58 protein-coding genes and 1 other RNA gene (2 of these 59 running past the window's edge) are annotated in these 57210 nt (G+C 51.4%); 31 read left to right on the top strand and 28 right to left on the bottom strand.

All coding sequences use genetic code 11. The features are described from left to right. A protein-coding gene (dnaK, locus tag AC55FS_RS05340) for a molecular chaperone DnaK (RefSeq protein ID WP_496935039.1) crosses the window boundary here: on the bottom strand, window positions 1-783 show its start. Its footprint begins 1125 nt before the window's first position; 783 of the gene's 1908 nt are visible here — the first part of the coding sequence; it begins with the start codon at window positions 781-783; its stop codon lies beyond the left edge, outside the window. 140 nt (window positions 784-923) lie between these two features. Next, window positions 924-1493 carry a nucleotide exchange factor GrpE gene (gene grpE / locus AC55FS_RS05335; RefSeq protein ID WP_496935038.1) on the bottom strand — a complete coding sequence of 190 codons (570 nt, stop codon included), beginning with the start codon at window positions 1491-1493 and terminating at the stop codon, window positions 924-926. Between the two features lie 142 nt (window positions 1494-1635). Between grpE and recN the strand changes: the two genes are divergently transcribed. Next, a complete protein-coding gene (recN, locus tag AC55FS_RS05330; RefSeq protein WP_496935037.1) occupies window positions 1636-3300 on the top strand; it encodes a DNA repair protein RecN in 1665 nt (554 codons plus the stop codon). An 84-nt stretch (window positions 3301-3384) separates the two neighbouring features. Here the strand turns inward: recN and fur are convergent, their stop codons facing one another. Continuing rightward, window positions 3385-3792 carry a ferric iron uptake transcriptional regulator gene (gene fur / locus AC55FS_RS05325; RefSeq protein WP_496935036.1) on the bottom strand — a complete coding sequence of 136 codons (408 nt, stop codon included), beginning with the start codon at window positions 3790-3792 and terminating at the stop codon, window positions 3385-3387. Window positions 3793-3877: 85 nt separating this feature from the next. On the opposite strand from fur, the gene AC55FS_RS05320 reads away from it, so the two are divergent. After that, window positions 3878-4279 (top strand): outer membrane protein assembly factor BamE, encoded by a 402-nt coding sequence (locus tag AC55FS_RS05320; protein WP_496935035.1) that lies wholly within the window; start codon window positions 3878-3880, stop codon window positions 4277-4279. Window positions 4280-4288: 9 nt separating this feature from the next. On the opposite strand, the gene AC55FS_RS05315 is transcribed toward AC55FS_RS05320, so the two are convergent. The 3 genes from AC55FS_RS05315 to AC55FS_RS05305 are packed head-to-tail and all read right to left on the bottom strand — an operon-like array spanning window position 4289 to window position 6386. Then, the gene (locus AC55FS_RS05315; protein WP_496935034.1) at window positions 4289-4597 is read right to left on the bottom strand and encodes an RnfH family protein; all 309 of its coding nucleotides are present in this window, start codon (window positions 4595-4597) and stop codon (window positions 4289-4291) included. Beyond that, window positions 4590-5021 (bottom strand): type II toxin-antitoxin system RatA family toxin, encoded by a 432-nt coding sequence (locus AC55FS_RS05310; RefSeq protein WP_496935033.1) that lies wholly within the window; start codon window positions 5019-5021, stop codon window positions 4590-4592. The genes AC55FS_RS05315 and AC55FS_RS05310 overlap by 8 nt, the downstream gene beginning before the upstream one ends. Before the next feature lie 12 nt (window positions 5022-5033). Continuing rightward, entirely contained in the window at window positions 5034-6386 is a 1353-nt protein-coding gene (locus tag AC55FS_RS05305; RefSeq protein ID WP_496935032.1) for a sodium-dependent transporter, read from the bottom strand. Between the two features lie 256 nt (window positions 6387-6642). On the opposite strand from AC55FS_RS05305, the gene smpB reads away from it, so the two are divergent. From smpB to ybaK, 8 genes are all read left to right on the top strand, one after another. Beyond that, window positions 6643-7125: an SsrA-binding protein SmpB gene (gene smpB / locus AC55FS_RS05300; RefSeq protein ID WP_496935031.1), complete on the top strand. Its 483-nt coding sequence runs from the start codon at window positions 6643-6645 to the stop codon at window positions 7123-7125. Between the two features lie 89 nt (window positions 7126-7214). Then, window positions 7215-7572: a transfer-messenger RNA gene (gene ssrA / locus AC55FS_RS05295) on the top strand. A gap of 144 nt (window positions 7573-7716) precedes the next feature. Further along, entirely contained in the window at window positions 7717-8259 is a 543-nt protein-coding gene (locus AC55FS_RS05290) for a hypothetical protein (RefSeq protein ID WP_496935030.1), read from the top strand. Window positions 8260-8374: 115 nt separating this feature from the next. Then, window positions 8375-8851, top strand: coding sequence for a Crp/Fnr family transcriptional regulator (locus AC55FS_RS05285; protein WP_496935029.1), 477 nt, complete (start codon window positions 8375-8377; stop codon window positions 8849-8851). Between the two features lie 125 nt (window positions 8852-8976). After that, window positions 8977-9267: a DUF1244 domain-containing protein gene (locus AC55FS_RS05280; RefSeq protein WP_496935028.1), complete on the top strand. Its 291-nt coding sequence runs from the start codon at window positions 8977-8979 to the stop codon at window positions 9265-9267. A 9-nt stretch (window positions 9268-9276) separates the two neighbouring features. Continuing rightward, complete coding sequence (locus tag AC55FS_RS05275; protein ID WP_496935027.1) at window positions 9277-9966, top strand: SIMPL domain-containing protein; 690 nt, start codon at window positions 9277-9279, stop codon at window positions 9964-9966. Further along, window positions 9963-10196 (top strand): DUF1653 domain-containing protein, encoded by a 234-nt coding sequence (locus tag AC55FS_RS05270; protein ID WP_496935026.1) that lies wholly within the window; start codon window positions 9963-9965, stop codon window positions 10194-10196. Before AC55FS_RS05275 ends, AC55FS_RS05270 begins: the two co-directional genes overlap by 4 nt. 9 nt (window positions 10197-10205) lie before the next feature. Then, window positions 10206-10694 (top strand): Cys-tRNA(Pro) deacylase, encoded by a 489-nt coding sequence (gene ybaK, locus AC55FS_RS05265; protein WP_496935025.1) that lies wholly within the window; start codon window positions 10206-10208, stop codon window positions 10692-10694. On the opposite strand, the gene AC55FS_RS05260 is transcribed toward ybaK, so the two are convergent. Beyond that, complete coding sequence (locus AC55FS_RS05260; protein WP_496935024.1) at window positions 10670-11185, bottom strand: Lrp/AsnC family transcriptional regulator; 516 nt, start codon at window positions 11183-11185, stop codon at window positions 10670-10672. The genes ybaK and AC55FS_RS05260 overlap by 25 nt on opposite strands. Window positions 11186-11450: 265 nt before the next feature. Between AC55FS_RS05260 and AC55FS_RS05255 the strand changes: the two genes are divergently transcribed. After that, the gene (locus AC55FS_RS05255) at window positions 11451-12449 is read left to right on the top strand and encodes an arginine N-succinyltransferase (RefSeq protein WP_496935023.1); all 999 of its coding nucleotides are present in this window, start codon (window positions 11451-11453) and stop codon (window positions 12447-12449) included. Window positions 12450-12467: 18 nt separating this feature from the next. After that, complete coding sequence (astB, locus tag AC55FS_RS05250; RefSeq protein ID WP_496935022.1) at window positions 12468-13802, top strand: N-succinylarginine dihydrolase; 1335 nt, start codon at window positions 12468-12470, stop codon at window positions 13800-13802. Window positions 13803-13956: 154 nt separating this feature from the next. On the opposite strand, the gene AC55FS_RS05245 is transcribed toward astB, so the two are convergent. Then, window positions 13957-14289, bottom strand: a complete 333-nt coding sequence (locus AC55FS_RS05245) for a hypothetical protein (protein WP_496935021.1) — start codon at window positions 14287-14289, stop codon at window positions 13957-13959. 133 nt (window positions 14290-14422) lie between these two features. Here AC55FS_RS05245 and AC55FS_RS05240 point away from each other — a divergent pair, with 133 nt between their 5' ends. Then, window positions 14423-14707: a hypothetical protein gene (locus AC55FS_RS05240; RefSeq protein ID WP_496935020.1), complete on the top strand. Its 285-nt coding sequence runs from the start codon at window positions 14423-14425 to the stop codon at window positions 14705-14707. On the opposite strand, the gene AC55FS_RS05235 is transcribed toward AC55FS_RS05240, so the two are convergent. The 4 genes from AC55FS_RS05235 to AC55FS_RS05220 all read right to left on the bottom strand — a co-directional run bounded on the left by AC55FS_RS05235 (window position 14704) and on the right by AC55FS_RS05220 (window position 19265). Next, on the bottom strand, window positions 14704-15507 hold the full coding sequence (locus AC55FS_RS05235) for a DUF1338 domain-containing protein (protein WP_496935019.1): 804 nt from the start codon (window positions 15505-15507) through the stop codon (window positions 14704-14706). The genes AC55FS_RS05240 and AC55FS_RS05235 overlap by 4 nt on opposite strands. 74 nt (window positions 15508-15581) lie before the next feature. Then, window positions 15582-17042, bottom strand: a complete 1461-nt coding sequence (astD, locus tag AC55FS_RS05230) for a succinylglutamate-semialdehyde dehydrogenase (protein ID WP_496935018.1) — start codon at window positions 17040-17042, stop codon at window positions 15582-15584. Continuing rightward, window positions 17039-18076, bottom strand: a complete 1038-nt coding sequence (gene astA, locus AC55FS_RS05225; RefSeq protein ID WP_496935017.1) for an arginine N-succinyltransferase — start codon at window positions 18074-18076, stop codon at window positions 17039-17041. The genes astD and astA overlap by 4 nt, the downstream gene beginning before the upstream one ends. Before the next feature lie 16 nt (window positions 18077-18092). Beyond that, a complete protein-coding gene (locus AC55FS_RS05220; RefSeq protein ID WP_496935942.1) occupies window positions 18093-19265 on the bottom strand; it encodes an aspartate aminotransferase family protein in 1173 nt (390 codons plus the stop codon). A gap of 204 nt (window positions 19266-19469) precedes the next feature. Between AC55FS_RS05220 and AC55FS_RS05215 the strand changes: the two genes are divergently transcribed. Further along, complete coding sequence (locus AC55FS_RS05215; protein WP_496935016.1) at window positions 19470-19910, top strand: Lrp/AsnC family transcriptional regulator; 441 nt, start codon at window positions 19470-19472, stop codon at window positions 19908-19910. 21 nt (window positions 19911-19931) lie between these two features. Continuing rightward, window positions 19932-20948 (top strand): succinylglutamate desuccinylase, encoded by a 1017-nt coding sequence (gene astE / locus AC55FS_RS05210; RefSeq protein ID WP_496935015.1) that lies wholly within the window; start codon window positions 19932-19934, stop codon window positions 20946-20948. 152 nt (window positions 20949-21100) lie between these two features. Here the strand turns inward: astE and AC55FS_RS05205 are convergent, their stop codons facing one another. The 7 genes from AC55FS_RS05205 to AC55FS_RS05175 are packed head-to-tail and all read right to left on the bottom strand — an operon-like array spanning window position 21101 to window position 28526. After that, window positions 21101-22933, bottom strand: a complete 1833-nt coding sequence (locus AC55FS_RS05205; protein WP_496935014.1) for a V-type ATP synthase subunit A — start codon at window positions 22931-22933, stop codon at window positions 21101-21103. Next, entirely contained in the window at window positions 22920-23606 is a 687-nt protein-coding gene (locus tag AC55FS_RS05200; protein WP_496935013.1) for a DUF2764 family protein, read from the bottom strand. Before AC55FS_RS05200 ends, AC55FS_RS05205 begins: the two co-directional genes overlap by 14 nt. After that, on the bottom strand, window positions 23606-24307 hold the full coding sequence (locus tag AC55FS_RS05195; RefSeq protein ID WP_496935012.1) for a hypothetical protein: 702 nt from the start codon (window positions 24305-24307) through the stop codon (window positions 23606-23608). The genes AC55FS_RS05200 and AC55FS_RS05195 overlap by 1 nt, the downstream gene beginning before the upstream one ends. A gap of 2 nt (window positions 24308-24309) precedes the next feature. Then, a complete protein-coding gene (locus tag AC55FS_RS05190) occupies window positions 24310-24756 on the bottom strand; it encodes an ATP synthase subunit C (protein ID WP_496935011.1) in 447 nt (148 codons plus the stop codon). A gap of 10 nt (window positions 24757-24766) precedes the next feature. Further along, entirely contained in the window at window positions 24767-26584 is a 1818-nt protein-coding gene (locus tag AC55FS_RS05185) for a V-type ATP synthase subunit I (protein ID WP_496935010.1), read from the bottom strand. Next, entirely contained in the window at window positions 26581-27183 is a 603-nt protein-coding gene (locus AC55FS_RS05180; protein ID WP_496935009.1) for a V-type ATP synthase subunit D, read from the bottom strand. Before AC55FS_RS05180 ends, AC55FS_RS05185 begins: the two co-directional genes overlap by 4 nt. Beyond that, window positions 27183-28526, bottom strand: a complete 1344-nt coding sequence (locus AC55FS_RS05175) for a V-type ATP synthase subunit B (RefSeq protein ID WP_496935008.1) — start codon at window positions 28524-28526, stop codon at window positions 27183-27185. The genes AC55FS_RS05180 and AC55FS_RS05175 overlap by 1 nt, the downstream gene beginning before the upstream one ends. Before the next feature lie 284 nt (window positions 28527-28810). On the opposite strand from AC55FS_RS05175, the gene AC55FS_RS05170 reads away from it, so the two are divergent. The 11 genes from AC55FS_RS05170 to AC55FS_RS05120 all read left to right on the top strand — a co-directional run bounded on the left by AC55FS_RS05170 (window position 28811) and on the right by AC55FS_RS05120 (window position 43601). Continuing rightward, window positions 28811-29578 (top strand): substrate-binding periplasmic protein, encoded by a 768-nt coding sequence (locus AC55FS_RS05170; RefSeq protein WP_496935007.1) that lies wholly within the window; start codon window positions 28811-28813, stop codon window positions 29576-29578. 128 nt (window positions 29579-29706) lie between these two features. Beyond that, the gene (gene lipA, locus AC55FS_RS05165; protein ID WP_496935006.1) at window positions 29707-30735 is read left to right on the top strand and encodes a lipoyl synthase; all 1029 of its coding nucleotides are present in this window, start codon (window positions 29707-29709) and stop codon (window positions 30733-30735) included. Window positions 30736-30928: 193 nt separating this feature from the next. Beyond that, on the top strand, window positions 30929-31621 hold the full coding sequence (locus AC55FS_RS05160; protein ID WP_496935005.1) for a phage tail protein: 693 nt from the start codon (window positions 30929-30931) through the stop codon (window positions 31619-31621). A gap of 173 nt (window positions 31622-31794) precedes the next feature. Then, window positions 31795-32511 carry a phage tail protein gene (locus tag AC55FS_RS05155; RefSeq protein WP_496935004.1) on the top strand — a complete coding sequence of 239 codons (717 nt, stop codon included), beginning with the start codon at window positions 31795-31797 and terminating at the stop codon, window positions 32509-32511. Window positions 32512-32537: 26 nt separating this feature from the next. After that, on the top strand, window positions 32538-33239 hold the full coding sequence (locus AC55FS_RS05150) for a phage tail protein (RefSeq protein ID WP_496935003.1): 702 nt from the start codon (window positions 32538-32540) through the stop codon (window positions 33237-33239). A 181-nt stretch (window positions 33240-33420) separates the two neighbouring features. Further along, window positions 33421-39279, top strand: a complete 5859-nt coding sequence (locus AC55FS_RS05145) for a DUF4347 domain-containing protein (protein WP_496935002.1) — start codon at window positions 33421-33423, stop codon at window positions 39277-39279. Window positions 39280-39360: 81 nt separating this feature from the next. Next, the gene (locus AC55FS_RS05140) at window positions 39361-40059 is read left to right on the top strand and encodes a VC0807 family protein (RefSeq protein WP_496935001.1); all 699 of its coding nucleotides are present in this window, start codon (window positions 39361-39363) and stop codon (window positions 40057-40059) included. A 200-nt stretch (window positions 40060-40259) separates the two neighbouring features. After that, window positions 40260-41795: a cryptochrome/photolyase family protein gene (locus tag AC55FS_RS05135; RefSeq protein WP_496935000.1), complete on the top strand. Its 1536-nt coding sequence runs from the start codon at window positions 40260-40262 to the stop codon at window positions 41793-41795. Next, a complete protein-coding gene (locus tag AC55FS_RS05130) occupies window positions 41795-41980 on the top strand; it encodes a DUF2256 domain-containing protein (RefSeq protein ID WP_496934999.1) in 186 nt (61 codons plus the stop codon). The genes AC55FS_RS05135 and AC55FS_RS05130 overlap by 1 nt, the downstream gene beginning before the upstream one ends. A 24-nt stretch (window positions 41981-42004) precedes the next feature. Beyond that, window positions 42005-43387: a DASH family cryptochrome gene (locus AC55FS_RS05125; protein WP_496934998.1), complete on the top strand. Its 1383-nt coding sequence runs from the start codon at window positions 42005-42007 to the stop codon at window positions 43385-43387. Between the two features lie 16 nt (window positions 43388-43403). After that, on the top strand, window positions 43404-43601 hold the full coding sequence (locus AC55FS_RS05120; protein ID WP_496934997.1) for a hypothetical protein: 198 nt from the start codon (window positions 43404-43406) through the stop codon (window positions 43599-43601). A 140-nt stretch (window positions 43602-43741) separates the two neighbouring features. On the opposite strand, the gene AC55FS_RS05115 is transcribed toward AC55FS_RS05120, so the two are convergent. After that, entirely contained in the window at window positions 43742-44476 is a 735-nt protein-coding gene (locus AC55FS_RS05115; protein ID WP_496934996.1) for an enoyl-CoA hydratase/isomerase family protein, read from the bottom strand. 128 nt (window positions 44477-44604) lie between these two features. Between AC55FS_RS05115 and modA the strand changes: the two genes are divergently transcribed. The 5 genes from modA to AC55FS_RS05090 all read left to right on the top strand — a co-directional run bounded on the left by modA (window position 44605) and on the right by AC55FS_RS05090 (window position 49000). Further along, window positions 44605-45381 carry a molybdate ABC transporter substrate-binding protein gene (gene modA, locus AC55FS_RS05110; protein WP_496934995.1) on the top strand — a complete coding sequence of 259 codons (777 nt, stop codon included), beginning with the start codon at window positions 44605-44607 and terminating at the stop codon, window positions 45379-45381. Beyond that, window positions 45371-46042: a molybdate ABC transporter permease subunit gene (gene modB / locus AC55FS_RS05105; RefSeq protein ID WP_496934994.1), complete on the top strand. Its 672-nt coding sequence runs from the start codon at window positions 45371-45373 to the stop codon at window positions 46040-46042. The genes modA and modB overlap by 11 nt, the downstream gene beginning before the upstream one ends. Continuing rightward, entirely contained in the window at window positions 46039-47124 is a 1086-nt protein-coding gene (gene modC / locus AC55FS_RS05100) for a molybdenum ABC transporter ATP-binding protein (RefSeq protein WP_496934993.1), read from the top strand. The genes modB and modC overlap by 4 nt, the downstream gene beginning before the upstream one ends. Before the next feature lie 85 nt (window positions 47125-47209). Then, window positions 47210-48466 carry an ATP-binding protein gene (locus AC55FS_RS05095; RefSeq protein ID WP_496934992.1) on the top strand — a complete coding sequence of 419 codons (1257 nt, stop codon included), beginning with the start codon at window positions 47210-47212 and terminating at the stop codon, window positions 48464-48466. 3 nt (window positions 48467-48469) lie between these two features. Next, window positions 48470-49000 carry a response regulator transcription factor gene (locus AC55FS_RS05090; protein ID WP_496934991.1) on the top strand — a complete coding sequence of 177 codons (531 nt, stop codon included), beginning with the start codon at window positions 48470-48472 and terminating at the stop codon, window positions 48998-49000. A 5-nt stretch (window positions 49001-49005) separates the two neighbouring features. Here AC55FS_RS05090 and AC55FS_RS05085 read toward each other — a convergent pair whose 3' ends face one another. From AC55FS_RS05085 to AC55FS_RS05050, 8 genes are all read right to left on the bottom strand, one after another. Beyond that, window positions 49006-49683 (bottom strand): energy-coupling factor ABC transporter permease, encoded by a 678-nt coding sequence (locus tag AC55FS_RS05085; protein ID WP_496934990.1) that lies wholly within the window; start codon window positions 49681-49683, stop codon window positions 49006-49008. Further along, window positions 49667-50125 carry a ribosomal protein S18-alanine N-acetyltransferase gene (rimI, locus tag AC55FS_RS05080; protein ID WP_496934989.1) on the bottom strand — a complete coding sequence of 153 codons (459 nt, stop codon included), beginning with the start codon at window positions 50123-50125 and terminating at the stop codon, window positions 49667-49669. Before rimI ends, AC55FS_RS05085 begins: the two co-directional genes overlap by 17 nt. Then, complete coding sequence (locus AC55FS_RS05075) at window positions 50122-50829, bottom strand: hypothetical protein (protein WP_496934988.1); 708 nt, start codon at window positions 50827-50829, stop codon at window positions 50122-50124. The genes rimI and AC55FS_RS05075 overlap by 4 nt, the downstream gene beginning before the upstream one ends. 5 nt (window positions 50830-50834) lie before the next feature. Then, a complete protein-coding gene (locus AC55FS_RS05070; RefSeq protein WP_496934987.1) occupies window positions 50835-52379 on the bottom strand; it encodes a 2-isopropylmalate synthase in 1545 nt (514 codons plus the stop codon). Window positions 52380-52544: 165 nt separating this feature from the next. Then, the gene (locus tag AC55FS_RS05065; protein WP_496934986.1) at window positions 52545-54896 is read right to left on the bottom strand and encodes a DUF6160 family protein; all 2352 of its coding nucleotides are present in this window, start codon (window positions 54894-54896) and stop codon (window positions 52545-52547) included. Continuing rightward, a complete protein-coding gene (locus tag AC55FS_RS05060; protein ID WP_496934985.1) occupies window positions 54896-55453 on the bottom strand; it encodes a hypothetical protein in 558 nt (185 codons plus the stop codon). The genes AC55FS_RS05065 and AC55FS_RS05060 overlap by 1 nt, the downstream gene beginning before the upstream one ends. Further along, window positions 55453-56478 carry a hypothetical protein gene (locus AC55FS_RS05055; RefSeq protein ID WP_496934984.1) on the bottom strand — a complete coding sequence of 342 codons (1026 nt, stop codon included), beginning with the start codon at window positions 56476-56478 and terminating at the stop codon, window positions 55453-55455. The genes AC55FS_RS05060 and AC55FS_RS05055 overlap by 1 nt, the downstream gene beginning before the upstream one ends. Continuing rightward, window positions 56471-57210, bottom strand: partial view of a hypothetical protein gene (locus AC55FS_RS05050; protein WP_496934983.1) — the 3' portion only. Its footprint extends 247 nt past the window's final position; only the last 740 of its 987 coding nucleotides appear in the window; its start codon lies beyond the right edge, outside the window; it ends in the stop codon at window positions 56471-56473. The genes AC55FS_RS05055 and AC55FS_RS05050 overlap by 8 nt, the downstream gene beginning before the upstream one ends.

Raw genomic sequence — 57210 nt, 5'->3', positions numbered from 1 at the left:
CAGACGCTGCAATGCCAGCGGATCATTGTGCAGATCGATGCCGCTTTCTTTCTTGAATTCTTCTGCCAGATACTCGATCAAACGCAGGTCAAAGTCTTCACCACCCAAGAAGGTGTCACCGTTGGTTGCTAATACTTCAAACTGCTTTTCACCGTCGACATCGGCCACTTCAATAATGGAAATATCGAAAGTACCGCCACCCAGGTCGTAGACCGCGATGGTGCGATCGCCACCTTCTTTATCGATACCATACGCCAGCGCCGCTGCCGTTGGCTCGTTAATGATACGTTTAACTTCCAAACCAGCGATTTTACCGGCGTCTTTGGTCGCCTGACGCTGTGAATCGTTGAAGTACGCAGGCACAGTAATAACCGCTTCGGTGACTGGCTCACCCAGATAATCTTCAGCGGTTTTTTTCATCTTTTTCAGCACTTCAGCTGAAATTTGTGGTGGTGCGAATTTTTCACCGTTTACCTGTACCCAGGCATCGCCATTATCGGCTTCGATGATTTTGTACGGCACCATAGAAATGTCTTTTTGCACCACATCGTCGCCAAAACGACGACCAATCAGGCGCTTAATAGCAAACAAAGTGTTGTCAGGGTTAGTCACCGCCTGACGTTTGGCTGGCTGACCAACCAAGGTCTCACCGTCGGTGTAAGCAATAATGGAAGGCGTGGTGCGATCACCCTCGGCATTTTCAATCACTTTGGCTTTGCCGCCATCCTGAACCGCCACACATGAGTTCGTGGTGCCCAGGTCGATACCAATAATTTTACCCATAGCTATTATCTCCGATCACCGCTCTGGGGCGGTCAATGTATTCTGTGTTTTCGTTTTGCTGTCGGCCTGAAACCGCGATGTTCAGCGTTAACCTTTATGTAAGTGCGGAAAATCGCTTTTCAAGGCCTTATGTGTGGTTTTTATGCTTTCTCATCCACTTTGGCCGCACCTTTGCTGACCATTACCATAGCAGGACGCAGCAAACGCTCATGCAAGGTGTAGCCTTTTTGCATAACAGCAATCACGGTGTTGGCTTCAACATCTGGGTTGTCGACCATCGACATTGCCTGATGCAGTTCAGGGTCAAACGGCTGACCTTGTGGATCAATGGCCTTGATTTGGAACTTTTCCAGTCCCGCCAACAAACCACTGAGAGTCATTTCTACGCCTTCACGCAAGGCTTGTGTGGCTTCATCTTCGCCTGCTGCGGCTAGTGCTCGTTCGAGGTTATCGACCACACTCAGCATTTCACTGGCGAATTTTTCCAAGCCAAACTTATGCGCCTTTTCCACATCCAGCTCAGCTCGACGACGAACATTTTGCATCTCAGCTTGAATACGCAACTGCTGCTCTTTCGCTTCAGTCAGTTCTTCTTGCATTCGAGCAAGCGCGTCATCGGCTTGTTCAGCATCTGGCTGGGTGGACTCTTCAACCGCGTCTTGTACGGCTTCATCGATATTAGTGTCTTCTTGCTTGTGCTCGTCAGACATCCAACTCTTCCTCAATCGTGTTTCAGCTGGGCTGTATATGGGAACGGATGCAAATCTTTCAAGGGCTAACCGGACATTCCCTTGACAGATGCCGACACTGTATATAAAAACACTGTATATCTATTCAGGTAGGGGCGCCGCTATGCTCAGTCATCTGTCTATTCGCCAATTTGCTCTGGTTGAGCAGCTAGATCTGGAATTCCAACACGGCATGGTGGTGATCACCGGGGAAACTGGAGCCGGTAAATCTATCTTGCTGGATGCTCTTGGTCTGGCTTTAGGCCAACGCGCCGACGCCGGCTTTGTTCGCCAAGGTGCCGAGCGAGCTGACGTTAGTGCCACCTTCCAACTCAATCCGCAAGCGCTGCAGTGGTTACAACAACGCGATTTGCTGGACGAAGAAACAGACGTGGTTTTGCGTCGCACCGTCAGCAAAGAAGGGCGCTCACGCGCGTTTATTAATGGTCGCAGCAGCCCGCTATCGCAATTGCGTGAACTGTCTCAGCTATTGATCGATATTCACGCTCAGCACGCTCATCAGCGCCTGCTTCAACCTGATACCGTGCGTTCTTTGCTGGACAACTTTGCCGGCTTGAATAGCTTGCGCCAGCAAGTCAGCACCGACTTTCGTCAATGGCAGCAAAGCGCCCAGCAGTTGGCGCGCCTGCGCCATCAGAGCCAAGAAAGCGAAGCACAGAAACAGTTATTGAGCTATCAGATTGAAGAGCTGCGCCAACTGGCCCTCAGCGAAACCGAGCTGGAGTCGTTAGAGCTCGACCATAAGCGTTTGGCCGGTGCCGAAACCATGCTACTGAGTGGCCAACAAGCCCGAGTGCTATGCCAGGGAGACGAACACAGCGATACCGCTGCTGTGCAACTGGTATGGCAAGCCATTCATCAGCTGCAGGCCATCGATGACGATCACCCAGAGTTAAATGATGCCAGAGAACTGCTGCAGCAGGGCCACATTCAATTGGAAGAGGCCAGCTTGTCGCTGCAGCGTTATCTTGAGCAAGTGGATATCAACCCACACCGATTGCAACAAGTGGAGAGTCGCCTTAGCGATATCTTTTCCATGGCACGCAAACACCAAGTACAACCGCAAGAGCTGTACCAGCACTGGCAATCTCTTGAGCAGCAGTTGCAACAACTGAACGTGTCTGATGAAGATCTTGAGCAGCTACAACAGCAAATTGATGCCTATCAGCAGGCCTACCATCAGGGTGCTTCTCAACTTTCGCAAGCTCGCCAACAGGCCGCAACTCAGCTCGATCAGCAAGTTGGCCAGCAATTGCAATCATTGGATTTGGGCCAAGTCATATTGCGTACGCACATAAGTGCAGGCAAACCCGCTCAACATGGTATTGATCAGGTTGAGTTGTATGTCCAGACCAACCCTGGAACTCCCATGGGCCCTCTGGCCAAAGTCGCCTCGGGTGGCGAGTTGGCGCGCATCAGCTTGGCGATTCAAGTGGTGACTGCACAAAGCAACGATACTGACAGCATCATTTTTGATGAGGTTGATGTTGGCATCGGCGGCGGTACTGCCGAGCGCGTCGGTCGTTTAATGCGTACCTTGGGAGAAACGGTTCAGGTTATGTGTGTCACCCACCAGCCACAAGTGGCGGCACAAGCTCACCAGCACTTTCAAGTCAGCAAGATCAGCGGCGACAGCGCCACTCACACTCATATTCGCTTATTAAATGAGCAGCAGCGCTGTGAAGAGGTGGCACGTATGCTGGGGGGAATCGATATCACCCAGCAAACCCTGGCTCATGCTAAAGAAATGATCGCTCTCGCCAACTAGCAAACCAGCCAGCGGCTATCTGATGCCCAGATACAACAAAGCCCGGCAAAACCGGGCTTTGTTGTATCTAATCACGTATTGCCTTTATTTCTTTTTACGCACGTACAGCACTAGGCTGTGATCAACCAGATCAAAACCATGTGACTCTGCAATTTCATGCTGCAAGCGTTCAATTTGATCGTTGGTGAATTCAATGACACTGCCATCATCGACGTTAACCATATGGTCGTGATGTTCACCACGCGCCAATTCAAACACTGAATGTCCACCATCAAAGTTATGGCGCACCACCAAACCTGCGCTTTCAAACTGAGTCAGTACACGATAAACCGTCGCCAGTCCGACATCTTCACCGTTATCAATCAGTGAGCGATAAACGTCTTCAGCACTCAGGTGGGCGTCTGGATTGTCTTCCAGAATGCTCAGGATCTTTACCCTTGGCAAAGTGACTTTCAGGCCGGCTTTGCGCAATTCGACGTTTTGATCGGACATTGCTTCCCTCGAATATTTCACAGCATTGAGACTTATCAGGTATCATCGCCAGCCACGTCGTAAGCCTACTGACGAGATACACCGCATGCGAGCTTTAATTCTGACTGTTTCACTTGGTATTGCAACCCTTTCCGGTTGTGCCTTTCCCGGCGTTTATAAGTTGAACGTCCAACAAGGCAACATCGTGACTGCTGACATGTTGCAACAACTTGAACCCGGCATGACACCACGCCAGGTTATCTACGTTATGGGCACTCCCGTACTGCCCAACCCATTTAACCAGCAGCGCTGGGATTACGTGTATTCGTTAGAAAAACGCGACAAAGTCGAAACATCTTATCGGATTAGCCTATTTTTCGATGACAGCGGTCGCTACAGCCACTATGAAGGGTCATTGCCAGAAGACAAATTTAGCGAAGAAAACCAGCTAAACAGTCTGCCAACAGAGCAAAAGTCGCCCAACACGATAGAAAACGTCAGCGAATAAATCGCTGACCTATTTTTTCTCAGAGCTAGCAGCAGCCTTGGCTGCTCTATTCGCTCTGGCCTGCTTAGGGTCGATTAACAGCGGTCGATAAATCTCTATGCGATCACCATCGCGCACTGTGTCCTTATCCGGTGCCCGTGAGGCTTTACCAAAGATACCCATCTTGGCTTGCTGAAGATCTAGCCCAGGGAATTCGCGTTCTATGCCTGAGGCCAGTGCAGCATCGAGTAACGAACTGCCTTCTTCAACCTGAAGTTGAATAATGCGTTGCTTATCTGGCAGGGCATAGGCCACTTCAACGGCAATCATATCAGCCATAAACCACTCCAGCGCGGGCGACAAAAGCATCCACCATAGTATTGGCTACTTGCTTGAACACAGCGCCAATAGCTGCCCCAGCCAAACGATTGGCCATCTCAAACTCAAGCTCAAGGGATACCTTACAGGCCTGCTGAGACAACGGCGTAAAATGCCAAATACCATGAAAATGAGAAAAAGGACCATCCACCAAGCGCATATCCATGCGTTGTGGACGTTGTAAAGAATTGCGGGTACTGAAACTTTGCTCAAATCCCGCCTTGGCTATGGTCAAGCGGGCTTCGATATAGTCCTCACCTTCAGCGAGGACTTCCGTGTTTTCACAACCGCTGAGGAACTCGGGATAGCGACGAACATCATTCACTAACTCGAACATTTCCTCAGCGCTGTGCATTACCAGCGCACTGCGGGTAATTCTGGTCATGCGGTTTCCTGATTACAGCAGACCATTCACGAAGATGAACAGTACTGCCAGTGGTGATACAAAGCGCAACATTACGCGCCAGATATTGTACACCATCTCGTTCTGTACATTGGCTTCCTTAGCCACCGCACGTTCTTTCATAAACCAGCCAACGAATACCGCAATCAGCAGACCACCCAGTGGCAGCATGATGTTAGCGGTTAAGAAGTCGAGGTTATCGAAGAAAGTACGACCGAGGAACTTAACTTCAGACCACTCATTGAACGACAATACAGAACCGATACCCAACAGCCAGGCCAGGCCACAGACAATTACGGTTGCCATGGTGCGTGTTGCACCCCTCTCTACCGCCCAAGCCACCGCAGGCTCAGCAATGGAAATGGCAGAGCTCCAAGCGGCAATAACGACCAGAACAAAGAACACAGTACCAATGAACTCACCGCCCGGCAGACTACCAAAGGCAATCGGCAGGGTCTGGAACATCAAGCCAGGACCGGCGCCTGGCTCCAACCCTTGGCTAAACACAATCGGGAAAATGACCAAACCAGCGGCCAAAGCCACCAGCGTATCGAGGATGCCCACAGTCACAATGGTTTTACCCAGTGACGCTTCCTGCGGCATGTAAGCACCATACGCCATGATGGCACCCATACCCAACGATAAGGTAAAGAAGGAATGGCCCAATGCCACCACCACGCTTTCACCCGTCAACTTGCTCACATCAAAGCTAAACAGGAAGTTCCAACCATCGGCAAACCCTGGAGTCGTCATGCTATAACCAAGCAGCAAGACCAGCATGATAAACAGCAGCGGCATCAATACACGGACGGTCTTTTCCAGGCCTTCTTGCACACCACGTGCAATCACAAAGCCGGTCAGAATCATGAATGCAGTGTGGTACAGGGTCAGTGCTACCGGGTCACCCAACAGGCCGCCAAAAATCTCACCAGCCACTTCACCAGTCGCCCCGACAAAGTCACCAGAAGCCATCTTGCCCACGTAGGAGAGAGTCCAGCCGGCGATCACACTGTAGAAAGAAAGAATAAAGAAACCCGCAATGGCTCCCATCCAGCCAATGCCACGGAAAAACTTCGGCGCATTATATTCCGTTGCCAGTTCGCGCATGGTGTTGATTGGACTCAAACGCGCTTTCCGGCCTAGCAGAGCTTCTGCCATCATCACAGGAATACCTGCAACCAGAATGCACACTAAGTACATAAGTACAAATGCACCGCCACCATTTTCACCGGTAATGTATGGGAACTTCCAAATATTACCCAGGCCCACCGCTGAACCCGTCGCTGCCAGAATAAAAGTCCAGCGACTTGCCCAGACGCCGTGCATACCACGTTTATCTGCCGCCATCAGTCTTCCTCTCTTTTTTCTGTTTTATTAGTTATTTCGGCATTGTCAGGAAATAATTTCCTCCACTCAAGGCGCAAAACTACCGTATGGGGAGGTAAAACGCACATCTTCTTTACAAACTTCTAGTTCAGACTGTATTGACAAATTGCACCATAGTGGACAAACGAAGGTGCAAAATAGCTACTCAAATGTCACCAGAGGGTAAGTTATCAACTGCTACTGCCCAACAGCGGCGGCCTCAGATATAATCCGCGCCATGAGCAAAAAGAAAAAACCAAAAGTTACTGGCAATACCATTGCACTGAACAAAAAAGCGCGACATGACTTCTTTCTGGAAGACAAGACAGAAGCCGGTGTCAGCTTATTGGGATGGGAAGTCAAATCACTGCGTGCTGGCAAGTGTCAGCTGCTGGACTCCTACATTGTGTTTCACAAAGGAGAAGCTTGGCTGACTGGCGCATTGATTACGCCGTTGGATCAGGCATCGACCCATGTGGTTGCTAGTCCGCGCCGCGAGCGAAAGCTATTGCTGCATCGACGCGAGATTGAGCGCATGATGCAAAAAGTGCAGGCCAAAGGCTACACCTGTGTCTGTACCGCCCTGTACTGGAAAGATCATCGTGTAAAAGCTGAAATTGCCCTGGCCAAGGGTAAACAAGCGCACGATAAACGCGCCACCGAAAAAGACAAAGCTTGGGCAAAACAGAAAGAACGCGTAATGAAGCATTCTGTACGATAATTTTCTGTGTTACTATCTGCCGCTTGTTAGATGGAACTTTTTTTCTAAAGCAACATCTTAACCACTGCCGATAGCGGTGCACCGGATTCGGGGATGATCTGGATTCGACGCTGATTACGAAGCTATGGGTGCATGCCGAGAGCGTACGACGATCTCGTTAATAAACGTTGTACACTAGTTATAGTCGCAAACGACGAAAACTACGCACTAGCAGCTTAAGTCTGCTTACCTCTGAACTCAGGTGCCTGTAACTGGGGGACGAGGGCATAGCCCTACAGGATCGCCCGGATGCTTCGCTCGGAGCTGAACGGTTAAACTTAAATCGAGCTCGCTAGCTGCGCCCTGTCTCTCGGGCCGTAGTCGGCTAAATCAATAGAGAAGACTAAGCATGTAGATCCTCTAGTGGAGGATTGGCGGACGCGGGTTCAACTCCCGCCATCTCCACCAAACTCTTAAAAAGGCCCTATCCAAACGGATAGGGCCTTTTTTTATTGGCGTAGTGCTGGCACAAAACGGCGCAGCGCTAAATATGACAAACGAGCGACAAGCACATAGAATGCGAATTGTTTTCAATTCGATATAGGCCCTATTATGCGTGCACTGTTAGTCACAACGACACTCGCTGTTCTCTGTGGCAATGCTCATTCCCACGAGTCCAGCCAACATCATTCACAAACCCTTGCTCCTCACAACACCAGCGCTTTGCAGCAGTATCAACAGCATGCCCAACAGCTGTTATTCCAGCTACAACAGCAGCAAGGCGATGATATTGCCGCCCAAGCCAAAGCACTGGTGGAACTCAGCAAGCCGCTATTAGCCAGTTTCGAAGTGCAGTATCCGCAATGCAGCGGTTATTTAAAGGCTCTTAATGATGTCGCCGATTCTTTAGCCGGGCTGCCGTTGGAAGAGATTGAGTCGGGTTATCATGCCGATGGCAAACTTCCACCCTTACCGACGGCTGAGTGCTACCACGCCAAGGATCTTCTGGTACACCCTGCTACGGTTCAAGCCATGGCCCGCATTGGCATGAAACAAGCCGACGACTGGCTTGATGCCGCCCACGAAATTGAAGAGGTACTGGAGCATTTTAGCCAAGTAGAGTCCGCCCTCAGCCAGGTTGCAGTGCACGAGTAAGCCTTGCAAAAGTTACCAAAAGCCAACGCTGTTGCAGCATTCAGCAGCGATTGGCTTTGCTACTCTAAGGCAACAGGTTTGCCAGCCTGAGTTTACTTAGCCACAGGAATATAAGATGCGCGATCATTCACCAACTTATCTGGAAGAGCTTATCGGTATGCTGGCCGAATGCACCATGTTTGATAACTTCTCACCGATAGAACTGCGCAGTGCAGCGCCCTACTTTAATCTGCAAGACATCGAAGCTGGCAACATATTGTTTCGCGAAGGCGACGACGGCAGCTATATGGGCATCATTCACAGTGGCAAAATATCGGTCATGAAAAGCGACGCCAATAACCAAACCATCCCGGTTGCCTTGCTCAATCAAAACAAAACCTTTGGCGAAATGGCCGTTCTCGATGGAGAGCGCCGCTCTGCTACCTGCGTGGCTAAATCCACCTGCACCCTGCTGGTATTATCACGTGATTCACTCGATCGCATGTCTGAAGAATCGCCCAAAATTGCCGCCAAAGTGATTCGCGCCGTCGCCGTTTCGCTGTCGCGCAGACTACGGGTAATGGACTATCGACTGGCCAATAGTCTGGGCTAGTTGCCGCCACTTCAGCTGTATACCAATCGCTGATCACGGATATTTACGCTACCTTGCACGGCAAGTGGTTGAAGCTCAGGCCGTTCGACGCAATCATACTGTCAGATATCCGATAAGAGACTGTTATGTCAGAGCAAACTACCGCCATCGAAGCCGCTGTATTCAGACGTTTACTGCAACACTTGGATGACAATAAACAGGTGCAAAATATTGACCTGATGAATCTTGCCGGTTTTTGCCGCAACTGCCTCGCCAAATGGTATATGGCAGAATCCGAGCAGCAAGGTCAGCCGCTGGACTATGATCAGGCTCGCGAGCGCATCTATGGCATGCCCTACAACGACTGGAAAGAGCAGTTCCAAACCCCAGCCAGCGCTGAACAGCTGGCCCAATTTCAAGCATCCAACAAGGACTAGGATACCCGTATGAAACCTTCGATTTGGTTGTTGATGGGCTGCCTCGCCGCAGCACCTATCACACAGGCCGGCGAATATATTGAAGTCTCTGGCCAGGGCGTGATTGAAGTCATGCCCGATTATGCAGACATCCACCTGACCATCAAAAGCACGGCAAAAACCTTGCCGGAAGCCAAACAAAGAGTCGATAGCGCCATGATGACACTGCTGAGCACCGCCAGCAGCCTGGGCATTAACAAGGACGATATCGAAGCCTCTCAAATTCGCAATTACCCGCAATACGAATGGCGTAAACAAGAGCGCGTATTGGTCGGAGAGCAAGTGAGTCGCCCTGTTACCATCAGCTTGCGAAATTTGGACCAGCATGCCCGTTTAGTGCATGAGCTGATGCAAATCGACGGCATGCATGTGAATCATACCGAGCTGCGCTTTAACGACCGTGATGCCTTGCAACGCCAAGCCTTAAGTAAGGCCGTCCAACACGCCCGCAGCAAAGCCGATGCGTTAGCACAAGCTGCCAATGCCCGAGTCGAACGGGTGCTACACATTGTCGAAGGCAATGGTGGCTATAACCGTCCACCCATGCTGCAAGCTCGGGCGATGATGGAAAGTGCCAAAGCACCAGAGCCCGCGCCGACTCTGTTTCAGGAGCAGAAAATCGAAGCTGAGGTAAACGTGCGCTACGAGATTGATTCATGAAGCCTGAGTTAGTTAAAGGGCGTTATCGCCATTACAAGGGCCAGGATTATCAGGTCATCGATCTGGTACGGCACAGTGAAAATGAGCAGTGGCTAGTGCTGTATCAACCCTTGTACGGCGAGCAACAACTGTGGGTTCGACCTTACGATATGTTTATCGAAAGCGTAGAAATCGATGGCCACAGTCAGCCGCGTTTTGACCTAATCAGCGCAGATAACGACAGTGTGTGAGAAGCCGCGATGACACCCGCAATTAACTTGGCAAAAAAGAAAGGCATTTTGCATCGCGTTCATCAGTATCAACACGATCCCAGCTGCCAGGCCTATGGCCTGGAAGCGGTGGACAAGCTGGGACTGCCCGCTGAAAAAGTATTTAAAACCCTATTGGTCAGCCTTAACGGTCATTCGCAAAACATGGCAGTGGCGGTTATTCCGGTGTCCCAAAGCCTCAACATGAAGCGGCTGGCCAAAGCCTTAAATGCCAAAAAAGCCGACATGGCCAATCCAGACGACGCGCAACGGGTGACGGGGTACTTGCTGGGTGGCATCAGCCCGCTCGGGCAGAAAAAAGCGCTACCGACCGTGGTCGATAACAGTGCCACTCAGTTTGACACCATTTATGTCAGCGCTGGCCGGCGTGGACTGGAAATTGAGCTGGCTCCGGCCGACTTAATCAGTCTGACGCGGGGCCAGTTCGCCGAGCTTCAAGAAGGCTCTACCAACAACTGAGCGATGGGATAGCCAGTAAAGGCTTTGTTCTGCTTTAACACCACATGGGTGCTGATATTGGCAATGTCCGGGCACAAACGAATCAGCTCGTCGGTCAGCTCCATGTAGCGACTCATGCGCGCACACGCAAAGTGCACAATAAAATCACAGCCGCCGCTGACGGTATAAGCCGCCGTCGCTTCTGGCAATGCATCAATATGTAGCTCTAACTGGCGAAAGGTATCGGGCGCATGGCTGGCCATGGAAATGGTGGCAATGCACTGTACCGGCTCGCATAAGCGTTCGATATTGACCCGCCCCATAAAACCTTCGATCCAGCCTTGATCTAACAATCGCTGCAGCCGTTGATGACAAGCACTAGCGGACAAATTCACCGCTGCAGCCAGCGCTTTGTTGGTAATGCGGCCATCCGCCTGCAAGATGCGCAGCATGCGCAAGTCTAAACGGTCCAACGATCCGGCACGGGCCGGCAATGACGGCTCATCTCTCATCGACTCGCCTCCCTATTCAAGCAAAATATGATTCGGCAACCAGCCCAGTTGAGCTGCCTGTGGTTTCGTTTGCAACGACCCGCAAAGCGTCGTCAATAAAAGCCACAGAAGCCATGTAGCATGAGCTAGTATGCCACTCTAGTAAGTGACAATCATAACCCATTTCGAATACCGAACAATATTCGGCATAAAAAGCCAATAAGCGCAGCACATTCTTGATTCTCTGAGCCAGACTGATGCCATTGACACTTTGTGAGTATTCCCTATGTTGATTATTCGTCCTGTTGCTGAACACGACGTCAGTCAGTTGCTGCTGTTGGCCCAAGCCGCCGGACAGGGCATGACGTCTCTCCCACCGGATGAAGAAGCCCTGGCAGAGCGCATCGTGCACTCGATGGCCAGCTTTGAGCGCACTGAAAAACACCCAGATGACAATTTTCTGCTGGTGATGGAAGACACCGAACAGCAACGCCTGGCCGGTTGTGCCGGCGTATCCGCGCTGACCGGTGCACGTCAGGCGTTTTACGCTTATCGCCTGATCCCAATGACGCATTATTCACATTCATTGGAAAAGCAGGTTGCCAGCCAGCTACTACACCTGACCAACGATTACACCGGCTGCTCTGAAGTGGGCTCACTGTTTTTGCTGCCTGAATACCGCGGCAATGGCCATTGGTTAGCACGCTCACGTTATTTGTTGATGGGCTTGTTCCGCGAACGCTTTGCCGAGTCTGTGATTGCCGAGCTGCGCGGCTGGAGTGATGCCGATGGTCGCAGCCCGTTCTGGGAAGCGATTGGCAAGCATTTTTTCGAAATGGAATTTGAGCAAGCCGATACATTGTGTGGCCTAGGGTCAAATCAGTTTATTACCGAGCTGATGCCCAAATACCCTATCTACACCACCTTATTGCCAAACGATGCTCAGGCGGTCATTGGTCAGCCTGCCGATGCTGGCCGCCCGGCCATGGAGCTGCTGCAACGCGAAGGTTTCCGCTTTGATAATGTGGTGGACATATTTGATGCAGGGCCTCTTATGCACGCCTCGATCGATCAGCTCGCCAGCGTTAAAGCCATTGAGCAACGACTACTGGCCAGCAATAGCGGCGAGCAAGGCAAGGTGATTGCGGCCAATACTCAATGGTCGAATTTCCGTGTCATGCTGAGCGAGGCACAGTTGGATGACACCAGCATTGATATTCCAGCAGCAGAGCGCCAGGCACTGCAACTGCAAGACAACGATTCATTGGCGTTTATCGCCCTGTAATGGTACGAGGCTACCCGCATGAAACATTATGAAGTTAACTTTGATGGTCTGATCGGCCCGTCCCATCACTACGGCGGCCTGGCCAGCGGCAATCTGGCGTCCCATCGCAATGCCCTGAAAACCTCGAGCCCGCGTCAAGCAGCGCTACAAGGACTAGAAAAGATGCGCACTTTGCTGCGCATGGGCTATCGCCAGGGCTTTATTCCACCGCAACCACGACCCGCGCTAAGTACGCTGCGTCAGCTGGGCTTTAGCGGCAGTGACGATCAAATCATTGAACAAGCCGGCAAACAAGCTCCCGAGCTGTTGTCGATGGCCTATTCGGCGTCGTCTATGTGGGCAGCCAATGCTGCCACGGTCACACCGTCCAGTGACAGCGAAGACGGCAAGGTTCATTTAACCCCGGCCAACCTGGTCACCACGGCGCACCGCTCGATTGAGCACCCTTATACGTTTGCCGCGCTGCAACGCATCTTCCACAACCCGGCCGTATTCAGTGTCCATCCGGCGCTGACTGCCACCGGAGCCTTTGCTGATGAAGGCGCTGCCAATCATGGCCGCTTGTGCTCTAAACACGGTGATAGCGGCACTGGCTTGTTTGTCTGGGGCCGTCAACGCGGCGCCGATACCTCGACACTGCAGTTCCCAGCACGCCAAACCTTAGAAGCCAGCCAGGCCATTGCCCGTCAACACGGCGTTAAGCAGGCGGTATATTTACAGCAAAGTGCTGAAGCCATTAATGCCGGCGCTTTTCATAATGACGTGGTGGCTGTGGTTAATGGTCCAGTGCTGTTTTTCCACCAGCAAGCCTATGAGCAAGAATCCCAGCAAGCGGCCTTTGAACAGCTCGCCGCCCATGGTGAATTCATTCCGGTATGTGTGCCTGCTGATCAGGTATCGCTGGATGAAGCCATTCGCAGCTATCTGTTTAACAGCCAGCTATTGTCAGGCCCAGATGGTGACATGAGTGCCATGACTCTGATTGCTCCTACCGAGTGTCAGGAAGTCGAAGCCGTCGCTCAGTATCTACAGCGACTGACTGCCGACCACAGCCAGCCAATTCGCCATGTTGAATTTGTTGATGTGCGCCAAAGCATGAGCAACGGTGGTGGCCCTGCCTGCTTGCGTTTGCGTGTATTGCTGAATGAGCAAGAGCTACAGGCAGTGAACCCTGCCTTTATGCTGGACGATGCTAAAATCGATTCCCTGCAAGCCTGGGTGAACGAGCATTATCGTGACAGCCTGCACCCACTGGACTTGCTTGATCCAGCCTTTATGCACGAGTGCAACGCTGCCATGACAGCGTTAACTGAGCTGTTAGGCTGCCCGGATCTGTACCAAGACCTGGTATAACTCAATAAAAAAGCGGGCATTAGCCCGCTTTTTTATGCTTTGTATCGAATCCTTAGCTGAACAGGGACATCTAGAGTTTTGGGCCGTCTCTGCAAACCTTTGCTCCCACACTTCTTACTGGTAAAACCCCTACTCGCGCCTTTTCCAGCAAAGCCTAACCTGCAAATGATCGGGCATCGCGCACAAAGTCACGCACGGCATGGTAGGTAACGCCCCCAGATTGTCCTTTGGCGACCTGACAGCGGACATAACCACGCTGTTGGCCATCGGTGATATCCAGATAGATTTCATACAGCTTTTTATGCTCCCGACTTGATAGCCGGTCAATGCTGATGCCTGTGAGTTCAGGTAAATGCTCATCGGTATATTGGCGGCAAGCATTCATGGCATCGCCAACGTCGCGAATGGTCACCGAACGATCCGCTGTGGTGGTATGCACACATCCGCTTAATCCGACTAACGACAACAGGCCAATCCAGGACTTCATACCTTTACCCTTGCATTTTTATAACTGGGCGCAGACTAATGGCTTTTGACGTAGCAATCAGCGGTGAAGACGTTAGCAAACGTAGCGTTACGTAAGGCGGTACAATAACGTCACATCAGCCAGGAGAGAGACAGTGAGTCAACAAGCGCAGCATTGTCAGCTGTGTCAGCGGCAAGTGCCCCTGACGTTCCACCATTTAATACCGCGAAAAGTTCATCGCCGCACTTACTTTCGCAAGCACTTTGACAAAGCTGAATTAAATACCGGAATTTGGGTGTGTCGACGTTGCCACAAAGGTATTCACCGGCTATACGACGAGATGACGTTGGCAAAACAGTTTTCGAGCTTGGATGCGTTAAAAAACGACCCGGCTATGCAAAAACATGTAGCCTGGGTCGCTAAGCAAAAAGGCAATTAACCGTTGTTGGTACTTTCAAAGATTTTATCGGCGGACGCTGCCACAAAACCTGTGTAATAACGGCCATCCGCTTGCTGGTAACGGCGAGCAAACTCGTAGAAGCAACTTGGGATGCTGTGCACACCATCGCTGAAAGTGACGTCAGCTTTATCAGCCATGGTGGAGCTTTGCTCCAGCAATACTTCTGGCGAGCCTTTAATTTCACCGCCGGCGGTATTCAGTGCAAACCCCGCTTGTTTTAATGCATCGTTCACCGATTGCAAGGTTTCAAACTCGCTTAAAGCATTTACATCAACGGTGAAGTGGTTGGCACGGTAACCCCAGGCTGCCATCCAGGCGGCGTATTCGCTTTCTTTCAGCAGCACCTGATAAGTGTCGTGGCTCACCTGCCAGTGAGTGCCGGAATACAAGAATTCTGGGCTGTCAGTCGCGCCCTCTTCAACCTGATCAACCAGCTGTTTTACAATCGCCTGCAACTCGGCAGAACACTGATCAACCAGCAGCTCAGAGATAAAGACTTTAGGTGCCGTCGCATCTGGGTGTTCAAAGTGGCGAGCAAACAGTTTTTTCTGTTCAAAGTGGTATTCACCGCAAGGCTCATATCCAATCTTAATAAAGTGCTGGGATAATTTATCCAATCCGACTTTATCGAGATTAAAAGTACGCAAAGCGATGTGATCATTAATAATATCGCTCGCCTGGGTATTGCCCAATAGCTTGTGAATCTTGTCGGCCGATGGCGTTACCTGTAAATAGTTCTGCCACAAAGCCTCAAACAGCTGATGAACAGCGTCTGACATAAACACCTCCAGATATGTGTTGTATCCGTACTCAGAATCGGCCTGCCTTGTGGGCAGGCCGTGTTAGCACCGGCTTACAGTGATAAGCCCGGCGCCAGTTTTTCTGGCATTTGCACTTGATCCGCTTCAACCGAAGCAACCGGATAGGCGCAATAATCGGCCGCGTAATAAGCGCTGGCGCGGTGGTTACCGCTTTCGCCAATACCGCCAAATGGTGCTGCACTAGACGCACCCGTAATTGGTTTATTCCAGTTAACAATGCCCGCACGAATATCACGGAAGAATTCGTCATATTGCTCACGGCTATCGCTTAATAAGCCAGCCGACAGTCCAAAGCGGGTATTGTTGGCCGCGACAATCGCATCGGCAAATTGCTCATAACGAACCACCTGCAACAGCGGGCCAAAGTATTCTTCATCTGGCAGTTCAGCGATTGCCGTCACATCAATAATGCCTGGAGTCACAAAACCCAGGTTGGCATCAGGCTGAGTCAGCTCGAGTAACGACTGGCCACCCAGTTGTTGCAATTTCTGCTGCGCCGCTACCATACCGCTGGCCGCTTTGGCAGAAATCATGGCGCCCATAAAGTTATCCGCCAGAGGATCACCTACCTGAATATTGCGCGCAGCTGCTAACAGCTGATCAAGCAATGCATCACCGTCGGCACCCACAGGCACAAACAAACGACGCGAGCAGGTGCAGCGCTGACCTGACGTGACAAAGGCCGACTGTACAATATCGTGCACCACCGCCCGTTGATCACTAACATCACCAATAATCAGTGGGTTATTGCCGCCCATTTCCAGCGCCAGGATTTTGCCTGGATGACCTGCAAATTGCTCGTGCAATAATTTGCCGGTGGTCGAGCTGCCGGTAAAGAACAAGCCATCAATCTGGGCATGGGATGCCAGCGCCTTACCGGTTTCAACTTCACCTTGGACTAGATTCAGCACACCTTCTGGCAAACCTGCTTGCTGCCAAAGTTTTACCGTCAACTCAGCAACTTTTGGCGTTAATTCGGATGGCTTAAACACCACACAATTGCCCGCCAACAGCGCCGGCACAATATGACCGTTAGGTAAGTGGCCAGGGAAATTGTAAGGGCCAAATACTGCCACAACACCATGGGGCTTATGACGAATAAAGGCACGAGCACCCGGCATCGGATTTTCGATAGTGCCGGTACGCTCTTCATAAGCGCGCACGGAAATATCAATTTTGCCCATCATGGCGGTCACTTCGGTGCGTGACTCCCACAAGGGCTTGCCTGTTTCTTCACAAATAGTGGCCGCCAGGGCTTCCTGATTGTCACTTAATTGCTGTTTAAAGGCCTGCATCAACTCTAAACGCTGCTCGAATGAGCGCTGAGACCAGCCAGTAAATGCCTGGCGCGCGGCGTTAATTGCGGCATCAACATCAGCCGCAGTGGCGCTGGTACCCTGCCATACGGATTCACCCGTGGCTGGGTTAATAGATTGCATTTGATAGCCCTGACCTGAGCTCCAAACGCCATTAATAAATTGTGTCGAGGTCATGCGGAAGTTCTCCCCATATCCAAAAATCGAACGGCATCGCCGTTATTCAGTTGTAAATGTGGCTGTACAGACTGTGGCAAGATGAGTAACTGTTGCTGCTCCTGCCAATCGGCCTGATCGCACAGCAAGGCACGAAAATCACTTAAGCCGGTGTTGCTGACCATGACATGCATTTGCCCTTCGGTGGTCGGCCTAAATTCCACTCGCGCATGTATGCTGTCACGCACACTTTTAATGCTGTCGAGCGGTGCTTCCACTGTGGGGCCGGCATCAAATAAGTCGACGTAACCGCGATGATTAAAGCCTTCATTTTGCAGCATGCGCAGCGCCGGTTCGGTGTTGCGATGAACCTTGCCAATCACCGCCTGGGCTTCTTCGCCCAGCAAGTTGGTATAAATCGGATGACGCGGCATCAGTTCAGGCACAAAACCTTTATTGCCTGATCCGACCATGCGACTGGCGGTAGAAAAATCGAGCTTAATAAAATGCTCTTCCAGCCAACTCCAGAACGGTGAGCGACCTTCTTCATCCGCCACACCCAGCATTTGCGCGATGACGAAATCAGAAAAGCGCTGCGGGTGCTCAGCCATCAGCAAAAAACGTACTTTGGACAGCAATTTGCCCGCCATGCCACGGCGATGGCCGGCGAGCAAATACAGGCTGCATAACTCACTGCAACCCATGTAGTTGTTACACACCGTCAGCGTGGTGACGATGCTTTGAATACCCAGTTGCGTCGATTGGTGCATCGACTTACCAACATGATAATGATAAAGCGGCGTTTTCAGTCCCACGGCGGCTTCAATCGCCGTGGTTCCAACCACTTCACCTGTGTCGGTATCTTCCAGCACCAGCAAATACCCTTCATCTCCGGGAGCGCTGACATCGGCGGCAAAGCTGCGTTGCGCGCGCTCAATTTTGCTTTGCAGCAGCTCCGGGTCATCCACCAGCGAGGTGAAACCCGGACCGGATTCGATGGCTATGTGACGCAAGCTTTGGTAATCCGAAGCTTGTATTGGGCGCACCACCAACATGGTTGTTTCCGCGGGCTTAGCCCGCGACCACCTTGGCAACGGCACGTTCAAAACGCTGCAGACCTTCGTCTATATCCTGCTCTGGAATCACCAAAGAAGGAGCAAAGCGCACCACGTCGGCACCGGCTACCAGTACCATCAGGTTTTCCGCCATCGAAGCCAGCAAGAAGTCACGTGCACGACCCTTGTATTGCTCGTTTAACGCAGCACCAATCAGCAGGCCTTGGCCACGAATTTCACTGAATACTGAGTATTTTTCGTTGATGGCGTTCAAGCCTTCAACGTAGCGCTGGTAACGTGCTTGCACACCTTCCAACACCTCAGGCTGATTCACGGTATCGAAGGCGGCTTCTGCAACCGCACACGCCAGCGGGTTGCCGCCGTAAGTAGAACCGTGGGTACCAATCTTCAGATGATCACCAATCGCTTTAGTGGTCAGCATGGCGCCAATCGGGAAACCACCGCCCAGCGCTTTTGCCGTGGTTAGGATATCGGGTGTCACACCCAGGCCCATGTAGGCATACAGATGGCCGGTACGGCCAACACCGGTTTGTACTTCATCAAAGATCAGCAGGGCATTGTGCTGGTCACACAGAGCGCGCACGCCTTCAACAAATTCTTGCGTCGGAGGAACGATACCGCCTTCGCCTTGCAGGGGCTCCATCATCACCGCACAGGTGTTGTCAGAGATCAGCTCACGCAGGCTATCCAGGTTGTTGTATTCAGCGTGTACGATGTCACCTGGCTTAGGACCAAAACCATCGCTATAAGCCGCTTGACCACCGACAGTCACGGTAAAGAAAGTACGACCGTGGAAGCCCTTTTGGAATGAAATAATCTGGCTCTTTTGCTCGCCATGGTTATCCAATGCCCAGCGACGCGCCAGCTTCAGTGCCGCTTCGTTCGCTTCTGCACCTGAGTTGGCGTAGTACACTTGGTCAGCAAAGGTGGCATCAGTCAGCTTCTTAGCCAGACGCAAGGCTGGCTCATTGGTCATGACATTGGACAAATGCCATAGCTTTTGGCTTTGTTCCTGCAGTGCACCAACCAGCGCCGGATGACAGTGACCCAGACAGGTAACGGCGATGCCACCGGCAAAATCGATGTACTCATTGCCTTGCTGGTCCCACACTCGTGAGCCTTCGCCGCGTACCGGAATCACACTTGCTGGTGCGTAGTTAGGCACCATTACTTGATCAAAAACCTCTCGTGTTACCTGCACAGCCCTATCCTCTAAAAATTTCAAGGTTGATAGTCACTAGGGTGATTACCCACTGGTATCCCCTATGGTTGTTATGCCTACTATTTTGGCTAGCTGTCACGCCAAACTGTAGCGACATTTATAGCGAATTAGTGTACAACTACTAGCAATCTGACGATACCTAAAATCAATATGACCAACTCAAACCTCTCACCGGCCGATCAGCGCCTACTGGCACTGCTGCGCGACGACGCCAGAGCCAGCGTGTCTGAATTGGCAAGAAAGCTCTCTTTGTCACGTTCAACCGTTCAAAGTCGCCTGAAGAAACTGGAGCAAAGCGGCGTCATCAGTGGCTATCGGGTAGAACTGGGTGAACGCTTTCGTGCCCAGCAAGTCGAAGCCCATGTGCTGATAAAACTGGTGCAGAAGCTCACTCACAGTACCGAAAAAGCGCTACAACAGATTCCGAATATCGTTCAGCTGTTGTCCGTCAGCGGAGAATACGATCTGATTGCCATGGTGGAAGCCGACTCGTTGCAGCAACTCAGTAATCTGCTGGATGACATAGGTGCGCTATCGGGTGTTGAGCGAACCACCTCATCTGTGGTACTTGAAGCACGTTTTCGACGTTAATGCCTGCCTGCGGAACTGAACATGAGTCATATATTGCAAACTGAGTTTGATTTCCTAACCCTGAGTCGCCAGCAACCAGAGCGCATTGAGCCTGGCCAATTTAAGCTAAGCAATAACACCCTGGTCACGGTACTGGCGGCAGGCATCATTCAATTTGAGCCGCCAACAGCCGCGACAGAAGACGTCGTCTTGTCTTGCGGTGTGCATGGCAATGAAACGGCCCCCATTGAAATCTGTGCCGAGCTGGTCAGTGCTTTACTCAGCGGTGAGCGCCAGGTCGAGCAGCGGGTATTATTTATTTTCGGCAACCTCAGTGCCATGAATATCGGTGAACGCTTTGTCGATGAAAATATGAATCGACTGTTCAGCGGCGAGCACTCCAAAGGCCCAGGCCTGATTAACGAAGAACGTCAGCGAGCCAAACTGCTAGAACAAGTGGTGGGCGACTTTTTCACCGCAGGCCAAGGGCAACGTCATCACTACGATTTGCACACCGCGATTAAAGCGTCACAGCATGAAAAATTTGCTGTTTATCCCTATCGCCCTGACGGCGATTACGATACTGAGTCGCTGCGCTTCTTAGGCGCCTGTGATGTGCACGCCATTTTATTATCGAATGCGCCCACCACGACCTTCAGTTATTTCTCTGCCGCGCAGTATGATGCGATCGCGTTCACCGTCGAGCTGGGCAAGGTGCGTCCGTTTGGTGAAAACGACATGAGCCGCTTTGCGGCGGCCAAGGATGCCATTACCCGCTTAGTGTGTGAGCAGCAGCCGCAGTGGCCAGCTTATCGCAGTGACGATTTTTCGGTGTATAAAGTCAATCAAATCATACTGCGCCAACAAGACGATTTTCGTCTTGGTTTTGGTGATGAGGTCGCTAACTTTACGGCCTTCAAAACCGGAGATGTGCTGGCACAAGAAACCGGGGCGGTTTACACCGCCCAGCAAGATGGTGAGGCCATTGTTTTCCCCAATGCCAAGGTCGCGCTTGGGCAGCGCGCTGTGCTGACATTATTACCAGCACAACTGCCTTAGTGTCTGCTAACACTATTTAGATCTTGTCCGTTGTTTCTTGAGCAAGGCATGAGGAGTGCCGTTTAACTCGTTAAACGTCCCTCTTCGCGCCTTAACGGGAAATTTCCCGTTGATAACAGCGCGATCAAAATAATGTAAACAGCTCCTAATCACTAGGCCTCGACTGGTGCTTGCAAGGTAGCCGTTATTTGTTGCAGCAGCGTTTGATAGTCGCTGCTGTTCCAAGCCGCATAATTCAGGTTTTTAAATAATCCGGTCAAGCGAGTATAAAAATCTCGCAGCGCCGATTTATCTTCTCCGAGCTGGCTGGGCTGATGTTCTACCACTGCTTCGATTAGGGCCAATAATGCTTGCTGGCGTTCCATCGGCACAGCAACATCAACGTCGTCAAAGGCATCTTGCTGTAAATAAACAAGATCTAATAGTTGGGCTTTTTGACTAACAATAAAGTCTTCTGCTGTGATGCCTTCTTCACCGGTTACCTGCATCATGCGTTGTATTTCTTCACCTTGCTCTAACAACTGCTGCAGTTTCGCAACACGACTGGTCCAATGCTCGTCAATATGCTGATCAAACCAGGGTTTTAACTGCTGCCAATATCGAGACCAAGACAACAGTGGATCGACTGCCGGATAAAAGCGTTTATAAGCACGCTCCGCCGATAAACCCAAAAACGTTTTTACCGTCGACAACGTCGATTGTGTCACCGGTTCTTCAAAGTTACCGCCCGCCGGCGATACCGTACCTATCATGGTAAAGGTTCCCGTGGTGCCATGCTCATCGTAGCGCTGAAGAACACCTGCCCGTTCATAAACGTTTTTGATGGCAGAATCTAAATACGCAGGAAAGGCCTCTTCCCCCGGTATTTCTTCCAACCGGCCTGACGTTTCTCGCATGGCTTGGGCCCAACGCGAGGTCGAATCGGCGATCATTAATACGTCGTAGCCCATGCTTTGATAATATTCTGCCAGAGTGATGCCCATATAAATGGACGCCTCTCGTGCAGCCACCGGCATAGAGGAGGTATTACATAAAATTATCGTACGATCCATCAAACTGCCGCCAGTTTTAGGGTCGGGCATATCAGGAAATTCCTGAATGGTTTCTACCACTTCACCCGCACGCTCACCACAGGCAACGACGATCACAATATCCACATCAGAGTAACGTGCAATCAGACCCTGCAATACCGTTTTACCCGCCCCAAAAGGACCAGGTATGCAGCCTGTGCCTCCTTTGGCAATGGGAAAAAACGTATCGATCAAGCGCATACTGGTCGACAAAGGCACGCTGGGATATAGACGCTCAGCTTGCCCTTGCGCCATCAAAGCGCGGCCAATGGGTTGGCGAATAGGCCAGCGCTGGCGCATAGATAGCGAACGTTTCTGCTCTCCAGTTGATAATTGGGCAATATTATCGGTAACTGCAAAGCTGCCCACCATGATCCAATCCAGCTGCCACTCTCCAACCAAATCGAAGGGCGCCATAATGCGATGGTGAAAATGCCCTTCTACCACAGTGCCAATAACATCACCGGCACGAACCTTATCGCCTTCTTTGAGCTGTGGTTTAAAGGGCCAGTGTTTTTCTTGATCCAGAGCGGGTAAATCAACGCCACGAGGTAAAAAAGTACCGTGTTGAACCGCCAATAACTCCAGTGGGTTTTGCAAGCCGTCATACACCATACCGAGCAGACCTGGCCCCAGTTCCGCCGATAACATATCGGCACTTTGCACCACAGGATCACCAACGCCAACGCCACTGGTACTTTCATAGACTTGAGCATCGGCGCGACTGCCCTTCACACGCAACACTTCTGCTTTGAGCCATTCCTGGCGTTCACCAGCCAGGCGGGTTGGCAAAATATAAACAACTTCATTTTTCATCAGCGGCGTCAGCTGACCGTCAACCGGCAAAGACTCAATGGTCACCAAGTCATCCTGTACGGCTACCACACGTGCGCTACTAGGGTCATTGCTGTTCATTTGGACGGTATCCTGCAGTATTCAAGGTCGACTGAATAAGGGTGTGAAATCGTTGTTTGGCATCTTCACTATGGTTGCGACTCCAGCGCTCAACCAAATGCCATTTCATCACGTATTGAACAACGGCCATAAAACCAAACTCGTCTTCAGATTGATGGCGGAGCAATGTCTGCCAAGCTTGGCTCATCAGCAGTTTTTCTAGCTTTAATATTTGCTGCTCACGCATCAATGTCAGCGCCGTTAATAACCAGGGAAATGCCTTACCCAGGTGAAAATCATCTTCTTGCCAATGGCGTGCAATCACATCACGATAACGACTGACCGCCCAGTCGCCCGTTGGTGGCTGTTGCGGCTGTGCTTGCCGAAGTCGCAATGCTCCCATCACGGTACGTAAATCGAGTTTTTCATGCATGAGTTCGCGCACATCATTGTCTTCAATATGACCCATTGCATGGCGGATATGCGCCACCACTTGATCGTGAGGGAGTGCCGGCGGCCAACTATCCCAGTGCATTATTTGTTCTATCCAGTGCAGCTGCTGACGGTGCTGATACGATAGTAGCTGCAGCCGTTGGTTCAGTTTGATGCGCGACAAAGGGATTTGCTGATCGGCAAATAACGCATCGTGGCGCGGTAGGCTACTGATTAATGTCACATAAGGATTTAACGACATCAGCGAATAACGCCATCTAACATGGCTTGAAAGCGTGGCTGCAAATAAGACAGCAGCAGATCAGCGATGGCTTTATCAGAGATATCCACTTGCACCTGTCCCTGCTCTGCTGCAACGCGAAAACCACCCTGACCGCTTCGGCCAGTACGTGTTAATGGTTGAAACTCAATGCCATCGCGAAATACTTGATCGCGCAGAGCAAAAGCCAGCTCGGCCAGTGGCCCTTCGGTCGCACGTTCCGGTGTTTGACGAATTTCCTGAATATTCAGTAGTGCATCGGGCACCAACACAGTCAACGATTGCTCATTTTTAAGCGGTGCTGGCGCCGCTATCGCAATTACCGCTTCTCGGATCAGCTGCTGAAGTAATTCAGGGTCTTGTAGCTCAGCATGAATCTTATGTTCAAAGGTATCCGACAATCGATTTAACAGGCGATTTTTCATATCCAATACCAGATCACGAAAAGCGACGTGCAACGCATCTTCTGCCGCCTGGCGTTCTATGGCGATGGTGCGCCGGGTCTCCTGTAGCAACGCCTCTGCCTGTTGCTCGGCTTGCTGTTGTATCTCTAAGGCGTTGGCTTTGGCCTTAGCAATAATGTCGTAGGCTTGCTGCTGCCCAGCTTCCAGGCCCTCTTGCTGTAGCCTCTGTACCAATGAATCAATACCCGAGGAAATCACTTCCGGTGAATGTGAACTCATGCTCAGCCTCCCAGATTACCTGCCAGCACTAGTGCAAAGATAAAGACAAACACACCAAAGCCTTCAACAATAGCGGCGGGCGCAATGGTTAACGCAAATATCTCTGGCTTTTCTTTGGCCGCATTGATGGCCGATGCGCAGGCACGACCTTGCCAGATTCCTGTCATCAGTAACGCCAACCCGGCTAATATACCGATGCCAAATAAGCCGCCAGAATTGCTGCCTAATACCGGCCGCTGCAAGGTAAACATCAATACAATGCCATAAATAACAAAGGATGAAGGCAACACCGACAAGCCAATAAAACGACCGTAGCCAGACTCTGTTTGCATCATGGCACCAATGGCGGCCTGACCTGCCAGAGCACAGCCCATAACACTGCCAATCGCCCCCAAAGCCACCGGTGCAAATATACCTAGCCAGCCAAGAGCCAATACCCACTCATTCATTGTTGACCCCTTAATCTTCCTTTAATTTAAATGGTTGATAGCAAACCCCTTCGCCTGGTTCGCCCCAGTTATAAAATTCAATAAAATTCAATCGAAGTCCGTGTACAACGCCACTCATAATCGCCAACATCAAGTTTACCGCATGGCCTAATACAAAAATCAGCGCTGCGCTTAACACCCCTATACCTGGGCTGCTGTGAAGTGCATTGGCTGCCAATTCATTAAAGGTCAGGCCTAAGGAAGCACTGGCCAGCCCCAAAGCAAACAGCCGCATATAACTCAGCACATCACCAAACAATTTGCTGACATTGGCTAGCGCTAAAACACCGCTGGCCAATGATAACAGCGAAGATTTTTTGGCAATTTTAGTTGACCAATAAACTGCAAACACTATGGCTGTGGCGGCGACAGCTGCCACAACCTGCCAAGCCAGTTGGTACTGGGGTAGTTGCCAGATACCGAGCCCAGCAGTTAGTAGTCCAAGCCAGCCACTGCGCGCCAGCAGCTGCCACCATTGATGGCGGCGTGACCAAGCCATACTCATAATCGCCAGACTAATATGAGCTGCACCAGCAAATACGGATAAGCGCATCATGCTGTCGTAATTGTTTAAATCAATGACTTGCAACTGCGTTAACCAACAATTTGGTGCCAATGCGGTAATGTCATAACCCCAGTAGCTACCGGCCAGAATGCCCCAGGCTAATGCCGCCAAACACAGAGATGCAAACAACTGCCTTAACGTACGCTGCTGCTCGGTGTGAGAATACTTTCGCCAACCGATAGCCAGTGCCAGCAGTAGCAAAAGACTGTAACCAGCATCGGATAAAATCATGGCGAAAAACACCACAAACGATAAATACAAATGACCAGAAGGGTCCCAGCTGCGATAGTCGGGCAACTGATAAATACTGGCTAATAAAGCCCCTGGCCGTAGTCCCTTAGCTGGCTGAAGCCAGGTCGGTGGTTGCTCATTATCTGCCGCTGGTTCTGCACTCCAAGCAAATCCATAGCTGGCTGCAATCTCATCCAGCTCGGCCAAGCTGGCCGTTGGCACCCAGGCCTGAAGAGTAAACACCTTGCCATGACAGCAGGTTTGCGCCATCACAAATTGATACAGAGCTTCGTTATCAGCCGCGACTAAATGACGGCGCAATAACTCGCGAAAACGTGTTAAGCGCTCACGCTCAATTTGAAGATCTTCATACTGGCTTTGCAGCGCCTCTAGCTGCAGTTGCAATTGATGTAACGACTGCGAGCCTAAGTGTTCGCGAGGGATAGGCAGTAAATCCGAATTCGGCTCATCGGCGCTGACCACAATCAGGTAATAAAAACGAGCACTGCGCCCGGCAATTTGCCAAGGTAAAGGTAAATCATCTAATACAGAGCGCATGGTGACCGGCAGGCGGTAAAACCATAGACGAAATAAATCCACACTGGTATTAGGTGGTAGATTAAAATCCCCCCAAGGCTTAAGTGCTCGAATACGCTCTTCTAATGCATCTATCTGATCGCCCGTATCACGTAACTGCTGAGCATTACCAAGGCTATCGTCGATTAGTTTTTTAGCGGCTAACAACGGCTGGCTTTGCTGCAGTAAAGCCTGCGGCCAACGCTGTAATGGTCGACGTGGATGAGGGCAAGATTGCAAATGTTTCATGGCTTCATAAGCGCGCTTATCTTTTGCGCTTAATTGCCGCTCAAATCCCTGACTGCCGTCCTGATTGATAATGTGCAACTGGCCAAACGCTTGCCATTGCCGCAATAAACGCTCGCGGTCCTGCAACGAACCAGCCAGAGAAATTTTACTAAAACGCGCAATACTCACACTTGCGCCTCCAAGCGTTTTTGTTTGGCGATTTTAGATGTCACTACCGCCTCACGAGCCTTATCGTCCAAATGAATCTGAATACGGCGAATGTTCTTTTGTGACTGTGGTATCAGGACCTTATCGAATAAATTCATTCGCTGGGTCACTTTGCTCAACGCAGCTCGTAATGCGTGATGAATCTGTTGCTCGGCTTCAAACTGTAATCGTAACTGCACAGCCTGTTGTAACCAGTGTTGCACATACTCTACCCAATGCGGACGCGACAGTACCGACATAGGTGATATTTCAAACTGTACCTCGGCCAGCCTCTTTATCACCACACCGGCAATATTCTCCTGCTGATACTCAATGGCTTGGATACTTAATAGCGGCTCTAGCTGGATATCTTGGTTGGCAAGCATGGGCACTTGCTCGGCCATCAAAGCGTCGATATCGTGCAGCTGTGCATCAATAGCTTGCATCGTGTCTTCACTGTGTTTTAACGCCAACATGAGCTGCTGACGTTTCATTTCCAGTGACGGCAAAAACTTCTGAAAAGCGGCCAACTGGCGGCGCTCTTTCAGTAACGTGGCTTTGGATAACAGCAGCTGCGCCATCACTGCTGCCCTTGCGGATAATATTTATTCAGCAGTGACTGTTTCATCAGTAGCTGCTCTGGGGAGAAGCAGTCGGCCATGATCTTCCAGCCAAGATCTAACGCCTGCTCTAGCGCTAGGTCTGCCTCCAACGCCATAAAATGCTGGCGAAACAAGGCACCAAACTTTAACAATTGATGATCATAATCACTGAGTTCAAAAGCCATGGCTTGCTTTTGCATGGCTTCTTTAGCACCTGAATATAATCGAATCATGGTATTCATAACCTGGCCATGATCTTCCCGGGTCTGTTTACCTATGACTTGCTGCTTTAGTCGCGATAACGAGCCAAACGGATCAATTTCACCACCGTGTAAATAAAACTGTCCTTCGGTGATATAGCCAGTGTTATCGGGCACGGGGTGTGACACATCATTGCCGGGCATAGTCGTCACTGACAAGATAGTAACAGAGCCCCCTTTGGCATAGTCACAGGCTTTTTCGTAGCGTCTGGCCAGTTGGGAATATAAATCGCCCATATAGCCACGATTAGAAGGCACACGTTCATTGGCAATACCGATTTCTTTCAATGCATCGGCGTAAGCGGTCATATCCGTCAACAGCACCAACACCCGTTTGCCTTCTTCTACCGCAAAGCGCTCCGCCACTGCCAGGGCCATATCAGGAACCAGCAAACGCTCAACAATAGAATCCGATGCCTGGTTGACGAACATGACGGTACGAGCAAAAGCTCCGGAGTCTTCGAAGCTTTGGCGGAAAGAATAAAAGTCATCAAAGCCCAGCCCCATACCACCAAAGACTATGATATCGGCATCAGCCTGATTACCAATCCGCGCTAAAAATGCGTTATAGGGCTCACCGGAAACGGAAAAGATTGGAATTTTTTGGCTTTCGACCAAGCAGTTAAACACATCAATCATGGGTACATTGGTGCGAATCATGCGCGATGCCAGCACACGTCGCATCGGGTTAACCGTTGGCCCTGCAATATCTACTTTGTTGTCGAACTGTAACGACGGGCCATGATCGGCGGCTTCACCTTTGCCGTTAAAAATACGCCCTAAAATATGGTCAGAAAAGGTCACTTGCATGGGATGGCCAAGGAAAGATACTTCGGCATTGGTCGCCAAACCTTTGGTGCCATCGAACACCTGCATCGACACTTGCTGATCACGAATATCAATGACTTGCGCCAAACGCTGAAGGTCTCCTTGGCGAACCACGGCTAAGTCATTCAAACGTACTAACGGTGGCTGCCCAGCTGCTGGCACAGGCACAGATAAACGAATCAAGTCCCCTACCAACTCTGTAACCGAATGGTACGCCGTATTCACCAATCCCATGACCGTTCCTATACCCGATGACGCGCCATAGAATCGCACTTCATATCCACTGACGTCATTGCGTTATGTCAGCGTTTGACCGCTCTTCACTCTTTTGTAAACAAAGACACCGAATCACCATCGCTTACTGTAAAAGGCTCAGCGTGGCACCCAAGCATCGATCAAGACGGCCACGCACAAATCTTGTGGACAATCTCCTACAACTTTCCCCATAGACCAAAACAGCAATCAAAAATCCCTGGCGCTACCATAAATTATCAACTCATCCATGGAGGATGACTGTCATGCGCCTACTACTGATTTTTCTCATTGCGTTGTCGAGCCTGCCAGCTCGAAGCGAAGACAACATGAATATGATCCTAGTCACGGCGGAAAGCCGCCATCATGCCACCGAAGAGGATGGTACCGGGCTCTACTGGGACATATTAAGGGCGGTATTTGAACCCCAGGGTATTCAAGTGGCCTCTTACAATACGTCCTTTGGCCGCGCCATTGGCATGGTGCGCTACCGTCAAGCAGACGCCATTGTGGGTATCTATGAACGAGAAGCTGAAACCCATGGCTTGCTGTTGCCCGACATGCACCTCGATAGCGATGTTGTGTCCGTGGTCTTCAAAAAAGGTCAGATCAGCTGGCAGGGCTGGCAAGCTTTGGATGGTCTACATATTGGCAAAGTACGCGGCTACAGCATTGATGAACGTCTGGATTATGATCTCAGACCTCACCGGCTGCGCAATCACCACCAGCTATTACATTACCTAAAAAAAGGCGATTTGGATGTGGTGGTCAATACCCGTAATAACTTGCGCGTCGACATGCAGCAGGGTCAGCTCGATCCTGAGCAGTGGGAAGTGATTACCGTCGATGCTCGGCCTTTATTTATCGCCTTTGCCAACACTCCACGTGGACGCTTGCTGGCCCAGCAATTCGATGACGGTATGAGTAAGTTGATCGGTACTGCTCAGCTGGGTGCCTTGTATGAGCACTGGCAATGGGACAGCTTCGACTACGACAGCCGCAACAGTACATTGGTAGCCGAAAGGTATCGTTAACCGCCCGTGTGGAACATTTGGCAACACAGCATACCTGTTATGCGACCTTCTGGTGGCTCGGCAGCCAACAGGGCTCATGGTATCCTTAGCCCTGTTTGACTGACCGAGCCGAGGTATCCACAAACTTCATGAGTAACGACTCCACGCCCATTCGTAGTGGGAGTAAGTTCCAAAGCGAACATGGTTTCAGCGCCATAAAAGATGGCATCAAAGCCAACAAAGATGCTGACGCCACTCCCATTGGCCGCAAACCCAAGTGGCTACGAGCCCGTATTCCCGGCGGACAGCGTTTCGAGGAAGTCAAAGCCAACGTACGCGAGCATCGTTTAAGCACCGTGTGCGAAGAGTCCCATTGCCCGAACATGGGGGAATGTTGGAATAATGGCACCGCCACCATCATGGTGATGGGCTCAGTCTGCACCCGCGCCTGTAAGTTCTGCGCCGTCGATACTGGCAATCCCAATGGCTGGTTAGACCAAGACGAACCGGCAAACGTCGCCGAGTCCGTTGAACTAATGGGCTTGCGCTATATCGTTCTAACCTCGGTGGATCGTGACGACCTCGACGATGGTGGTGCCGCCCACTATGCCGCCTGTGTCTCTGCGATTAAGCAACGTACCCCCAAAGTTAAGGTCGAAGCACTGACGCCCGACTTTGATGGCGTCGAAGCGCATGTCGCTAAGGTCGTGGACTCAGGCTTGGACGTATTTGCCCAAAATGTTGAAACCGTTGAACGTCTAACCCATGTGGTGCGTGATCCACGTGCTGGCTATCGGCAAACCCTGGATGTGCTGGCCTTCGCCAAGCGACATAATCCAGATGTGTTGGTAAAAACCAGCTTGATGGTAGGTATCGGTGAAACCGACGAAGAAATTTATCAAACCATGGACGAACTCAAAGCCATTGGTGTCGATATTCTTACCCTGGGCCAATACTTGCGTCCCACCAAAAACCATCTGCCGGTTGATCGTTATGTCACACCGGAGCAATTCAATCACTACCGTGATGTCGGTCTTGAAAAAGGCTTTATGGAAGTGGCCTCAGGCCCTATGGTGCGTTCTAGCTATCGCGCCGATAAGGTATTTGAGCAAAACAACCTCGGCATTGAATTGCCTGACGTACCCGCAGGGCGTATTCCCATCACCACCGTCAGTTAAGCACTGAGCGCACGATGTCAGTTTCGTGCGCTTTTTCCGCTCCGTTAGTGCGATTTCGGATTAAGTTCAAGCTGGCGAACTAGGTCAGATAATAAGCTAATAGGACTATTTTTGCGCACCAGCATGGACATGCAGTAGCAGGCATCCGTCACTGAGTTGCTGCCACTCAACTCACCTACGGACGGAGCTCCATATGACTGTGATCAGCAAAACTGCCATTCTCATGACCGCCATGGCGTCATTGTCCTTCACTACCAGCGCCCAGGCCAACTGCGTACCAGAACCGTATCTTGGCTCTGTGTGTATGACAGCGGCGACCTTTTGCCCAAGAGGATTTGCCGAAGCAAACGGCCAATTATTGGCCATTTCCAGCTACTCCGCGCTGTTTTCGCTGCTCGGCACTAACTACGGTGGTGATGGCCGAACAACTTTTGGTGTGCCCGATTTAAGGGGGCGCACGCCGGTTGGCATCGGCACCGGCCCTGGTTTGCAAAACATTCGCCAAGGTGCCATGCCCGGTCGAGAGTTCATTACGCTTAACTTACTCAACCTGCCCAGCCATACCCACAGCGCTACGGTTTCAAGCCCGGTCACGGTCAATGTATCCATCCCTGTGGTGCCCAACTCGGGCTCCAACGTAACGACGCCCAGCGACAACCAGAATTATCTGGCGGCATCGCCAGGTGGTCCGACTTCAGCCGCCATCTGGGCAGCGCAAAATACCGAAACGGTCGCACAAGTGGGCGGCGTTAGCGCCACTGGCGCTGTTACCGGAGCGGTGACAGTGGGCAACACTGGCGGTAGTCAGTCATTCGATAGTCGTCCGCCACAAGTCGGCATGCGTTATTGCATTGCCATGGTCGGCCTATTCCCACCCAGAGACTAGCCCTAACAGCCCAGGCCGGCATAGCCCGGCCTAACAACGCTGCCAGTAGCGGTAAGGTGCTGTAACACGATTGTTTCCCAGCGATGGGTTCTCAGTCTTTATAGTAAGACCCAAAGTGCCTACAACGGCCCTTATTTGACGGATTTGGGTTGAAGGATCAGGGAGTTCCTACCATGAAGCACATCAATAGCATCGCAATAGCACTCGCATTAACCCACTTCACTCCTGCGGCTTTAGCCTGCGGCGATATGAGCCAAAGTTATATCGGCTCCATCTGCGCCACAGCCAACGCATTTTGCCCACGCGGTACCCTGCCTGCAGATGGCCAATTATTGCAGATCCCTGAATATTCCGTGCTCTTTTCGTTACTAGGGACAAACTTCGGTGGAGACGGAAGAACTGTTTTTGCAGTGCCTGACTTAAGAGGCCGTGTCCCTGTTGGAGTTAACGATAGCGGCGAATGGCCATATGTGGGTACGTGGCGTGGCTTAGAAACAAACCTGCTTACTGACTCAACAACGCCTGAGCATACCCATCAAGCCACTTTTGCCGGCGATACTGCGACCGTGCCGGCACTTCCTTTGTCCGTCTCTATTCCTACCTATGGCCATACCGACGCCACCTCAATCACCCCAAACGCTGATAGCTACCTGACCGGCTCTATAGACTCCGGTCCCGCTTCAGCGGCGATTTGGTCGTCTACACCGGGAAATATTGCCGGCTTCTGGGTAACAAACCACCTGAACATTAAGGCTAGCTTGAGCAGCACAGGATGGGCTGTGCAGATAACACCAAATCACCAGCCCTCATACATTGAACTGTTACCACCACAACTGGGGCTGAAGTACTGCGTGGTGGTTGATGGTCAGTATCCACCTCGTAACCTTTGATTTATCCGATACACAGGAGCGTGTTTATGAAAATCAAAATTGCCCTAGCCACTTGTCTTGTGCCCTGGCTTAGTTATGCCACGTGCAATACCGAGCCGCTAATAGGCTCCATTTGTGTAACGGCAGCTAACTTTTGTCCGGTTAACTATGCCGAAGCAAAAGGACAAGTATTAGCCATTAACAGCAATCCCTCGTTGTTTTCTTTGATCGGCACCACTTACGGCGGTGACGGTGTCAGCACCTTTCAATTGCCAGACCTTCGCGGTCGCTCCAGCGTTGGCATTGGCCAAGGAGTGGGGTTATCTAACGTTGAACTAGGACAAAAACGCGGGTCACAAGAGACCATACTGCAACCAGAACACTTACCCTCCCACACACACCAAGTGATATTCGAGGGTGACTCATCTGACGTGTCCTTTGATCAAACCAGCATAACATTCCCGGTGTACGCTAACACGGGCTACAACTCGACAACACCGGATTCCGGTCGGTTAACAGAATCTCCAGCCTCTGGGCCAGCCTCTGCAGCTATCTGGTCGGACGGTAGCGGTGGCAAGGTAGGCAATATTGAAGGCTATATCAGTGCCATGTCGGCTACAGAGGTCACTCCCAGCGGCACAGTGACCGTCGAAGCAGTCGGCGAATCTGAACCTTTTTATCACCTCCCACCGCAGCTCGGTCTATTGCACTGCATTGCCGTTCAAGGGGTCTACCCCAGCAGAAACTAAACATCTTACAAATGGGTAACAAAAAACAAAGGAAGGTGTCATGAAATTATATATCTGCATGGATATATTCTCAGATCATTAAGCAACAGATATTTAGCTTAAAAGGCTGACTACACTGTCTACAACAGCATAAAAATAATCCACCGTATTTGGGGAAGAATAAGGTATGGGGAGTGATGCCATGCAAACAGGAATTGCAGCGATTGACCCACGGTTAGCTGATGCGGATATTCTTGCCGATGCCGCCAGCGCACAAGGCCTAATTCCAATTTATCTGACTCAAGATGGCGACAGCCTGAAAGGGTTAATCCAACAACTTAAACACCTTGATGTCACTGACTATTTACACGTCTTTTGCCACGGTGAGCCCGGCAAACTGTGGCTAGGCAATACTTGTCTTGACCAACAGCAGCTGCAACGGCGCTATGACGATATCCTGCAACTTGATCAGTGGGTGAGCAGTGGCTGCCTACTGTACAGCTGTGAAACCGCACAAGGACAAACGGGGCAATACTTTATTGCACAGCTATCTCGAGCGCTAAATTGTGAGGTACTGGCATCCAGCCTGGCAATTGGCCAAGGCCCTAGTGGCCCACACTGGCAGCTCGACACGGGCGCCACCAGCTTACAAGCACAAGTTGTTCAGATCCCCAATTATGCTCATACCCTAGCCGCCACCACCCTGACCTTTTCATCTGACGATGGAAACTGGGACACAGACCATATTGCCGAAGATGGCGAAGGCGGCAGTACCGATATCGCCGGTATCACCATTCAGATCTTCAATATTGACGACTCCAGTGGCACTAAAACCAGCAGTATGAACTGGTTTAATAGCACCGATCTAGCCAGCAGTGATGGCTTTAGTGGACTGACCGTCGATTACAACTCGTACTTCACCGAATGGGGCGGTATTGCCGTCAAAAGCAGTGACGGTTCGGAGTTTAAGTTTAATGGCTTCGATTTTTACGATTGGGGTAATCAAACCGGCGAAGCCATGAGTATCGTTGCTTACCGTGACGGCGCTATGGTGGCCAGCAGTACTGTCAGTTTTAATGCCAATAGCAACACGTCTCGTGTAAACCAAGATTTATCCGCCAATTCTTATTATCAATATGTCGATGAAGTGCGGATATATTTCAACGATGGCTCAGGCTATGCCTCCATCAATAACATCATTATTGATGATGCTGTGATACCGAATACCGCCCCGACGCTAGGCGGTACTCCGGCCGACGACAACGCCACCGAAGACGTTGCCACGGCCATTGATTTGTCGGCCTATAGTGTCGCTGATGTTGATGGCGATACCATCACGCTCACGTTAGCAGTCAATACCGGTACCCTTGCCAGCACCGATGGTAACGGTACTGTGGCGGGTGTCACCATTGCCAACTCCGGCACTGCCAGCATGACCCTGCAAGGCACTGCCGCCAATCTTAATACCTACCTGGACGACACCAGCAAAATCCTCTACACCACGGCATTAAATGGCACCACCACCGCCACGCTAACCGTCACGCCAAACGATGGCACGACTAACGGCAGCGCGGATACCGTCAACATCACCATCACCGCCGTTAACGATGCACCAGGGTTGGATGCAGGCCAATCGCCAGCACTCACTGCCATCGATGAGGACGCTGGCGACGATGATGGCTCGGCCGCCGATGGCGATGACGACGCCAGTAACAATGCCAATAACGGCGGCACCACAGTGGCGGCTTTGGTCGTCGATGGCTCAATCACTGACGTCGATGGCGGCGCCGTTGAGGCCATTGCCGTGACCCAGGTCGATAACAGCAACGGTGTATGGCAGTTCAGCACCGATGCCGGTACTAGCTGGACCAACTTTACGGGCACCACAGGCAGCAGCGTCGATATCAGCGCTACTGCCAGATTGCTCGATAACAATGATCTGGTGCGTTTTGTACCGGATGCCAACTACAACGGCAGCGCCACCTTTACTTTTCGTGCCTGGGATACATCATCCGGCGTCGCTGGCGCTACCGCTAATGCCTCCAGCGGCGGTGGCAGCAGTGCGTTTTCCAGCGTGACCGATAGCGCCAGTGTCACCATTAATGCAGTGAACGATGCACCGGTATTTTCCGGTCTAGACGGCACACCAAGCTATACCGAAGGCGCTGCGGCGGTGCAATTGGATGCCAATGCCACCATCGCTGATTTGGAACTGGATGCGCTAAACGGTGGCAATGGTGACTATTCCGGAGCCAGTTTAACCCTAGTGCGCAATGGCGGCGCCGATGCCTCAGATCTGCTCAGTGTGCTCACGGGTGGCAGTTTAACCGTCGCCGGTGGCCCCAACGGCGGAGGTACCGTCACTGCAGGTGGCAATGTTATCGCCACCATCGCCAATACCGGCAATGGTCAGTTACAACTGAGTTTTGCCGACAACGGCACTACACCCACCACAGCACTGGTAAATGAAGTGCTGCAAGCGATTCGCTACAGCAACAGCAGCAATGACCCTGCAGCCAACGTTCAACTGGATTTCACCTTCAGTGATGGCGTAGCCAACGACAGTGGCAGCGTGACGGTCTCCATTACCAACGTCAATGATGCTCCAACCCTGACGGCTACGGGCCAGGACCCCAGCTACATCGAAGGCGCTGCTGCGGTTGATTTATTTTCAGGCCCCAGCGCCGATACCGTAGAAGCTGCCGACCGCTTTGATGCTATGACGTTAACCGTCACTAATGTGTCCGACGGCAGCAGTGAAATATTAACCTTTGATGGATCAGACGTGGCTCTGACCAACGGCAATTCTGTCAACACCGCCACCAATGGCTTGACAGTCAATGTGTCGGTGGTGGGCAGTACCGCCACGGTTTCTTTCACTGGCGCCACCTTGACCAATGCGCAACTGCAAACTTTGGTCGATGCGTTGGGCTACCGCAATACTTCAGATAACCCCACCACCGCCGGCAATAGGGTGGTGACCATTACTGCCATTTCAGATAACGGTGGCACGGCCAATAGCGGCAGCAACTCAGCCACGCCCAATCTAACCTCAACAGTATCGTTGACCGGCGTGAATGATGCACCCGTCGTCACTAACCTATACACCGAAACCAGCCAGGTGGTCGCCGGCAATGGTGCCCAGGCTCTCACTGGCTTTGCCGACGCTGCCGTCGCCAACGTCGATAGCGCCGATTACAACGGTGGCTTTATTACGTTGGCGCAAACGTCGGGCACCGCCAACGGCAACTGGTTCGTCGACGGCACCACAGTGACGTCAGGCGGCGATGCCACCGTCAGCGCAGGTGAAACCGTTCTGGTATCAGGCACCTCGATTGGTACCGTGGACGTCACCGACGACGGTCAAGGTGGCAATGATCTAACCATCAACTTCGGCGCCAATGCCACCGATGCTCGGATACAGACCCTGTTGCAGCAACTGCAGTACGATGCGCCCTCAGCTTTGGGCGATCGCGGCTTTACCCTGACGTTAAACGACGCTGATGGCATCGCCAACGGTGGCGACGCCGATGACAGCGGCAGTTTCACCATCAGCGTCACACCCAACCCACCAGTGATTGGCAACCTCAATGGCGATAGTGTCAATGCTGCCGAAGAAGGCGGTACCGTGCTATTGGATGCCGGCAGCAATGCCACCCTGACGGACGCTGATTCTGCCAACTTCAACGGCGGTACCCTCACCGTGACGGTATCTGCCAATGCAGATGCTGCTAGCGATGTATTGTCGGTGGATACCAGTGGCGTAGTCAGCCTGGCTGGCACCACCGCGGGCTCTAATGTGTCGGTGTCTGGCACAGTGGTTGGCACGTTAGGCAACAATATTGCCGCCGGTAATGACTTTGTTGTAAATCTCAATGCCAATGCGACACCTGCGTTAACTCAGTCGCTGCTGCAAGCCTTAACCTTCGAAGCATCGGGCGACAACCCAGCTGAGTCTACCCGTACCGTCAGCATTACCGTCTCTGATAGCCAGGCCAGCGGTAGCGCTGACGTCAGCGTAGTAGTGACAGCGGTCAACGACGCACCGCAACTGGCCGGTTTAGTCAGCGATGCCAGCTTTACCGAAGACACCGCCGCTAACCTGGATTTATCCGCAGCGACCTTATCAGATGTGGATACCGCAGGCAGCGTAACACTCACGTTAACCGCCAGCGCTGGCACCCTGTCGGCCACTAGCGGTGGCGGCGTTACCATCGGCGGCAGTGCCTCAGCAGCCCTCACCTTGACCGGCACCATCGCCGATATCGATTCTTATCTCAATGGCGCCAACATCACCCATACTCCGGGGGAAAACCTGGCCGGTAACGATGTCGCCACTGTCAGTTTAAGCATTAACGACGGCGGTACTAATACCGCTCTGGGCAGCGTCAATATCGATATTACCCCTGTAAATGACGCGCCTACCGCCGCCGATGATACGGTCAATATCAGTTTTAACGGCACGCATACCTTTGTAGCGGCAGACTTTGGCTTTAGCGACGTTGATAGCGGCGATACCCTGCAATCGGTACGCATCGATACCGTGCCAGCGGCTGGCATACTGACGCTCAATGGCAACCCAGTAAACAATGCTGACGTCATTACCATCGCTGATATCAATGCCACTTTATTACAGTTCTCTCCCACGACAGGTGAGAGCGGAACCGGGTATGCCAGCCTGACATTCAGCGTCAACGATGGCACCGCTTTCTCTATCGCCGGTAATACTCTGACCTTTGATGTCGCTGCAGCCGTTACGCAACCAACAACACCAACAGATCCAAACCCACCCACATCAGCTGAGATTATCGACGGCACAACCGTTGAAAAACGCAATGTGACGGAAAATGGGCAAACAGTGCTGAAAGTAACAATCGACCCCGTTACCTCAACACGACAAGATTCGGACAGCAGCAGTACTTTGGCCGATATTCCGCTTCACTTTGATGCCAACAATGAGCCTGTCACCACGCTAAGATTACCAGAGGGAATCGGCGCCACAGCACGCGCCAATGAAACCGCCATTGACCAAACGTCCTTCCGTGACGCCTTATACTTATTGCGTGATTCGGCACCCGAAAGCGATTGGTTTTCTATGATCAATGGCCTGGATCAATGGCTTAACGGTGTCGGTGCCGGCTGGTTGAATCAGGTGACGTTAACCAGCAACAACAACCAGGCTCCGTCAGAGCCAATCGGGCTAAGTGGCGTCGCCGGAGATAAAACTGAAGTCATGATCATAGACGCCAGCCAACTGCCTGCTGGTACCGTCATTGACCTCGAAAACATCGAGTTTGCCATCATTGTTGGAGATGTCACCGTCCGTGGCGGTGCTGGTAGTAATGTCGTTTTTGCAGGCAGTGGCAGCCAAAACATCGTATTAGGCGCCGATGACGATGAACTGCATGGCGGTGCGGGTGACGATACGATAGGTTCAGAGGGGGGCAATGACCGGTTATTTGGCGATGCGGGTGACGACATCCTGTTCGGAGGCAGCGGCCTCGATACCCTGCACGGAGGTTTAGACCGCGACGTGATAACCATCGATGGCAAAAAAGAGAACTATATCATTGAACGCGACAACGCTATCACTCGCATTACCCCGGTGAATAACCCAGGAGAAACCGATACATTAATTAATGTTGAGCTCGTTCGATTTACTGATCAAGATCTCATCGTTCACTACGATCAGGATCACCAATGGATCAGTGCACTCTACCAGCAACTGATGGGCCGACAAGCAGATGTCGACGGCTTCCAGTATTGGGCTAACTTGGTTGATCAGGGTGCAAGTGTTGGTGATATCGTTAATGGCTTTATTCACTCTCAAGAGTTTACGGATCATTGGGATATCAACCCTGGTCAACTCAACAGTGATCAGACGCTGGAGTTGTATTACAACGCGATACTGGGCCGTGACTCTGACCAAGCGGGGCTTGAATTCTGGCAGCAGTACTTACAGAACGGTGCCAGTCACGACGACGTTATTTACGGCTTTATCTTGTCTGAAGAAATGCAGCAGTACTACCAGCAAGCTGAGCAGTGGGATTTCCTAATCTGATCACGCTTTGCCAATGCTCATTCCCTAATCACATCCCGTGTCGGTATACTCGCCACGGGATGTTTTTATTGAGAGAGACACATGTCGAGCGATGCCAGCCGCAAACCCAATCACGGCTTCTTCAGCAACCTGTTATTTAACATTGTTATACCCACCTTGATTTTGACCAAGGCCAGCGGCGATGACATGCTCGGCCCGACTTTAGGCGTGGTGGTGGCACTGGCATTTCCCGTTGCCTACGGCCTGTGGGATTTAAAAGCCGCGGGCAAGGTAAACGCCTTTTCCATCCTGGGTATCATCAGCGTATTGCTTACCGGCGGCATTAGCTTGCTAAAACTGCCACCTGAATACATTGCGATTAAAGAGGCGGCTATTCCAGCACTGATTGGTATCGCCGTTCTATTCACCGTGAATACCCGCTTTTCACTGGTGCGGCTGATTATTCTTAACGACGACGTGCTTGATGTAGACCGATTGCAAGCATTGATTGAGCAGCGTGGCGAGCAACGCAACTTTGACCGCCACTTGGCCGTGGCCAATAAAATTGTTGCCGCTTCGTTTTTTCTTTCCGCCTTTCTCAACTATGGCCTGGCCCGCTATCTGGTGACCAGCCCGGCTGGCACGGCAGAGTACAACGAACAGCTGGGCACCATGACTGCCATGAGCTACCCCGTCATTGTGCTACCCAGCATGTTAGTACTGGGGGCCGCCATCTGGTACTTGTTCAAACAGATAAAGCAGGCCACCGGACATAGCCTTGAGGACTTTGTTCGGCAGTAATATCTACTAGGCCAGCGTGATGCTGGCCTAGTTACCGCTTTTGTTTCCTTCCCTCGTTTCTCTCCGTATTTGCTGCGCTCCACCTCCCATGTCGTAAAAAGCTAGCTGTCACAATAGGCGTGCGCTAAGGCTTAAGTTACCGTGACATACACTCCAATTCCTATACAATACATATACAAATAACGTAATGGTTGCATAGGATGAAATCACGTCTGGTGGTTGTACTGGGGGATCAACTGCATAACCAAATCAGTAGCCTGCGAGCCGCAGATGCAAGTAGTGATCATGTGCTGCTGGCAGAGGTGGATGATGAAGCACGCTATGTGCCCCACCATCCTCAGAAAATCGCCCTGTTGTTTAGCGCCATGCGTCACTTCGCGCGTGAACTGCGTCAACAAGGCTGGCATCTTCACTACCATGCTTATCAACCCAACACTAAACAGCGCTCGCTGTTGGATGTTATTCAGGCTTTACATAGGCAGCATGGCTACGAATCGGTGCTGATCACCCAGTGTGGTGAATACCGGCTGCAACAGCTGATTGAGCACCAGTGGCCTCAAACATTGGCTATCCCAGTCAACTGCTTTAACGACGACCGCTTTATTGCCACACCCGAACAATTCGCCCAATGGGCACAGGGTCGCAAGCAACTGCGCATGGAATATTTTTACCGTGACATGCGCCGTCAGACCGGCTTATTGATGGAAGGAAATGACCCCATAGGCGGGCAGTGGAACTTCGATGTCAATAACCGCCAGAAGTATCGCGGTGAAGTGCCGCTCCCTCCGGCTTTGAGCTTTGAGCGTGACGACATTGATGTTGAGGTGCTCGAACTAGTGCAAGCACATTTTAGTGAGCATGCCGGTAGCTTGGAGCACTTTAACTGGGCAACGACCAGAAACGATGCGCTCAAAGCCCTGCAGCATTTCATTGACCATCGCCTGCCCTGGTTTGGTGACTACCAAGACGCCATGGTGATGGACGAGCCTTTGATGTTTCACAGCTTGATCGCCCCCTACCTGAACTGTGGCCTATTGTTGCCGATGGAAGTGTGTCAGGCAGCGGAGCAGGCGTATCTGGATGGCCATGCACCGCTTAATGCCGTCGAAGGCTTTATTCGCCAAATCATTGGCTGGCGCGAATATGTGCGCGGTATTTATTGGTTAAAAATGCCTGACTACGCCACCTTAAACGCCCAAGGCAATCAGCGCGCCCTGCCCGGGTTCTACTGGCATGGTGAGACAAAAATGCTGTGCATGAAGCAGTGTTTTAACAGCACTTTCAAATACGCCTACGCCCATCATATTCAGCGCTTAATGATCACCGGCAATTTTGCCTTACTGGCTGGCATTAACCCGCAAGACATTTGCGACTGGTATTTAGCTGTGTATGCCGATGCTTACGACTGGGTCGAGCTACCCAACACTCTGGGCATGGTGATGCATGCCGATGGCGGCTACCTAAGCAGCAAACCCTATGCAGCCTCTGGTAACTACATCAATAAAATGTCCGATTATTGCTTGCACTGCCATTATTCTGTGAAAAATGCCACCGACGATGACAGCTGCCCTTTTAACAGCTTGTACTGGCACTTTATGCAACGCCATCGAGAGCAATTTGCGCGCAACCCACGCATGGGCATGATTTATCGCAGCTTTGATCGCATGAAGGCAGAAAAACAACACGACATTATTACCCGCGCCGAGCACTTACTCGATCACATCGAGGAGCTGTAATGGCACATAAAAAACCACATCTGCCGGAAAAAAACTGCCAGCACTGCGGCCGGCCATTTAGCTGGCGCAAAAAATGGCGCAGCGTTTGGGCCGAGGTGCGTTACTGCAGCGAGCGCTGTCGCCGCAGTAAAACCAAGGCACCCAAAAATCTCTGTGCCGCCAGCATGGTGGAAGATGAGTTTTAAGCTGGCCACGCAGTAGGAGAGACAATGAACCTAATTTGGCTACGCAACGATTTACGTCTACATGACCACCCTGGCTTTCAACTAGCTCAGCAAAGTCAGCAGCCCATTGCTGTAGTCTATATTTTACCGCAGCAGTGGTTACAGCCGGACGACGCTGGGCTGAATCGTCTGGCAACAACAAAAGCCCGTTTTTTACGAGCCAGTCTCATTGATCTGCACCGCTCCCTTTACTTGCAAAATATTAACCTGCAAATATTACATGGCGACCCTGTTGAGCAGTTGCAACGCTGGTTTAAAGAGCATTCCTTTCAGTTGCTGACCCACAGCGCGCAGGCACCGGAAGAAAAGCAGTGGCTAAGCCAGCTGGAGCAATCTGGCATTGAAATAACGACCTACGACAATCAAACCCTGTTTAGCCAACAGCAAATGCAGCCATTGTTACAGCATTGGCCAAGCAGTTTTAGTCAGTTTCGTCGTCACATCGAAAATAAGCTGCAGCCCGATGTGGCAGCACCAAGCCCACCGACAAGACTGACTTTATCTGAGTTAGATGCTCCTTTTATTACCCATGTACCCTGGCCAGATGACTTTTCTTCAACGCAACAGCAGGCCTGCTTTCATTTAAGTGGCGGCGAAAGCTCGGCAGAGAACTGGCTAACCCAATATTTGTGGCAGAGCCGTGCCATTGCCCATTACAAAACAACTCGCAATCAGCTTTGTGGGCACGAGTATTCCAGCCAGTTGTCGGCATTTTTAGCCTGGGGCTGTTTATCCGTGCGCAAGGTTTGGCATGCCATTAAAGACTACGAAAAAACCCACGGTGCCGATGAACACAGTTACTGGTTGGGATTCGAACTACTGTGGCGTGAGTATTTCCATTGGTCATTGCGATTTCATGGCCAACATTACTTTCATTACAAGGGTATCAGTCAGGCTCATCTGACACCGCCAAAGCTAAACAAAGATTACTGGCAAGCATGGCAGCAAGCGAGCACGGGCATGCCAATAATTGATGCTGGCCTAATTGAACTGCAGCAAACCGGCTTTTGCTCCAACCGTATGCGCCAGTGGTTAGCCAGCTACTTTATTAATGATTTAAAACTCGACTGGAGACTAGGCGCACGCTTTTTTGAGCAGCATTTAATCGATTTTGATGTCGCCAGCAACTGGGGTAACTGGGCCTATTTGGCCGGCATGGGGCACGACCCTCGTGGTGAGCCGGGCCAAGGACGTTACTTTTCGTTAAATAAACAACTGCGTCAATACGACCCTGAACTTATTCATCTACATCACTGGTTGCCACAACTGCGACATTGCTCACTGCAGCAGATAGTCGATCATCAAAGCGGCAAACACCAGATAGCCAATTACTCAGCTCCAGTTCAACTAGGGGAAGCCGCTGGCTAATGCGCATTGCAGTGCTGTGGTTAAACGTGACCTCAGTCTGTTCGATCACCAGCCACTGCAGCAGGTACTGGATTACGGCCACCGCTATGATTGCCCATGGCAGGGGCTGTATGCACTGGAGCATGACTATTGGCGATTAGCAGATACCAGTCAGAGCCAATGCGGTGTTATTGTCGGCCAGAGCTACCCCAAGCCGCTGCTAGATCTTGCCTAAGCGAGTCGCCAAGCAAAAGCACACTGTTACGTGATCCAGAGTTTAATGCCACCGCCCGAGCTATTGACGATAAACACGGCTCACGTAAACGTAGCTGTCGCGAATGGAAAACCTATACACAGCCAGCAGCTCACTTTGCTTTAACTGCGGTACTGCTGCGCTAAAGCAAAAATCAAATACTCGGTAGCTTGCGGATCGTATTTTTCCATAGCATCAAATACTGGGCGATAGCGCCGGCGTTTATTTTCTGCAAATACCCAGCGTGGTTTATCGAATTGGTTCGCAAAAGCCAATGCTTGCTCAATCGTTTCACCATTGCCCACCACAGCTTGCTCAATCACACCATGCGACAACAGGGTTTTAGCATCCTGTCGCTCCCCTGTGTGTAACATACGATTAAACAGAGTGCTCGGCATGACCCGTTCGATCAGCTCGAACATGCTGGGAAAAAACGGCACGCCCACATTCACTTCCGGAAAGCAGAAATAACCTCGATCACTGCGCATAAAACGAAAATCACAGGCACAAGCCAATACCGCGCCATTGCCATAGGCATGGCCATTGATCGCAGCTATAACCGGCACCGGGAAACTCAGTAAACGCTTAAGTAACCGAATGAGACCCAGTAGCAGTGCTCGAATGTCCTGCTCCTGATGTGCTTGGCAGGCGCAGATTAACCAGTCAGTATCTAAGCCTAGACTCCAGTTTTTATCATCTTTTGAAGACAATACTAACGCTTGCACATCTTGCTCGTCTTCAATGGCATCCAATGCTAGATTAAATGCGGCTAAAAATTCTGGGTTATGGCGATTTTCCCCTTCCGGCAGGTAGACCAACGCTACTCGATCGCGTTTTTCCAGCTCGATTGCAACCACAGGGTTTCTCCTTATCATGATAAATTAACCGCCATTGAGCCACAGGCCAAAGCGCTCGATGCCTGTTTGGGTCTGTGTGGGTATACTGCCAGACATTATTTCCAGCGGCCACGATCAGGGAACTTTGCATGCACCGACTGTTAGCCTTGTTAACACTGTTAAGCCAAGGCGTTGTCGCAGAGCCAATCCGAGTAGCCAGCGCGGCAAACTTTACCGCCCCATTGCAAGCCTTGGTAACTGAATACAACAAACAACAGGTCGACGCCGATATTCAAATCAGCAGTGGCTCTTCTGGCAAGCTATACGCGCAAATCCAGCACGGTGCGCCTTTTGATGTGTTTTTATCGGCTGATCGGCAAAAGCCAGCGCTTCTGGTGCAGCAAGGACTATCTGAGAGGGCACAGACGTATGCCATTGGCCGCCTGATACTGTGGTCTGCAGAGGAAGATATAAACTTGCTGGCACAGCTTAAACAAGGTGACGTTCGAAGGCTGGCCATTGCCAATCCGCGTTTGGCTCCTTATGGCTTAGCTGCGCAGCAAACCCTGCTCGCATTGAATCTTCCTGCCCAGGTCAGTCAGGTACTCAGCCAACGCAGAGTAATGGGAGAAAATATCAGTCAAACCCATCAGTTTATCGCTACGGGCAATGCCGATATGGGCTTTATTGCTTTGTCACAAATAGCCAAAGCGCAGTTAGCACCGGCGCAGTGGTCAGGCAGCCATTGGCTGGTGCCTGAAGTGTTGCATCAGCCCATTCGTCAAGACTTAGTCGTGCTTCGCCACCGTCGCCAAAGTCAACAGCAATACCAATTAGCACAGCAGTTTGTTGATTTTTTAGTATCACCACAGGCGCAACAGCTGCTGCAACACTATGGTTATCAGGCCCCTGCCGATGCTGACTAGCTCCGATATCAGCGCCGTTGTGCTAACGCTCAAGCTGGCCAGCCTAGTCACCATTATTCTGTTATTTATTGGCCTGCCCCTAGCCTGGTGGCTAGCTCGCACGAAATCACGCTGGCAAGCCCCGGTCGCGGCCTTGGTCGCCATGCCCCTGGTATTGCCACCAACGGTATTGGGGTTTTATTTATTGATTGGGTTAGGGCCCAACAGCCCAATAGGACAGGCGTTAGATATCGTTGGCATTGGCCCATTGCCCTTTACCTTCAGCGGCCTAGTGGTAGCGTCAGTATTGTATTCATTGCCTTTTGTGGTTCAGCCTCTGCAGGCCGCCATGCAAGCATTGGACGAACGAGTGTTAGAGGTAGCGGCGAGTGTCGGAGCAGGGCCTATCGATCGTTTTTTGACTGTCGTGCTGCCGCTCAGCTGGCGCGGTATCGTCACCGCATCGGTGTTGGGCTTTGCCCATACCTTGGGCGAGTTTGGTGTCGTACTAATGATAGGCGGCAATATCGAAGGGGAAACCCGTGTTATTGCTGTGCAGATTTACGATCATGTCGAAGCATTGGACTATGCCCAAGCCCAGCATCTATCGGCCTTGATGTTGGCCTTTTCATTTATCGTGCTAGTACTGATGTACAGCCTCAATCGAAGCAAAAGACCATGACAGCGGTCGAGTTTGAACTGCATTTGTCTCGCTCTGATTTCACCCTCAATGCCAGTGGCCAAATTGAGTCGGGCAGTATCACCGCCCTTTATGGCCCATCCGGCTGCGGTAAAACCACATTGTTGCGCTGCCTGGCGGGACTTGAAAAGGCTCAAGGCCATATTCAGGTTGATGGCCAAATCTGGCAGAGCCCAAAGCATTGCTTGCCGGTTCATAAGCGCGCCATTGGCTATGTTTTTCAGGAAGCCAGCCTACTGCCACACCTCAATGTCGGCGCCAATCTTAACTATGCCCGTCAACGTGCTCGCTCGCCGTTAGCAGACAAAGAGATTCGTGCTCTGGTGCAAGCGTTTGATATAGAGCGGTTAATGTCGAATCGCGCCACGGCCTTATCCGGCGGTGAGCGTCAGCGTGTTGCGCTGGTGCGCGCCTTGCTGATCAGGCCACAGCTGTTGTTATTAGATGAGCCTATGACGGCGCTGGATCAAGCAAGGCGAGAGCAGGTTTTGCCTTACCTGCAACAGCTGCCCAACTGGAGTCAGGCACCCATTATTTACGTCAGTCATTCATTGGATGAAGTCACCCGACTGGCCAGTCAGGTCATCTTTATGCAGCAAGGCCATACCCAGCCACAGCAGGCTATTACCCAGGCATTTGATCACCACCAGCAAAGTCCTGAAATGGGAGAAGCACTCAGCACAGTCGTGCAAGGACAGCTAGCCGGTCACTATGATGGTTTGCTAAAGGTCGACATAGGTCCAACCCAACTGTGGATGCAGCCAACAGCAGAGCATCACAGCGAGACGATTAGAGTGCGACTATTAGCCAGCGATATCAGTGTCAGCCTGCAACCGCTGCACGGCAGCAGTGTGCTCAATCAGTGGCCGGTTCAGATTGAGAAAATAGTGCCTGATACTCATGGCCAGGTGCGCTTGTCGCTACGACTGCTGAGCACGCAGCAACAGCTCAGTGACTTAGTAGTGCTGGCATTGATCTCACAGCGGTCACAGCGCTTGCTGCAGTTACAGCCTGGCCAAACGCTATGGGCACAAATGAAAGCCAGTGCCATCCGCCAACGCTAGCGCGACAATTGGTCGCACTCAGAAGACTATAATTGCTGTGATCAGGCCCATGCTGCCTGCCCCCTAGTAACGGTATACTGCCTGCATGCATCAAAATCTCAGTTTTTTATTACCCCGTCTGGCGGCCTTACGCCTTACCATCGCCACCGTGTGGTTACTGTTTCTGACCTATTTGCAATGGCAGGGCTTTCATCAGCTGGCACCGGCCTGGGGCTTATTGGCTCTGTATATGCCGCTACTGCTGGTGAGCTTATGGCAAGGTCAAGGGAGTCACTTACAGGATTGGCAGCTACTGCTGCACCTGGCCTTTGAAGTACAGTTATTGACTGGCTTGCTATTTTTTACCGGCGGCGCCACGAATCCCTTTATTTCCTATTTTCTGGTGTTAATGGTGGTCGGAGCTTATGCCCTGCCACGGCCGTATTTATTGCTGTTAGGGCTGCTGTGTGTGGCCGATTACAGCCTGTTGAGCCAGTGGTATCAGCCGCTATTAACGCAAAAGCTCAACCCAGAGCAGCATATGGGGCAGCACGCGCTGTTTGATTTGCACCTGTCCGGCATGTGGCTGACCTTTATTATTAGTGCCTTGATCGTGGTGCTGCTGATTCCGCAGCTACGACAACGCCAACAGCAGCAACAACAAGAAATTGCTCGGTTACGCGAGCGACAGTTAAAAAATGAGCAATTAATTGGCATTGCTACCCTAGCCGCCGGTACTGCCCATGAAATGGGCACCCCCTTGATGACTATGAATATGCTGCTGAGTGAACTTAGTGAGGATTCCCATGGCCAGCCCGAGGTTCGAGTTAGCCAACATGATTGGCACATCTTGTGTGAGCAAGTGACCCTTTGTCGCCAGTCGCTCCAGCACCTAACAGCAGCTGGTCGTCACGCCTATGAAGAAGGGGTTCGCCAAGCCACCCCCTGGCTATTGCAACTGCTGCATCGTTGGCGTTTGTCTCAGCCTAATGCCTTGTGGGAAAACCAGGGCATTGATAACGATGCCTGGATTCCGGCCTCGCCATTACTCGATCAGGCGCTGTTAAACCTGCTCGATAACGCTGCCGAAGCCGGAGCCTTGCCCGTCAGGCTAGAAGCCAGTGTGCAGCAGCAACAGTGGCAGCTCGATATTACCCAGCCGGATCCCAGTGCCAGCCGCCATATTCAGCAGCCAGGCTTATTTTCCAGCAGCAAACAACAAGGCATGGGTATTGGGCTGTATTTAAGCAATGCCAGTGTTGAGCAGTTTGGTGGCCGCATCGAGCTGATTGCCTGCGATTCTGGCGCCAGCATCAGTCGCTTAATTCTTCCATTACAATCAGGCAGCCGTGCTCGGAGTTGATAAATGTCGGTCAAATTATTGCTAATTGATGATGATCCACATTTCTCAGAGGTACTGGCACGCGGTCTTAGGCGGCGTGATTATCAGGTCGAAGTCGCCCATAACGCTCAACAGGCGCTGACCTTGGCTAGCCAGTTTCAACCGCAATGGATAGCCCTGGATTTACGCTTAGGCGAAGAGTCTGGCATGCCTCTGATTAAGCCGTTACTCAGTGTGCTGCCCCAGTGCCGTATCGTTATGTTAACTGGCTATGCCAGCATCGCCACTGCGGTGGAAGCAGTAAAACAAGGGGCCTTCAACTATCTGCATAAACCCGCCACCATTCACGAATTACTGCGAGCCTTTGGCGATGAATTAGCGCCGCAGACGCCAGAACAGCAGCCAGGCGAAATTATGTCGGTGGAACGTATGGAGTGGGAACACATTCAACGCGTGCTCAACGAAAATGATGGCAATATTTCGGCGACCGCCCGCGCACTGAATATGCATCGACGCACCTTACAGCGCAAACTGCAAAAATATGCGCCGCGTTAAGCGTGTTAGTGAAAATAGGATTCTTCATCAAAAGTGCTCAGCCAGAGCGGGTGAAATGCCACCATACCCGCGATAAACATGCCGTTGACGACACCTTCCGGAAACATCATCAGTGGCAGATAGCGCCAATAGTCATGCCAGATTTGCTCCAGGCTGTAGACGGATAATCCCCACAATACACCGCCTTGCATCAAATCAGCCAACGCATGGGTAAGACCTGCATTAAAAAAACCAGCCACCAAGATGTAAATAAAAGGATTATGGGATAAACGCAAATACACCCAGCGATAAAAGCCGTAGCTAAACAGCATGGGCAAAGCGGTGTGCAGCAAATAGTCATATCCCAGCAACGACCAAGACCACTGCTGATGCAGCCAGCCCGCCATCACAAGGCTGAGCAGTTGCGCCAAAAAACCTGCCACCAGTGCCAGGCGTATACCCATCATCAGAACCACAGCGGTTAAGCCCAATATTGAGAACTCTAACCCTGGCCGCACGCTGGCGCTGCCGGCCCACATTAGAGTCATGACCAGCACACTGCCGGCCAACAAGTGCTGTGCCATGGTGTGATCTTTTAATGCTTGCCAATTACTGCCAAGCACGGCCCACATCAGCACCGAGACAGAGACCAGTGCGCTAGCCATTAAGATAAGCGGTGAGAGGACATCAGTCCAAGATGTCATTAGCGGTCAGATCCAGCGCATATATCCAAGCATCCTCACGCCCATGTGCGCAAGGGTAATAATCTTTTCGCACACCAGCACAGGCAAATCCTAACGATTCATACAACCGAATGGCCGCATCATTACTGGCGCGCACTTCCAAAAAACACTGCTCGGCATGCTGCTCAGCAAAGCGCGTTAAGATCTGTTGTAACAGTGCTCGCCCCAGTCCCTTGCCTTGCTGCTCTGGGTCTATGGCAATGGTCAACAGCTCACCCTCACCGGCAATCACCCGAATGACGGCATGTCCTAAGATGCTGCTTTGATGTTCCAGCACCCAGGCACTCTGTGGCCGTTGCAAATATTGCTGCATCACCTGCTCACTCCAGGGAAAACTGTGAGCGCGGCGTTCAACTTCCATAATGTTAGCCAGGTCATCAACCTGGGCGGGACGTACCTTCATAGCTGTGATAGTTGCTTTAATGCCTGCCATAAGGCCCGTTTTTCATAGGCTGACTGTAAACACTGCTGCAAGTCAGCGATGTGATGATGGGTGGTGACATCAATGTGATGCAACCACTGCTGACTGTCGGCGCCCACCGTAATAACGTAGTCCACACCTTGCTGGCGAATAAACTGCCATTGAGCCGTTAATGCCTGACGAGCCACGGGCAGGCTTTGATCGTGCTGCTGCGATTCAATAAATGGCCAACGAAATTGCACCGGTTGAGCGGCCAGATCAGGCTCTGCGCCCATAGCCGTGGTAACCCGCAGCATAAACTGACGCAACTGCTGCAAATCCTGCTGCTGATCAGCCACCCAAATCCCTTTGGCACTGGCGCGCACAAACCACAGCTCAAAGCGCGGCGGTGTCATATCGACAGTGTCGGTGTTGTCTGTGCTATCCGCTGCTGGCAAAGCCGCTTCTGTACTGCTTTGCCGCTCTGCCGGCTTAGCGGCAGAACGACGATCCAACTGCAGTAACTCACTGGCGACCACTGGCGGAATATGATGCTGCTCGGCGACCTGCTCTATTTCGTCATGATCAGGCGCATTCGAGGCTTCTGGTAACCAATGCGAGGGCGCGGCATGGGCCAGCGGCTTTCGCGCCATCCATTGGGTCACCCCCATAGCGGCCAAATAGTCGAGTCGACGTTGCTCTAGCATCTGGGTTACACGCCCTCAGCTTGCGGATGCTGACGATCAGCACCACTGTCGAGCAGATTCAGTGCATGAATATAGGCTTTGGCGGAGGCGGTAATAATATCGGTATCAGCTCCCTGGCCATTAACAATACGACCGCCTTTTTCCAACCGCACCGTTACCTCACCTTGCGAGTCTGTGCCCTGGGTAATGGCATTCACTGAATACAACAGCTGATTCGCACCCGACTGGGCCACCATTTCGATGGCTTTCAGTGCCGCATCCACAGGTCCACTGCCCTGGGATTTACAGCGATGCTCCGTGCCATTAAAGCTCACCACCACTTCGGTGACGGGTTTTTCGCCGGTCGCACAGTGGCTTTCTAACGAGATCAACCGATAGGTATCGGCCACCGCCGCTTGCTTGGTTTCAGAGACCAAGGCTTGCAAGTCCTCATCAAAGATTTCGTGCTTTTTATCGGCCAAGTCTTTAAAGCGCGCAAAGGCTTTATTCAGCAGCTCGTCAGTTTCAAAGGTCACACCCAGCTCTTCGAGGCGACTGCGAAACGCCGCCCGGCCAGAGTGCTTGCCCATCACCATTTTATTGGCGCCCCAACCAACGTCTTCAGCCTTCATGATTTCATAGGTTTCACGATGCTTAAGCACGCCATCCTGATGAATACCCGACTCATGAGCAAAAGCGTTAGCGCCGACAATGGCCTTATTGGGCTGTACAGGGAAGCCGGTGATGGACGACACCAGACGCGACGTTGGCACAATTTGCGTGGCATCAATGCCAGTGCTGAGATCCAACAAATCAGAGCGAGTGCGTGTCGCCATAACGATTTCTTCCAGCGCAGCATTGCCTGCCCGCTCGCCCAAACCGTTGATGGTACATTCTACCTGGCGTGCACCATTGGCAACGGCAGCCAGAGAGTTGGCCACCGCTAGACCCAGGTCGTTATGACAATGCACCGAGAAAATCGCTTTATCGGCGTTCGGAATCCGTTCTAATAGAATGCGGATTTTTTCACCAAACTCGGCCGGAATGGCATAGCCCACGGTATCTGGAATATTGATCGTGCGTGCACCGGCGTCGATCGCCGCTTCGATAATACGACAGAGAAAATCAATCTCGCTACGGCCTGCATCTTCACAGGAGAACTCCACGTCTTCTACAAAGCCGCGCGCCTTTTTCACTGCATAGACCGCTTGCTCGACCACTTGATCAGGCGTCATACGCAACTTGTGCTGCATATGGATGGGCGACGTTGCAATAAAGGTATGGATACGCGCCTGATGAGCTTTTTTTAACGCTTCAGCAGCGTGCTCCAAATCGCGATCCACCGCCCGCGCCAGCGAACAAATGGTACTTTCGCGTACATTTTCCGCAACGGCCTGAATCGCTTCAAAGTCACCCGGACTGGCAGCGGCAAAGCCGGCTTCAATCACGTCAACACGCATCTTCTCCAGCGCTTTACCGATTCGTATTTTTTCTTGTTTTGTCATCGATGCGCCGGGGCTTTGCTCACCGTCGCGCATGGTGGTATCGAAGATGACCAGACGGTCTTTCATGGGCTTCTCCACTGCCGTGAAATTCGAACGTCTAGTATACGCCTGAAGAGGATTTGACGGCCAGTGATGCCAAAGTCGTGCAATACTTCTGTTGCTGACAGAATGAGACCTAGTCGCATGCCTGCGGGCTCATTCAGGAAGTGTTCTTACCCGCCAGACTCCGTACTAGCGAATCGGTGTCGCCGTCAAGTTAGTGGTGATGTCCATATTCTGCATGACGATGCCAGAAAACACCGTCTGAGTACCGCCCGTTGGATGCCCGAGCCGTACCTGATCAATCTGGAAATCTTTGAACGACACATTACCTTGCACTGCAAAGCCCAGTGGCCTTAACAGCTTTTGTACATCGTTTGGGTTAGTAACGTAGGCGTAGTCTGTGCGCGTGCTGTCGGTATAAATGAGCTCATCACCTTTGTTGCCAACCTTGCCTTCACTGTCGGCACCATCGCTCTTTTTCACCACCTTAGTTTCGTACACATCGATATTCAGATCGGCGCGAAAGCCATAGTCGTTACTATCACTCTTGCCTAAGCCGTCGTTGGTACTGATGCCATCAAACTCAATACGGGTACCCGTGCCATTAACATAGCCGCCATTACCATCGGCAGTGCGATTGTTTTCCCAAGTTAAACGGTTACGGGCAAGGCTGCCATCACTGGCTAAGCCTTCAGGTTCAAAGGCGGCTTTTAATGCCACAGTAAGACCTTCTTCACCGCGATCTTCCCAACGGCCACCGGCAGCAGCACACGCTGATTGGTTGCCGGCGCTGGCACCCACACAGACAGCACCGGCACCGCCCGGCAGCACCTCCAGCGATGAACCACGTTCAAACCGTTCCAGTGTCACTCGGCCAAGACTACGTCCAGCAACTTTATCACCCCAGCGTAAATCGTCGATGTTCATGGTGCTCCATTGCTCGCCACGATTCACACTGATGCCGCGATCGCTGACATCAAACTGGAACTGGCGCATATGGATTTCGTAGGTCACTCCCGTCGCCCAGATGCCCTGACCATTTTCATCCACCGACAAACCAATATTGGTATCACTGAATAAATAATCGCCATCAACCTGAATGCCGCCACCGCTCACTCCGCCTGCCGTGATGTAGGTGTATGCATCCAGGTTAAAGTCCATGGCCTGAAACACTTCCAACGACAACAACAACTCAGCACCACCTTGTAGTGGTGCGTTTTTATTGCCCACTCGCAAGCCATCAATGCCATAACTGCCCTGAAAACGATTGAGACCAATAGCGACGGCGGTTTTATCCGCTGTGCTGCTGTTGTCATCGTGATCAAAACCGCGCACATCAAAGGTCACGTCACCACTGCCATGGCTGCGAATACCACTTACGACCACCAGTCGACTGTCATCAATATAACTGGCATTAGCATGGCTAAGATTCCAGTCAACTCCGGCGGACAAACCGTCGCTCGAGCTGTTGATTGGCTGATAAAACTGGCTGGCATAAGGACGTATTGCGTCAGGCAAGGAGGCAAAAACAGGCTGGCGAATACCTGGATATAAACGCAGACGATTAAAGCGATTATTCACGCTGTCATCTGCCATCAAAAATTCAAACTGAATCGCACCTAACGGGCGGCTGCTGTCACCGATCAATATGCGATTTGCATTAAAGGCACCATCCAATTGATCCACACCAATGGCGAGGTGATCACTGGCGACATCTAAGGTTAAACCTGTGATATTAAGCGCACCATTAAAATCGCCCATCAATAAAGCATTGCCATCGTCGACAAACTGCACATAGTTGCTGCTGTCATTAAGGATACTAATGGCAGAATCTATGGTAATGCCCTGACTGCCTAAACGGCCGCCAGCATATAATTGTGCCGCGCCAGACAATGCTAACTCACCAGATAAAGTACCAAGCGACACGCCACCCAGTTTTAAACCACCGGTGGAAAAGTCGTAGGCGAATTGATTGAGTTCGAAGTCCAATCCCTGACGCCCATTTTTAAAGGCGTCGCCGATGCTGAACTGATCAATGTCGGCGCGAAATAAAATGTCATCAAAACTGATAGAGTGGCCGTTAGTCGTCCAAATCAACTCAGCATCGGATATTGAGGTATCTACCTGACCTTCAATATAACGACTATTACTCGGCCTGAGTTGCAGGTGAGTATTGCCACTGTAATTCAGTCGAAAGGCACCGGTACTAGCCAGCGAGTCGTTAATACGAATACCACCAATCGCTATAGCTGTCGGTGCGACTGTGGTGTTGATGGACAGAGTACCATCTGCAGCCACATCGGTGACGTGGGTTACACTCGAGGGCAAAGAGATATCGTTTTGATCGCCACGTTCCAAATTCTGTATTTGCAGTTGATTGCCATCATCTATGTAAGCAATCTCACCAACGGTGGCATGACCGGTTTGCTCCAATGTGATGCCTGACTGTCCCGTCACAGAGCCAAGGGTATGATCAGAGAGTGGCTGTAATGCCTGAGCCAACGCCGGCAAGGTCGCAGCTAAAACAAACATTCGCTTCATTATGGCGCTCCCGTTGGAAACAGCAGCACATTACCTTGCTGGTTAACGGTGCCATTGATATTGAGAGTCATAATATCGGTTTGTTGAAAGCCCGCATCCGTCGGTCTAGGTGCATTGCTGTTAGCAATGGTAAACGACACATTTTCATAGTCGAGCTGATCCGGTAGGCCGATTTCCATCACATCACGATCAAAAGCTGCACCATCACCAGCAAAACCCGAATTAATTCGGCGAGTTTTTAGGGTCAGACCTTCAAAAGCAAAACGACCACGAATATTGTCTAAAACCAACCAACCGCCACTTTGTCCGGTATTGACGGCAATACGGCCACCGCAACGTTTATCAACGGTGTTGGCGCCACAACTGGTTTGCCAGTTAAAACCATTGGCTGATGGACCGTCCTGATTGAGCGGCCCTCCGCTTTCATTAATGGTTAAATCACCAGACAAATACACACCACCTTGTCCAGTCACCTCCGACAAGGCTTCGCTATCCAACGGCTCCAGCGCCAGTACAGGTACGCCAATAACGATGAAAAAAGACGCCAATATTTTCATTACAAATCCCTGCTGGTGGCTTTTAAGTATTGGATTTGCAAATTAGATATGGTCGTACTGCCAAAGCTTTGGCCAGCCACGGACACATCGCGAATATAAATATCCGTTCGTGGACCATTGTTATAGAAGTTCTGATAAAAGCTATTACTTTTACCTTCTATGCTGCCGACTTCAATGGTGAAATTGCCGCTAGAATCCACCTCAAAAGTAACCGGCTGCTGCTCGCCATAGCCCAGCTCACTTTCAATCACGATATCGGAAAATACCACGCTGTCACCGCAGTTACTGCCACTGGCATCACAAGCAAAAAACGTCAGCTCTTTAGCTACGGCTTTTACACCCAGGTTGCCAATCATTTCATTATTCTCGCCCCACAAACGAACGTAGCTGCCATCGATGGCCAGCCCTGTAGCATGAGTTTGGAGCGACTGCGAGCGGTTACCATTAACGTTGACATCAAAGCGAACCCCCATATCAGGGCGTTCACCATCACGGCTGGTTAGCACACTGCTATCGATGCCTGTCACACGATCAACTCGAGTACCTGTTGCGACTTGCTCTCCAGGGAAGCGGCGCTCACTGCGATTTTCCGTCTGCACCACCAACAGGCTATCAGTGCCAGAGGTTTGTCCAATAAGGCGGGTGGGGGCAGTAAATTCAAAAATGGCCTTATCACTGATGCCCAGCACATCGCCATTCACTAATTCTATATTAAAGGGGTAAGCTAAACGCCCAAGATTGACCGGATTACCAATAACGTTTGCACCACGATTACTACCATTGCCGGCGATATAAAACTGGCTCACACTCAGCACTACCGGCTGGCCGCTACTGTTTGTGATACCGCTAATATCTAATCGGTTACCAGCAGAGACCGACTCTCCTGCTTCAAAGGCAAAGTCTTCAAATACCAGCCCCAACCCAGCGCCCTGTATCTCGCCCAGTGCGGCATCATCGACCGGTACCAGGTCGGCATGAACAGACGCACAACAACACAAAGCCAATAGCGACAAAGGTTTAGTCATAATACGGGTCCAGGAACTTGGTACGGATGCGTTCGGTGCCATCGAACGCCTCTTGAAAGCTGGTACGAATACCGCCGTTAGGAATATTCATAAAGGCACCTTGAGTAGCGCTGGTTCCATTACCACCGTCATACCAGGTAACGGTTTTGGTTTGAAACGACATAAACATGCCCTGCGCTGCCGCACCGGTATCCTTATTACCAATATCGAGTGTCCGATAAATGCTCAACGGGAAGCAGGTTTGTACATTTAATAGCTCGCAATTGCTTGAGCTGAAGATACCCAAAAGAAAGTTGGTAAAGCTGCTGCCACTAGGAATCGATAACGTCTGACCATTACGCATACCAACATGGGTCGCACGAATACCATCCTGCTGGCCATTATTGGGGTTAATCAACACCGCTTGGGCAGCAAAGTCGTCATCAGACCAAGTACCACCGACCAAACCTTTTGCACCAGCGCAGACCAAGTCCCACCAGCTACAGCTCATCTGGCTAGCGAGGTAACTCCCCTTACCATACAACTCAACTTCGATATTACCCGTCAGGTACTCAATATTACCGGTCAACTTGCCAAAAGCTTCACCAAAGCCCAAACGGATACCGACCAGTTCTTCCTGCCCACCGTTGTCTTCAAACGCCAATTCCAGGAAGGGGTCTCTAATCTTAAAAGGGTTAATGCTGCCATCGGCGTTGATTGACCCCAGCGCAAAGTCATTGATACGAATATCGC

It is taken from the genome of Bacterioplanes sp. CLAM21, from assembly GCF_059641015.1.
Note: the sequence above shows the minus strand (reverse complement) of the source record. Positions and strands in the feature narration are given on the sequence as shown.

What these genes read in the sequence shown, in the direction of transcription:
- AC55FS_RS05155 (WP_496935004.1), top strand. Translation starts at nt 31,795, where the DNA reads ATGAAGCACATCAATAGCATCGCAATAGCACTCGCATTAACCCACTTC.
- AC55FS_RS05305 (WP_496935032.1), bottom strand. Translation starts at nt 6,386, where the DNA reads ATGGCGGCAGATAAACGTGGTATGCACGGCGTCTGGGCAAGTCGCTGG.
- fur (WP_496935036.1), bottom strand. Translation starts at nt 3,792, where the DNA reads ATGTCCGATCAAAACGTCGAATTGCGCAAAGCCGGCCTGAAAGTCACT.
- AC55FS_RS05320 (WP_496935035.1), top strand. Translation starts at nt 3,878, where the DNA reads ATGCGAGCTTTAATTCTGACTGTTTCACTTGGTATTGCAACCCTTTCC.
- AC55FS_RS05205 (WP_496935014.1), bottom strand. Translation starts at nt 22,933, where the DNA reads ATGAACAGCAATGACCCTAGTAGCGCACGTGTGGTAGCCGTACAGGAT.
- AC55FS_RS05160 (WP_496935005.1), top strand. Translation starts at nt 30,929, where the DNA reads ATGACTGTGATCAGCAAAACTGCCATTCTCATGACCGCCATGGCGTCA.
- AC55FS_RS05175 (WP_496935008.1), bottom strand. Translation starts at nt 28,526, where the DNA reads ATGGGATTGGTGAATACGGCGTACCATTCGGTTACAGAGTTGGTAGGG.
- AC55FS_RS05070 (WP_496934987.1), bottom strand. Translation starts at nt 52,379, where the DNA reads ATGAAAGACCGTCTGGTCATCTTCGATACCACCATGCGCGACGGTGAG.
- AC55FS_RS05085 (WP_496934990.1), bottom strand. Translation starts at nt 49,683, where the DNA reads ATGACATCTTGGACTGATGTCCTCTCACCGCTTATCTTAATGGCTAGC.
- AC55FS_RS05220 (WP_496935942.1), bottom strand. Translation starts at nt 19,265, where the DNA reads ATGGTGCCTAACTACGCACCAGCAAGTGTGATTCCGGTACGCGGCGAA.
- AC55FS_RS05315 (WP_496935034.1), bottom strand. Translation starts at nt 4,597, where the DNA reads ATGGCTGATATGATTGCCGTTGAAGTGGCCTATGCCCTGCCAGATAAG.
- modC (WP_496934993.1), top strand. Translation starts at nt 46,039, where the DNA reads ATGACAGCGGTCGAGTTTGAACTGCATTTGTCTCGCTCTGATTTCACC.
- astB (WP_496935022.1), top strand. Translation starts at nt 12,468, where the DNA reads ATGAAACATTATGAAGTTAACTTTGATGGTCTGATCGGCCCGTCCCAT.
- smpB (WP_496935031.1), top strand. Translation starts at nt 6,643, where the DNA reads ATGAGCAAAAAGAAAAAACCAAAAGTTACTGGCAATACCATTGCACTG.
- AC55FS_RS05060 (WP_496934985.1), bottom strand. Translation starts at nt 55,453, where the DNA reads ATGAAAATATTGGCGTCTTTTTTCATCGTTATTGGCGTACCTGTACTG.
- AC55FS_RS05075 (WP_496934988.1), bottom strand. Translation starts at nt 50,829, where the DNA reads ATGCTAGAGCAACGTCGACTCGACTATTTGGCCGCTATGGGGGTGACC.
- recN (WP_496935037.1), top strand. Translation starts at nt 1,636, where the DNA reads ATGCTCAGTCATCTGTCTATTCGCCAATTTGCTCTGGTTGAGCAGCTA.
- AC55FS_RS05310 (WP_496935033.1), bottom strand. Translation starts at nt 5,021, where the DNA reads ATGACCAGAATTACCCGCAGTGCGCTGGTAATGCACAGCGCTGAGGAA.
- AC55FS_RS05245 (WP_496935021.1), bottom strand. Translation starts at nt 14,289, where the DNA reads ATGAAGTCCTGGATTGGCCTGTTGTCGTTAGTCGGATTAAGCGGATGT.
- AC55FS_RS05260 (WP_496935024.1), bottom strand. Translation starts at nt 11,185, where the DNA reads ATGAGAGATGAGCCGTCATTGCCGGCCCGTGCCGGATCGTTGGACCGT.
- AC55FS_RS05255 (WP_496935023.1), top strand. Translation starts at nt 11,451, where the DNA reads ATGTTGATTATTCGTCCTGTTGCTGAACACGACGTCAGTCAGTTGCTG.
- AC55FS_RS05090 (WP_496934991.1), top strand. Translation starts at nt 48,470, where the DNA reads ATGTCGGTCAAATTATTGCTAATTGATGATGATCCACATTTCTCAGAG.
- AC55FS_RS05145 (WP_496935002.1), top strand. Translation starts at nt 33,421, where the DNA reads ATGCAAACAGGAATTGCAGCGATTGACCCACGGTTAGCTGATGCGGAT.
- astA (WP_496935017.1), bottom strand. Translation starts at nt 18,076, where the DNA reads ATGTTGGTGGTGCGCCCAATACAAGCTTCGGATTACCAAAGCTTGCGT.
- AC55FS_RS05095 (WP_496934992.1), top strand. Translation starts at nt 47,210, where the DNA reads ATGCATCAAAATCTCAGTTTTTTATTACCCCGTCTGGCGGCCTTACGC.
- AC55FS_RS05130 (WP_496934999.1), top strand. Translation starts at nt 41,795, where the DNA reads ATGGCACATAAAAAACCACATCTGCCGGAAAAAAACTGCCAGCACTGC.
- rimI (WP_496934989.1), bottom strand. Translation starts at nt 50,125, where the DNA reads ATGAAGGTACGTCCCGCCCAGGTTGATGACCTGGCTAACATTATGGAA.
- astD (WP_496935018.1), bottom strand. Translation starts at nt 17,042, where the DNA reads ATGACCTCGACACAATTTATTAATGGCGTTTGGAGCTCAGGTCAGGGC.
- AC55FS_RS05290 (WP_496935030.1), top strand. Translation starts at nt 7,717, where the DNA reads ATGCGTGCACTGTTAGTCACAACGACACTCGCTGTTCTCTGTGGCAAT.
- astE (WP_496935015.1), top strand. Translation starts at nt 19,932, where the DNA reads ATGAGTCATATATTGCAAACTGAGTTTGATTTCCTAACCCTGAGTCGC.
- AC55FS_RS05275 (WP_496935027.1), top strand. Translation starts at nt 9,277, where the DNA reads ATGAAACCTTCGATTTGGTTGTTGATGGGCTGCCTCGCCGCAGCACCT.
- AC55FS_RS05180 (WP_496935009.1), bottom strand. Translation starts at nt 27,183, where the DNA reads ATGGCGCAGCTGCTGTTATCCAAAGCCACGTTACTGAAAGAGCGCCGC.
- lipA (WP_496935006.1), top strand. Translation starts at nt 29,707, where the DNA reads ATGAGTAACGACTCCACGCCCATTCGTAGTGGGAGTAAGTTCCAAAGC.
- AC55FS_RS05200 (WP_496935013.1), bottom strand. Translation starts at nt 23,606, where the DNA reads ATGTCGTTAAATCCTTATGTGACATTAATCAGTAGCCTACCGCGCCAC.
- AC55FS_RS05190 (WP_496935011.1), bottom strand. Translation starts at nt 24,756, where the DNA reads ATGAATGAGTGGGTATTGGCTCTTGGCTGGCTAGGTATATTTGCACCG.
- AC55FS_RS05280 (WP_496935028.1), top strand. Translation starts at nt 8,977, where the DNA reads ATGTCAGAGCAAACTACCGCCATCGAAGCCGCTGTATTCAGACGTTTA.
- ybaK (WP_496935025.1), top strand. Translation starts at nt 10,206, where the DNA reads ATGACACCCGCAATTAACTTGGCAAAAAAGAAAGGCATTTTGCATCGC.
- AC55FS_RS05270 (WP_496935026.1), top strand. Translation starts at nt 9,963, where the DNA reads ATGAAGCCTGAGTTAGTTAAAGGGCGTTATCGCCATTACAAGGGCCAG.
- AC55FS_RS05125 (WP_496934998.1), top strand. Translation starts at nt 42,005, where the DNA reads ATGAACCTAATTTGGCTACGCAACGATTTACGTCTACATGACCACCCT.
- AC55FS_RS05235 (WP_496935019.1), bottom strand. Translation starts at nt 15,507, where the DNA reads ATGTCAGACGCTGTTCATCAGCTGTTTGAGGCTTTGTGGCAGAACTAT.
- modB (WP_496934994.1), top strand. Translation starts at nt 45,371, where the DNA reads ATGCTGACTAGCTCCGATATCAGCGCCGTTGTGCTAACGCTCAAGCTG.
- AC55FS_RS05195 (WP_496935012.1), bottom strand. Translation starts at nt 24,307, where the DNA reads ATGAGTTCACATTCACCGGAAGTGATTTCCTCGGGTATTGATTCATTG.
- AC55FS_RS05150 (WP_496935003.1), top strand. Translation starts at nt 32,538, where the DNA reads ATGAAAATCAAAATTGCCCTAGCCACTTGTCTTGTGCCCTGGCTTAGT.
- AC55FS_RS05285 (WP_496935029.1), top strand. Translation starts at nt 8,375, where the DNA reads ATGCGCGATCATTCACCAACTTATCTGGAAGAGCTTATCGGTATGCTG.
- AC55FS_RS05215 (WP_496935016.1), top strand. Translation starts at nt 19,470, where the DNA reads ATGACCAACTCAAACCTCTCACCGGCCGATCAGCGCCTACTGGCACTG.
- AC55FS_RS05065 (WP_496934986.1), bottom strand. Translation starts at nt 54,896, where the DNA reads ATGAAGCGAATGTTTGTTTTAGCTGCGACCTTGCCGGCGTTGGCTCAG.
- modA (WP_496934995.1), top strand. Translation starts at nt 44,605, where the DNA reads ATGCACCGACTGTTAGCCTTGTTAACACTGTTAAGCCAAGGCGTTGTC.
- AC55FS_RS05140 (WP_496935001.1), top strand. Translation starts at nt 39,361, where the DNA reads ATGTCGAGCGATGCCAGCCGCAAACCCAATCACGGCTTCTTCAGCAAC.
- AC55FS_RS05135 (WP_496935000.1), top strand. Translation starts at nt 40,260, where the DNA reads ATGAAATCACGTCTGGTGGTTGTACTGGGGGATCAACTGCATAACCAA.
- grpE (WP_496935038.1), bottom strand. Translation starts at nt 1,493, where the DNA reads ATGTCTGACGAGCACAAGCAAGAAGACACTAATATCGATGAAGCCGTA.
- AC55FS_RS05055 (WP_496934984.1), bottom strand. Translation starts at nt 56,478, where the DNA reads ATGACTAAACCTTTGTCGCTATTGGCTTTGTGTTGTTGTGCGTCTGTT.
- AC55FS_RS05170 (WP_496935007.1), top strand. Translation starts at nt 28,811, where the DNA reads ATGCGCCTACTACTGATTTTTCTCATTGCGTTGTCGAGCCTGCCAGCT.